This is a genomic window from Streptomyces sp. NPDC101178 (assembly GCF_044767965.1).
In the GTDB taxonomy this organism is placed as follows: domain Bacteria; phylum Actinomycetota; class Actinomycetes; order Streptomycetales; family Streptomycetaceae; genus Streptomyces.
The window spans coordinates 114,490-171,278 of the sequence record NZ_JBIWOZ010000009.1 but is presented as its reverse complement, the minus strand read 5'-3'; the positions used below and the strand labels follow the sequence as shown (position 1 = coordinate 171,278).

49 protein-coding genes, 1 tRNA gene and 1 pseudogene (2 of these 51 only partly in view) are annotated in these 56,789 nt (G+C 71.1%); 24 read left to right on the top strand and 27 right to left on the bottom strand.

Features of this window, described 5'->3' with window-relative positions; translation table 11 throughout:
• The 3 genes from ACIRR8_RS25325 to ACIRR8_RS25315 form a co-directional block, all read left to right on the top strand.
• Positions 1–1,094: the 3' portion of a PQQ-binding-like beta-propeller repeat protein gene (locus ACIRR8_RS25325; protein ID WP_404068933.1), read on the top strand. Its footprint begins 889 nt before the window's first position; the window shows 1,094 of its 1,983 coding nt (coding positions 890–1,983); its start codon lies beyond the left edge, outside the window; its stop codon occupies positions 1,092–1,094.
• A gap of 61 nt (positions 1,095–1,155) precedes the next feature.
• Positions 1,156–3,138: a PQQ-binding-like beta-propeller repeat protein gene (locus tag ACIRR8_RS25320; protein WP_404068931.1), complete on the top strand. Its 1,983-nt coding sequence runs from the start codon at positions 1,156–1,158 to the stop codon at positions 3,136–3,138.
• Between the two features lie 290 nt (positions 3,139–3,428).
• A complete protein-coding gene (locus tag ACIRR8_RS25315) occupies positions 3,429–4,139 on the top strand; it encodes a LuxR C-terminal-related transcriptional regulator (protein WP_404068928.1) in 711 nt (236 codons plus the stop codon).
• A 36-nt stretch (positions 4,140–4,175) separates the two neighbouring features.
• On the opposite strand, the gene ACIRR8_RS25310 is transcribed toward ACIRR8_RS25315, so the two are convergent.
• Both ACIRR8_RS25310 and ACIRR8_RS25305 read right to left on the bottom strand, forming a co-directional pair.
• Positions 4,176–4,466, bottom strand: a complete 291-nt coding sequence (locus ACIRR8_RS25310) for a hypothetical protein (RefSeq protein ID WP_404068926.1) — start codon at positions 4,464–4,466, stop codon at positions 4,176–4,178.
• 15 nt (positions 4,467–4,481) lie between these two features.
• A complete protein-coding gene (locus ACIRR8_RS25305; protein WP_018515689.1) occupies positions 4,482–6,152 on the bottom strand; it encodes a sodium:solute symporter family protein in 1,671 nt (556 codons plus the stop codon).
• 238 nt (positions 6,153–6,390) lie between these two features.
• Between ACIRR8_RS25305 and galT the strand changes: the two genes are divergently transcribed.
• Genes galT through galK form a run of 3 tightly spaced genes read left to right on the top strand, consistent with a single transcriptional unit; the run spans position 6,391 to position 9,607 of the window.
• Positions 6,391–7,434, top strand: a complete 1,044-nt coding sequence (gene galT / locus ACIRR8_RS25300) for a galactose-1-phosphate uridylyltransferase (RefSeq protein ID WP_404068923.1) — start codon at positions 6,391–6,393, stop codon at positions 7,432–7,434.
• On the top strand, positions 7,431–8,408 hold the full coding sequence (gene galE / locus ACIRR8_RS25295; RefSeq protein WP_404068921.1) for a UDP-glucose 4-epimerase GalE: 978 nt from the start codon (positions 7,431–7,433) through the stop codon (positions 8,406–8,408). The genes galT and galE overlap by 4 nt, the downstream gene beginning before the upstream one ends.
• Complete coding sequence (gene galK / locus ACIRR8_RS25290; RefSeq protein ID WP_404068918.1) at positions 8,405–9,607, top strand: galactokinase; 1,203 nt, start codon at positions 8,405–8,407, stop codon at positions 9,605–9,607. The genes galE and galK overlap by 4 nt, the downstream gene beginning before the upstream one ends.
• Positions 9,608–9,701: 94 nt before the next feature.
• Here galK and ACIRR8_RS25285 read toward each other — a convergent pair whose 3' ends face one another.
• Positions 9,702–10,142: a GNAT family N-acetyltransferase gene (locus ACIRR8_RS25285; protein WP_404068914.1), complete on the bottom strand. Its 441-nt coding sequence runs from the start codon at positions 10,140–10,142 to the stop codon at positions 9,702–9,704.
• A gap of 280 nt (positions 10,143–10,422) precedes the next feature.
• Between ACIRR8_RS25285 and ACIRR8_RS25280 the strand changes: the two genes are divergently transcribed.
• Positions 10,423–11,208 carry a LuxR C-terminal-related transcriptional regulator gene (locus ACIRR8_RS25280; protein WP_404068911.1) on the top strand — a complete coding sequence of 262 codons (786 nt, stop codon included), beginning with the start codon at positions 10,423–10,425 and terminating at the stop codon, positions 11,206–11,208.
• Here the strand turns inward: ACIRR8_RS25280 and ACIRR8_RS25275 are convergent.
• Complete coding sequence (locus ACIRR8_RS25275) at positions 11,167–11,664, bottom strand: MarR family winged helix-turn-helix transcriptional regulator (RefSeq protein ID WP_404068908.1); 498 nt, start codon at positions 11,662–11,664, stop codon at positions 11,167–11,169. The two genes, ACIRR8_RS25280 and ACIRR8_RS25275, sit on opposite strands and share 42 nt — an antisense overlap.
• A gap of 89 nt (positions 11,665–11,753) precedes the next feature.
• On the opposite strand from ACIRR8_RS25275, the gene ACIRR8_RS25270 reads away from it, so the two are divergent.
• Positions 11,754–12,560, top strand: coding sequence for a trans-aconitate 2-methyltransferase (locus tag ACIRR8_RS25270; protein WP_404068905.1), 807 nt, complete (start codon positions 11,754–11,756; stop codon positions 12,558–12,560).
• 22 nt (positions 12,561–12,582) lie between these two features.
• Entirely contained in the window at positions 12,583–12,966 is a 384-nt protein-coding gene (locus tag ACIRR8_RS25265; protein ID WP_404068902.1) for a VOC family protein, read from the top strand.
• Positions 12,967–12,980: 14 nt separating this feature from the next.
• Here ACIRR8_RS25265 and ACIRR8_RS25260 read toward each other — a convergent pair.
• The 3 genes and pseudogenes from ACIRR8_RS25260 to ACIRR8_RS25250 form a co-directional block, all read right to left on the bottom strand.
• A pseudogene (locus tag ACIRR8_RS25260) lies at positions 12,981–13,310 on the bottom strand (Uma2 family endonuclease); the annotation flags it as partial.
• 48 nt (positions 13,311–13,358) lie between these two features.
• Positions 13,359–14,039, bottom strand: a complete 681-nt coding sequence (locus ACIRR8_RS25255) for a TetR family transcriptional regulator (protein ID WP_404068899.1) — start codon at positions 14,037–14,039, stop codon at positions 13,359–13,361.
• On the bottom strand, positions 14,036–15,028 hold the full coding sequence (locus ACIRR8_RS25250) for an acyl-CoA desaturase (protein WP_404068896.1): 993 nt from the start codon (positions 15,026–15,028) through the stop codon (positions 14,036–14,038). Before ACIRR8_RS25250 ends, ACIRR8_RS25255 begins: the two co-directional genes overlap by 4 nt.
• Before the next feature lie 396 nt (positions 15,029–15,424).
• Here ACIRR8_RS25250 and ppc point away from each other — a divergent pair, with 396 nt between their 5' ends.
• Entirely contained in the window at positions 15,425–18,154 is a 2,730-nt protein-coding gene (ppc, locus tag ACIRR8_RS25245; protein ID WP_404068893.1) for a phosphoenolpyruvate carboxylase, read from the top strand.
• A gap of 40 nt (positions 18,155–18,194) precedes the next feature.
• Here ppc and ACIRR8_RS25240 read toward each other — a convergent pair whose 3' ends face one another.
• The 7 genes from ACIRR8_RS25240 to ACIRR8_RS25210 all read right to left on the bottom strand — a co-directional run bounded on the left by ACIRR8_RS25240 (position 18,195) and on the right by ACIRR8_RS25210 (position 23,990).
• A complete protein-coding gene (locus ACIRR8_RS25240) occupies positions 18,195–18,686 on the bottom strand; it encodes a hypothetical protein (RefSeq protein ID WP_404068890.1) in 492 nt (163 codons plus the stop codon).
• Between the two features lie 113 nt (positions 18,687–18,799).
• Positions 18,800–19,393 (bottom strand): aminoacyl-tRNA hydrolase, encoded by a 594-nt coding sequence (pth, locus tag ACIRR8_RS25235; protein WP_404068887.1) that lies wholly within the window; start codon positions 19,391–19,393, stop codon positions 18,800–18,802.
• A 133-nt stretch (positions 19,394–19,526) separates the two neighbouring features.
• Positions 19,527–20,129, bottom strand: a complete 603-nt coding sequence (locus ACIRR8_RS25230) for a 50S ribosomal protein L25/general stress protein Ctc (RefSeq protein ID WP_404068884.1) — start codon at positions 20,127–20,129, stop codon at positions 19,527–19,529.
• Positions 20,130–20,369: 240 nt separating this feature from the next.
• Entirely contained in the window at positions 20,370–21,347 is a 978-nt protein-coding gene (locus ACIRR8_RS25225; protein WP_018515674.1) for a ribose-phosphate diphosphokinase, read from the bottom strand.
• Between the two features lie 120 nt (positions 21,348–21,467).
• A complete protein-coding gene (glmU, locus tag ACIRR8_RS25220) occupies positions 21,468–22,916 on the bottom strand; it encodes a bifunctional UDP-N-acetylglucosamine diphosphorylase/glucosamine-1-phosphate N-acetyltransferase GlmU (protein WP_404068881.1) in 1,449 nt (482 codons plus the stop codon).
• Positions 22,917–23,024: 108 nt separating this feature from the next.
• A tRNA-Gln gene (locus ACIRR8_RS25215) sits at positions 23,025–23,096 on the bottom strand.
• Positions 23,097–23,990, bottom strand: a complete 894-nt coding sequence (locus ACIRR8_RS25210) for a hypothetical protein (RefSeq protein WP_404068878.1) — start codon at positions 23,988–23,990, stop codon at positions 23,097–23,099.
• Between the two features lie 156 nt (positions 23,991–24,146).
• Here ACIRR8_RS25210 and ACIRR8_RS25205 point away from each other — a divergent pair, with 156 nt between their 5' ends.
• Entirely contained in the window at positions 24,147–25,481 is a 1,335-nt protein-coding gene (locus ACIRR8_RS25205) for a sensor histidine kinase (protein WP_404068876.1), read from the top strand.
• Between the two features lie 34 nt (positions 25,482–25,515).
• On the opposite strand, the gene ACIRR8_RS25200 is transcribed toward ACIRR8_RS25205, so the two are convergent.
• Both ACIRR8_RS25200 and ACIRR8_RS25195 read right to left on the bottom strand, forming a co-directional pair.
• Positions 25,516–26,049, bottom strand: coding sequence for an SUKH-3 domain-containing protein (locus ACIRR8_RS25200; protein WP_404068873.1), 534 nt, complete (start codon positions 26,047–26,049; stop codon positions 25,516–25,518).
• A 10-nt stretch (positions 26,050–26,059) separates the two neighbouring features.
• Positions 26,060–26,593 (bottom strand): YwqJ-related putative deaminase, encoded by a 534-nt coding sequence (locus ACIRR8_RS25195; RefSeq protein ID WP_404068870.1) that lies wholly within the window; start codon positions 26,591–26,593, stop codon positions 26,060–26,062.
• Positions 26,594–26,829: 236 nt separating this feature from the next.
• On the opposite strand from ACIRR8_RS25195, the gene ACIRR8_RS25190 reads away from it, so the two are divergent.
• The 4 genes from ACIRR8_RS25190 to ACIRR8_RS25175 all read left to right on the top strand — a co-directional run bounded on the left by ACIRR8_RS25190 (position 26,830) and on the right by ACIRR8_RS25175 (position 32,731).
• Positions 26,830–27,807 carry an SMI1/KNR4 family protein gene (locus ACIRR8_RS25190; protein WP_404068867.1) on the top strand — a complete coding sequence of 326 codons (978 nt, stop codon included), beginning with the start codon at positions 26,830–26,832 and terminating at the stop codon, positions 27,805–27,807.
• Between the two features lie 5 nt (positions 27,808–27,812).
• Entirely contained in the window at positions 27,813–30,269 is a 2,457-nt protein-coding gene (locus ACIRR8_RS25185; RefSeq protein ID WP_404068864.1) for an SUKH-4 family immunity protein, read from the top strand.
• 216 nt (positions 30,270–30,485) lie between these two features.
• A complete protein-coding gene (locus ACIRR8_RS25180; RefSeq protein ID WP_404068860.1) occupies positions 30,486–31,382 on the top strand; it encodes a cellulose-binding protein in 897 nt (298 codons plus the stop codon).
• Between the two features lie 197 nt (positions 31,383–31,579).
• A complete protein-coding gene (locus ACIRR8_RS25175; RefSeq protein WP_404068857.1) occupies positions 31,580–32,731 on the top strand; it encodes a cytochrome P450 in 1,152 nt (383 codons plus the stop codon).
• Positions 32,732–32,791: 60 nt separating this feature from the next.
• On the opposite strand, the gene ACIRR8_RS25170 is transcribed toward ACIRR8_RS25175, so the two are convergent.
• From ACIRR8_RS25170 to ACIRR8_RS25140, 7 genes are all read right to left on the bottom strand, one after another.
• A complete protein-coding gene (locus ACIRR8_RS25170; protein ID WP_404068854.1) occupies positions 32,792–34,054 on the bottom strand; it encodes a cytochrome P450 in 1,263 nt (420 codons plus the stop codon).
• Entirely contained in the window at positions 34,051–34,665 is a 615-nt protein-coding gene (locus tag ACIRR8_RS25165) for an ATP/GTP-binding protein (protein ID WP_355117966.1), read from the bottom strand. The genes ACIRR8_RS25170 and ACIRR8_RS25165 overlap by 4 nt, the downstream gene beginning before the upstream one ends.
• A complete protein-coding gene (locus ACIRR8_RS25160) occupies positions 34,646–35,002 on the bottom strand; it encodes a DUF742 domain-containing protein (RefSeq protein WP_355080796.1) in 357 nt (118 codons plus the stop codon). The genes ACIRR8_RS25165 and ACIRR8_RS25160 overlap by 20 nt, the downstream gene beginning before the upstream one ends.
• The gene (locus tag ACIRR8_RS25155) at positions 34,999–35,415 is read right to left on the bottom strand and encodes a roadblock/LC7 domain-containing protein (RefSeq protein ID WP_404068850.1); all 417 of its coding nucleotides are present in this window, start codon (positions 35,413–35,415) and stop codon (positions 34,999–35,001) included. Before ACIRR8_RS25155 ends, ACIRR8_RS25160 begins: the two co-directional genes overlap by 4 nt.
• 117 nt (positions 35,416–35,532) lie before the next feature.
• Positions 35,533–37,449, bottom strand: a complete 1,917-nt coding sequence (locus ACIRR8_RS25150; protein ID WP_404068847.1) for an ATP-binding protein — start codon at positions 37,447–37,449, stop codon at positions 35,533–35,535.
• A 563-nt stretch (positions 37,450–38,012) separates the two neighbouring features.
• Positions 38,013–38,132, bottom strand: a complete 120-nt coding sequence (locus ACIRR8_RS25145; RefSeq protein ID WP_404068844.1) for a DUF397 domain-containing protein — start codon at positions 38,130–38,132, stop codon at positions 38,013–38,015.
• Complete coding sequence (locus ACIRR8_RS25140) at positions 38,095–39,009, bottom strand: Scr1 family TA system antitoxin-like transcriptional regulator (RefSeq protein WP_404069437.1); 915 nt, start codon at positions 39,007–39,009, stop codon at positions 38,095–38,097. Before ACIRR8_RS25140 ends, ACIRR8_RS25145 begins: the two co-directional genes overlap by 38 nt.
• A gap of 176 nt (positions 39,010–39,185) precedes the next feature.
• Between ACIRR8_RS25140 and ACIRR8_RS25135 the strand changes: the two genes are divergently transcribed.
• Both ACIRR8_RS25135 and ACIRR8_RS25130 read left to right on the top strand, forming a co-directional pair.
• A complete protein-coding gene (locus ACIRR8_RS25135) occupies positions 39,186–39,737 on the top strand; it encodes an ATP-binding protein (RefSeq protein ID WP_404069435.1) in 552 nt (183 codons plus the stop codon).
• Between the two features lie 165 nt (positions 39,738–39,902).
• The gene (locus tag ACIRR8_RS25130; protein ID WP_404068842.1) at positions 39,903–40,583 is read left to right on the top strand and encodes a DUF4232 domain-containing protein; all 681 of its coding nucleotides are present in this window, start codon (positions 39,903–39,905) and stop codon (positions 40,581–40,583) included.
• Between the two features lie 63 nt (positions 40,584–40,646).
• On the opposite strand, the gene ACIRR8_RS25125 is transcribed toward ACIRR8_RS25130, so the two are convergent.
• Both ACIRR8_RS25125 and ACIRR8_RS25120 read right to left on the bottom strand, forming a co-directional pair.
• Positions 40,647–42,182: an MFS transporter gene (locus ACIRR8_RS25125; protein ID WP_404069433.1), complete on the bottom strand. Its 1,536-nt coding sequence runs from the start codon at positions 42,180–42,182 to the stop codon at positions 40,647–40,649.
• A 387-nt stretch (positions 42,183–42,569) separates the two neighbouring features.
• A complete protein-coding gene (locus ACIRR8_RS25120; RefSeq protein WP_404068839.1) occupies positions 42,570–43,190 on the bottom strand; it encodes a histidine phosphatase family protein in 621 nt (206 codons plus the stop codon).
• A 379-nt stretch (positions 43,191–43,569) separates the two neighbouring features.
• On the opposite strand from ACIRR8_RS25120, the gene ACIRR8_RS25115 reads away from it, so the two are divergent.
• From ACIRR8_RS25115 to mfd, 3 genes are all read left to right on the top strand, one after another.
• Entirely contained in the window at positions 43,570–44,358 is a 789-nt protein-coding gene (locus ACIRR8_RS25115; RefSeq protein WP_404068836.1) for an ABC transporter ATP-binding protein, read from the top strand.
• Positions 44,355–46,940, top strand: a complete 2,586-nt coding sequence (locus ACIRR8_RS25110; RefSeq protein WP_404068833.1) for an ABC transporter permease — start codon at positions 44,355–44,357, stop codon at positions 46,938–46,940. The genes ACIRR8_RS25115 and ACIRR8_RS25110 overlap by 4 nt, the downstream gene beginning before the upstream one ends.
• Positions 46,941–47,585: 645 nt before the next feature.
• Positions 47,586–51,119: a transcription-repair coupling factor gene (gene mfd, locus ACIRR8_RS25105; protein ID WP_404068830.1), complete on the top strand. Its 3,534-nt coding sequence runs from the start codon at positions 47,586–47,588 to the stop codon at positions 51,117–51,119.
• 57 nt (positions 51,120–51,176) lie between these two features.
• Here the strand turns inward: mfd and ACIRR8_RS25100 are convergent, their stop codons facing one another.
• Positions 51,177–51,485, bottom strand: a complete 309-nt coding sequence (locus tag ACIRR8_RS25100; RefSeq protein ID WP_404068827.1) for a hypothetical protein — start codon at positions 51,483–51,485, stop codon at positions 51,177–51,179.
• Between the two features lie 76 nt (positions 51,486–51,561).
• A complete protein-coding gene (locus ACIRR8_RS25095) occupies positions 51,562–52,506 on the bottom strand; it encodes a nucleotidyltransferase domain-containing protein (RefSeq protein WP_404068825.1) in 945 nt (314 codons plus the stop codon).
• Between the two features lie 288 nt (positions 52,507–52,794).
• On the opposite strand from ACIRR8_RS25095, the gene ACIRR8_RS25090 reads away from it, so the two are divergent.
• The 4 genes from ACIRR8_RS25090 to ACIRR8_RS25075 all read left to right on the top strand — a co-directional run.
• Positions 52,795–53,586, top strand: coding sequence for an HNH endonuclease family protein (locus ACIRR8_RS25090; RefSeq protein WP_404068822.1), 792 nt, complete (start codon positions 52,795–52,797; stop codon positions 53,584–53,586).
• Between the two features lie 293 nt (positions 53,587–53,879).
• A complete protein-coding gene (locus tag ACIRR8_RS25085; RefSeq protein WP_404068820.1) occupies positions 53,880–54,626 on the top strand; it encodes an N-acetyltransferase in 747 nt (248 codons plus the stop codon).
• Positions 54,627–54,853: 227 nt separating this feature from the next.
• Entirely contained in the window at positions 54,854–55,504 is a 651-nt protein-coding gene (locus ACIRR8_RS25080) for a BMP family ABC transporter substrate-binding protein (RefSeq protein WP_404068817.1), read from the top strand.
• Between the two features lie 291 nt (positions 55,505–55,795).
• On the top strand, positions 55,796–56,789 hold the 5' end (the start) of the coding sequence (locus tag ACIRR8_RS25075; RefSeq protein WP_404068814.1) for a LamG-like jellyroll fold domain-containing protein. The gene runs 9,569 nt beyond the window's last position; only the first 994 of its 10,563 coding nucleotides appear in the window; its start codon is at positions 55,796–55,798; the stop codon falls past the right edge of the window.

The window sequence follows — 56,789 nt, the reverse complement described above, 5'->3', positions numbered from 1 at the left end:
GCTACTCGGTCGCCGACGGCAAGAAGAAGTGGACCGTGGAACTCCCCGCGGACGTCTGCGCCACGCCCAACACGGCCTCGCCCGACGGCAAGCTCGTCATCGCCGTCAAGAACGGCACCACGGACCGGTCCACCTGCTCCGTGATGCAGATGATCGACCTCACCAACGGCAAGGCCGGCTGGAAGTCCGAGGTCAAGAAGGCCGGCGCCTTCGACCTGATCTCCGACATCTCCCTCGCGATCAGCGGGAACACGGTCACCGCCGGGCGGACCAGCTACTCCAGCGCGTACCGCGTGAGCGACGGCAAGGAGCTGTTCGGCACCCCGACGGACAACTGCCGGACCTTCTCCTTCGCCGGCGGCCCGAAGCTGATCGCCGCCGCCAACTGCCGTAACGACGACGTCGACAACCCGCAGCACCAGCTGCAGGAGGTGGACCCGACCACCGGAAAGGCCAGGTGGACCTACCGGCCGCCGCGCGGCTGGGAGATCAAGAAGGTCTACTCGGTGAGCCCGCTCATCGTCTCGCTCGACAACAAGAAGAAGAAGCAGTGGTCGATCGCCGCGTTCACCGACAACGGCAAGCTCCGCTCGCAGATGAGCCCGGCCAAGGGTGACAAGGTCGTCGCCAACTGCGGTGGCACGTTCGCCATCTTCGGCCAGAACCTCGAAGGCTGCTCCGGTGTCGTCGCCGACGCCGACACCTTCTACATGGCCACCGAGGCCGACTCCACCGGCTCCGCGCGGACGAACAAGGTCGTCGCCTTCGACCTGAACACGGGCAAGCCCAAGTGGACCGCGCCCGCACCGGCCGAGCGCACCATGACCCCGGTCCGGATGGACGGCGGCAAGCTGGTGCTCTACATGGAGCCGCGGTACGACAAGGCCGGCGCCATGCTCACGCTTCCGCCGACCGGTGGCTCCACCAGCGTCCTGCTCCAGCACCCGGAGGGGACGAACCGGATCGAGAACAACCTCTTCGGCGGGCTGTCCGTCCGGTACGAGGACGGCCGCTCCTACCTCCTCCCCAAGCGGCTCAGCGGCCGTGACGACGGGGAGATGGAGCAGGCGACGGCGCTGGTGTTCTCCAAGTGACCGCCGCCCCGACGGCATCCGAAACCCCCGCACATCTCCAGTCTTCCGAGGTACGAACGCGATGACCCAGCCGCCGCCGCAGCCACCCAACGAGCCCCCGAACCAGCCGCCCGGCCAGTCCTCGGGTCAGCCCGCCGACCAGCCCCCGGCAGGCCCGCCCGCCCAGCCTCCCGCCACCCCGCCCGCCGGCGGCTTCGGCGCTCCGCAGGACCCGCCGCCCGGCGGATTCGGTGAGCCGACCCCGCCGCCCGCGGCCCCCTTCGCCAAGCAGCCCCCGCCCGGCGGTCAGCCGACCCCGCCCGCCGGCGGCTACGGCTCCCCGCCCACACCTCCCGGCGGCTACGGCACCCCGCAGCCCGGTTACTCCACCCCGCCGGCCCCGCAGCCCAACGGCTACGGCTACCCGCAGGGACCGCAGCCCGGCTACGGCTACCCGCAGGGCGCACCCGGTCAGCCCGGTCAGCCCGGCTACCCGGGCGGCCAGGCCGGTATGCCGCAGCAGGGCTACGGCTACCCCACCCAGCCGATGTACGGCGCTCCGCAGCCCGGCCCGGCCGGCAACGGCGGCGGCAAGAAGTTCTCCACCCAGCTGCAGATCATCGTCGCCGCGGCCGTCGCCGTGGTGCTGATCATCGGCGCGGCCGTCGTCTACTCCGCCACCAAGGACGACGGCGACCAGGGCGGCCAGGCCGCCACGTCCGGCTCCACCGGCGGCGGCGAGGGCAAGGGCGGCGAGGGCAAGGGCGGCGAGGGCGACGGCCTGGCCGGCGGCGACGAGAAGGCACCCGGCAACACCGCCTCCAAGGTCGCCTTCCAGCTCCCGCAGCCCGAGGTCACCGACGTCACCACGGTCAAGGGCTCCTGGCTCACCGACAAGGCGTACGTGAAGTCCGGCGTCAACGAGATCGTCGCCTACGACCGCGACAAGGGCACCAAGCTCTGGTCCGTACCGGTCCCCGGCGAGGTCTGCGGCGCCTCGCGCCACATGACCGAGGACTACAGGACGGCGATCCTCTTCAAGGAGGGCAAGCCGACCAAGGAGAAGAAGTACCCCGCGTGCAACCAGGTCGGCGCCGTCGACCTGGCCGCCGGCAAGCTGCTCTGGAGCAAGTCCGTCACCTCCGCCACCGGCGGCGACCGGCCGGTCCAGTTCGACGAGGTCACGCTCAGCGGGACCACCGTCGCGGCGGGCGGCACCTCGGGCGGCGCGGCCTTCAAGCTGGAGAACGGCGCCGAGCTCTGGAGGCCGAAGGTCTCCGCCGACCGCTGCTACGACACCGGGTACGCCGGTGGCGAGGCCCTCGCCGTGGTGCGCAAGTGCGGTTCGTACGACAGCCCGCAGCTCACGATCCAATCGCTGAACCCGGCGACCGGCGCACCGCTCTCCTCGTTCGAGATGCCCGCGGGCGTCGACTTCGCGTCCATCGTCTCCACCAAGCCGCTGGTGGTCGCGGCCAACGTCGGCGACACCGCGGGCGACGGCAGCGGCATCTCCGACTTCTTCTCGGTCGACGCCGCCACCGGCAAGCTGATCGTGCGGATCTCCGCCGACGCCGAGAAGTACGCGGCGCGCTGCGGCTCCACCGACGTGGAGAGCTGCCGGGCGGCGGTCGTCGGCAACAACCGGCTCTACCTGCCGACCGAGGACCACGACGGTACGAGCGAGTACGGCGACACCAACGAGGTCGTCGCCTTCGACCTCACCACCGGCAAGCTGCTCGGCGGCCGGGCGGACGCGGGCGACCGCTACAGCCTGGTCCCGCTCCGGATGGACGGCACCAACGTCATCGCGTATAAGCGGCCTCCGTACGACAAGGGCGGCCAGATCGTCTCCATCGACGGCGAGACCTTCAAGCAGACGCTGCTGATGGAGAACCCGGGCGACGAGTCGGTACGGGACGCGGAGACCCGGTTCACCATCGACCACTCCGAGATCCTGTACGCCGAGGGCCGCTTCTTCCTCTCGAAGCAGCTGATCAGCGAGCGCCGTGACAGCCAGGCGGACGAGAAGCTCCTCCTCGCGGTGGGCTTCCGCACCGACTGACATCCCAACCCCTCGACCAGCCCTGCCAGTTGATCACCGACTGGCAGGGCTGGTCGTTTTCCGTACCGTGCGCGACACCCAAGTGGCCCTCAACGGAGCAGAATTCGGCATTCCTGGGGGCTTCTCCCCCGTAAGGGGCACATGGCGTCGAACAAGCGTGTACGTTGCCGGGTCAGGAGCGCGGGTGTCCGGTATCCATCGCGCAGACGGGCACTTGGAGTGGGGGCCTTTCGGGCGGATCAGGCCGGGCTCGCTCGCCCCGGCACGCACAAACGAAAGGCCCTTACCCGATGAGCGTGCGGCTCATGGTGGTCGATGACCACCGCCTGCTGGCCGAGGCACTCGCCTCGGCGCTGAAACTGCGCGGGCACCGGGTGCTCGCGGCAGCCGCCCCGACGTCCGGGGCGGCGGAGCTGGTGGTCGGCAGGGCGCCGGAGGTCTGCCTCTTCGGTACGGCCTCGCCCGCCGCGCCGGGGGTCTTCGACCCGATCACGCGCATCGTCCAGGAGCGCCCGCAGGTGGCGGTGGTGGTCCTCGGGCCGGTGCCGAGCCCGCGCGGGATCGCCGCGGCCTTCGCGGCCGGGGCAGCGGGGTACGTCCGGCACGACGAACGCATCGAGGGCGTCGAGCGGGCGATGCTGAAGGCGCGGGCGGGGGAGAGCGCCGTCGCCCCGCAGCTCCTTCAGGGCGCCTTCGCCGAGCTGCTCGACCCGGCGGCCCAGCCGGACGACGAGGGCCGCCGGCTGCTCCGGATGCTGACCCCGCGCGAGGTGGAGGTCCTGGTCCGGGTCGCCGAGGGCGAGGACACCCGGCTGATCGCGGCCGGGATGCGGATCGCGCCGAGCACCGCCCGTACGCACGTCCAGCGGGTCCTGATGAAGCTCGGCGTCGGCTCCCGGCTGGAGGCGGCCGCCCTCGCGGCCCGTACCGGACTGCTGGACCGGGCGGTGGCGGACGGCGGGACGCGGCAGGGGCCGTACGTTCCCGGACAGCGTGGGTGACGTACGGCCCCCGAGGGCGTCAGGGCAGGCGACAGGTCAGTCCGCGTCGGTCTCCTGGACCGGGCCGGCCGGCGCCTCCGCCGGGCGGAGCTTCATCCAGACCAGGAAGAACAGGCCGAGCGCCAGCATCGCGAGGCCGGTCCACAGATTGATGTGGACGCCCTCGGCCTTCTTCAGGTCGGCGTCGGACGGGCTGATCCCGGCGATGGTGACGATCACCCCGTAGACCACGAACAGGCCGCCGATGATGCGCCGGATGTCGAAGAGACGGGCGGCGGTCGCGGACTTGCGCTCCAGTTCGGAGACTTCCTTGTGCAGGTCGGACATGGTGAGTGCCTCCGATCAGAACGAGTAGGGGATGTAGCACGCGGCGGCGAGCACGATCGCTCCCCAGCCGAGCAGCGCGGGCTTGCGGTACCAGGCCTTGTCGGCCTCCTCCAGCGCCTCGTCGGGGTCCGGGGACTCGGTCCCGTACACCAGACCGGCCAGCTCCGCCTCGGGCTTCGGTGCGGTGAAGAGCGTGACGACCACCATGACGACGGCCCCGGCGACGAACCCGACGATCGCGGAGACGAAGTTGGCGCCCTGGTCGGACGGGATGTCGATGACGCCGCCCTTGTAGATCCAGAAGTAGTTGACCATCGCGGCGCCGGTACCCGCGATCAGCCCCCAGACACCGGACTTCATCGAAGCCCGCTTCCAGAACATTCCGATAATGAATACGACAAACATGGGCACATTGAAGAACGAGAACAGCGTCTGCAAGTAGCTCATGATGTTCGAGAAGCTGGCGGCGATGAACGCCGTACCGATCGAGGCCAGTACGCCGATCGCGGTGATCAGCCGCCCGAACTTCAGGTAGTACGTGTCCGGCTTACCCTTCACCACGTACCGCTGCCAGATGTCTGTGGTGAACACCGTGTTGAACGAGGACACGTTGGCCGCCATGCCCGCCATGAACGCGGCGAGCAGACCGGTCACCGCGATGCCGAGCACGCCGTTGGGCAGCAGCTCCTGCATCAGCAGCGGGATCGCGTCGTTGTACGTGAGGTCCGAGTCCGGCGTGCCGATCTGCGGCACGATCACGGCCGCGACCAGGCCCGGGATCATCACCGCGAAGACGATGAAGATCTTCGGGAAGGCGGCGATCAGCGGCGTGCGCTTGGCGGCGGAGAGGTTCTTCGCGGACAGGGCGCGCTGCACCTCGGCGAAGTTCGTCGTCCAGTAGCCGAAGGAGAGCACGAAGCCGAGGCCGAGGATGATCGTCAGCCAGTTGGCGCCCAGCGGGTTGGCGTCACCGATGCCGGTGCCGCCCCAGGCCGTCATGAAGTCGCCGCCGTGCTGCTTGGTCAGCGAGTCGCTCATGGCGTCCCAGCCGCCGACCCGCTTGAGGCCGAGCACGGTGATCGGGATCAGCGCGGCGAGGATGACGAAGAACTGGAGCACCTCGTTGTAGATCGCCGAGGAGAGGCCGCCGATGGTGATGTAGACCAGCACGAACAGGCCCGCGACGACGATCGCGACCCACTGCGGCCAGCCCAGGAGCGCCTCCACGACGATCGACAGGGCGTAGAGGTTGACGCCCGCGATCAGGATCGCCGCGAAGGCGAAGAGTATGGAGCTCAGCAGGTGGGCGGACCTGTCGAACCGCTGGAGCAGGAACTCCGGTACGGAGCGCACCTTGGACCGGTAGTAGAACGGCATCATCACCAGACCGAGGAAGACCATGGCCGGGATCGCGCCGATCCAGTACCAGTGGACCACCGCGACGCCGTACTGCGCGCCGGTCGCCGCCATGCCGAGGATCTCGGTGGCCCCGAGATTCGCCGCGACGAAGGCGAGACCGGTCACCCAGGCGGGCAGGGACCGTCCGGAGAGGAAGAAGTCGAGGCTCGTCTTCACACTCGCACGGGCCGCGAAGCCGATGCCGAGGACGACGACGAAGTAGATCGCCAGGATGGCGTAGTCGAGCCCGTTCGTGGGGAGACGGAGCCCTTCGGCCAGTGTCTGCATGGGGGTACTCGCTTCGTTGCGCGAACTGAACCTGAGGGAACTTACGCCTCTGTGTTCGACAAATGAACAGTTTCGTTGGTGTTCTTTGTTCGATCGTGATCGGGTGCGGTGAACTGTGACGGAATGTCCACATCTGCCCACGCGGCGCCGCGCGGCGATGGCGGCCATTGACTGACGTGTTCGCTTGTGATTTGTTATGTGCGTTTATGTTGGTTGGGGGAACGGGTGGAGGACCCTGGTGAAGAAGACGGTTACGCGCCTGGCCGACGGCCGTGAGCTGATCTACTACGACGCCGTCGACGGCACCGTCCGCGACGCCGTTGACCGGCGCCCGCTGGACGCCGTGTCCACCTCGTCGGAGATCCGCCGCGACCCGCTGCTCGGCGACGCGGTCGCCATCGCCTCGCACCGCCAGGCCCGCACCTACCACCCGCCGGCCGACGCCTGCCCGCTCTGCCCCACCCGCGAGGGCCGCCTCAGCGAGATCCCCGACAGCCACTACGACGTCGCCGTCTTCGAGAACCGCTTCCCGTCCCTCGCCGGCGACTCCGGCCGCTGCGAGGTCGTCTGCTTCACCTCCGACCACGACGCGTCCTTCGCCGACCTCACCGAGGAGCAGGCCGCGCTCGTCCTCGCCGCCTGGACCGACCGCACCGCCGCGCTCTCCGCACTCGACCAGGTCACCCAGGTCTTCTGCTTCGAGAACCGGGGCGCCGAGATCGGCGTGACCCTCGGCCACCCGCACGGCCAGATCTACGGCTACCCCTTCGTCACCCCGCGCACCGAGCTGATGCTCGCCTCGGCCGCCCGCCACCGCGAGGAGACCGGCTCCAACCTCTTCGACGACGTGGTCGCCGACGAGGAGAAGGACGGCACCCGGATCGTCCTCGCCACCGATCACTGGATCGCCTACGTCCCGTACGCGGCGCACTGGCCCTACGAGGTCCACCTCCACCCCCGCCGCCGCGTCCCCGACCTGACCACGCTCGACGAGGCGGCACGGACAGAGTTCCCACAGGTCTATCTGGAACTCTTGAGGCGCTTCGACCGGATCTTCGGCCCCGGCGAGCCGCCGACCCCGTACATCTCCGCCTGGCACCAGGCGCCGTTCGGGACCGGCGGACGCAAGGAGTTCGCGCTGCATCTGGAGCTTTTCACCATTCGCCGCACCTCCGGCAAGCTGAAGTTCCTCGCGGGTTCCGAATCCGGCATGAGCGTGTTCATCAACGACGTGCCGCCGGAAGCCGCGGCCCAGCGACTGCGAGAGGTAGCGAGCGAATGAGCAACGCGAAGAAGTACCTGGTCACCGGCGGCGCCGGATACGTCGGCAGCGTCGTGGCCCAGCACCTGCTGGAGGCCGGCCACACCGTGACCGTCCTGGACGACCTCTCCACCGGCTTCCGCGCCGGCGTCCCAGCCGGCGCCACCTTCGTCGAGGGCCGGATCCAGGACGCCGCCCGCCACCTGGACCCGTCCTTCGACGGCGTCCTGCACTTCGCCGCGTACTCCCAGGTCGGCGAGTCCGTCGTGAACCCGGAGAAGTACTGGGTCAACAACGTCGGCGGCACCACCGCCCTCCTCGCCGCCATGCGCGAACACGGCGTACGCACGCTCGTCTTCTCCTCCACCGCCGCCACCTACGGCGAACCGGTCTCCACTCCCATCACCGAGACCGACCCCACCGCGCCCACCAGCCCGTACGGCGCCTCCAAGCTCGCCGTCGACCACATGATCAGCGGCGAGGCGACCGCCCACGGACTGGCCGCCGTCTCACTGCGCTACTTCAACGTGGCCGGGGCGTACGGCAGGTGCGGCGAGCGCCACACGCCGGAGTCCCACCTCATCCCGCTCGTCCTCCAAGTGGCCCTGGGCAAGCGCGAGTCGATCTCGGTCTACGGCGACGACTACCCGACCCCCGACGGCACCTGCGTCCGCGACTACATCCACGTCGCCGACCTCGCGGAGGCCCACCTCCTCGCCCTGGACGCGGCCGCCCCCGGCGAGCACCTGATCTGCAACCTCGGCAACGGCAACGGGTTCTCGGTACGCGAGGTCATCGAGACCGTCCGCAAGGTCACCGGCCACGCGGTCCCCGAGACCCCGGCCCCGCGCCGCGGCGGCGACCCGGCCGTCCTCGTCGCCTCCGCCGCCACCGCCATCGAACGCCTCGGCTGGCAGCCGTCCCGCGCCGACCTGGCCGGAATCGTCGCCGACGCCTGGGAGTTCGCCCGCCGAGAGGAGACCACCACCCCATGACCGAGAGCGCTGAGCAGACCGGCCCCGACCCCGCCGCCACCTCCACCGGGCTGTACGGGACCTTCGCCGAGCTGTACGGGGGTGAACCCCACGGCGTATGGGCGGCACCCGGACGGGTGAACCTCATCGGCGAGTACACCGACTTCAACGACGGCTTCGTCATGCCGCTCGCCCTCCCGCACACCGCCGTCGCCGCCGTCTCGCCGCGCACCGACGGCGTCCTGCGGCTGCACTCCTCCGACGTACCCGGAGGCGTCGTCTCCCTCCGCGTGGCGGAGCTGACCCCGCACTCCGGCCACGGCTGGGCCGCCTACCCGGCGGGCGTGGTCTGGGCGCTGCGGGAGGCCGGCCACCCGGTCACCGGCGCCGACATCGCGCTGACCTCCACCGTCCCCACCGGCGCCGGACTCTCCTCCTCCGCCGCCCTGGAGACCGTCACCGCACTCGCGCTCAACGACCTGTTCCAGCTCGGCCTGACCGGTCCCGAACTGGCCGTCATCGGCCGCCGCGCCGAGAACGACTTCGTCGGCGTGCCCTGCGGGATCATGGACCAGATGGCCTCGGCCTGCTGCACCGAAGGCCACGCCCTCCACCTGGACACCCGCGACCTCACCCTGCGCCAGGTCCCCTTCGACCTGGCCGCCCAGGGCCTCACGCTCCTGGTCGTCGACACCCGGGTCAAGCACGCGCTCGGCGACGGGGCGTACGCGGAGCGCCGGGCCGGCTGCGAGGAGGGCGCCCGGCTCCTCGGCATACCCACGCTGCGCGACCTCCCGTACGACGGTCTCGACGCGGCCCTGACGGCGCTCGGGGACGCGGGGGCGGACGAGTCCGTCATCCGGTACGTACGCCATGTCGTCGGCGACAACCGCAGGGTCGAGAAGGTCATCGCCCTGCTGGACGCGGGCGACGTACGGGCGGCGGGCCCGGTCCTGGACGAGGGCCACCGCTCGCTCCGCGACGATCTACGCGTCTCCTGCCCGGAGTTGGACCTCGCGGTCGCGGCCGCGCGGGAGGCGGGCGCACTCGGGGCGCGGATGACCGGCGGCGGCTTCGGCGGCTCGGCGATCGTGCTGGCGGAGGCGGCGGAGGCCGACGCGGTGGCGGAGGCCGTCACGAAGGCGTTCGCCGGGGCGGGGTACGCGGCGCCGGGGATCTTCGCGGCGGTCCCGTCGCCGGGAGCACGCCGGCTGAGCTGAACCGGCTCACGCCGACTGAGCTGAACCGGCTCACGCCGACTGAGCTGAACCGGCTCGGTGCGTTGAGCTGAACCGGCTTGCGGACAGGGGTCGTTCAGAGCCTCTTGGCCAGGAGGAACTCGGTGACGCCGGGCGGGTAGTCCTCGACCCGGCCGATCTCCTCGTACCCCTGCTTCCGGTAGAAGTCCGGGGCCTGGAAGTCCCAGGTCTCAAGCCGGGAGCGGGTACAGGCCCGCTCGGTGCGGGCCACCCGCTCGGCCTCGGCGAGGAGTTGGGAGCCAAGGCCCGCAGAGCGGTGGCGGGCGTCGACCCAGAGCAGTTCGACATGGAGCCAGTACGCCCAGGTCCGCCCGGTCAGCCCGCCGGCGAGGCCGCCGTGCTCGTCCAGCGCCCACACCTCCAGCGGGGCTTCGTGCTCGGCGGAGGTGGAGAGCAGGGCGCGCAGGGCGGGCGACGCCGCCCTGTTGTCATCGCGCAGACGCCCGCTCAGCAGAGTGCGACGTTTTTTGTCTACTTCTGTCTCAAGACGGAACATGAACCCCACCCTAAACACCACGGGATTCCCCTGGCTCATCAGTTCCGCGAATCGCCTTCCCCCTCCGGCCCCCGCCCGTACGCTGATCCCAGCACCGGTGGGGGCCGGTGCCGAATCAGGGGGCGAGAGAGCCGGGTACGGCGCCCGGAGCGGGGCGGCAGGCGGTGCGTACGACGGCGGTCGGAGCACCGGAGGCCACCTTGAAGGCAGGCCAAGGGCCTGCCGGACGTTCCGGACGCCGTACCCGCAGCTGTCCGCCCCCGCTGACGGGAGTCTCTCTGTGGCTCGAATCCGGGTTCTGGTGGTCGACGACCACCGCATCTTCGCCGAATCGCTCGCGGCGGCCCTGGCGGCCGAACCGGACGTGGACGTGGCGGCGGCGGGCAGCGGCCCGGCCGCGCTGCGCGCCCTGGAGCGCGCGGCCGCCGAGGCGCGACCGTACGACGTGATCCTGGTCGACGCCGAGCTCGGCGCCCTCGCCACCGGCGGCGGTGCTCCGGTGGTCCCGGCGCCCCGGCCGGAGGAGCCGGTGGCCGTCGACGGCATCGCGCTGGTCGCCCAGGTCCGCGCGGCCCGGCCCGGCGTCCGCTCGGTGGTGCTCGCGGAGAAGGACGACCCGCGGTCCGCCGCCCGGGCGCTCCAGGCCGGCGCCTCGGGATGGGTGGCGAAGGACTGCTCACTGCAGCGGCTGCTCACGGTGATCCGGGGTGTGCTGCGCGACGAGACGCATCTGCCGCCGGCGCTGCTGACCGGGGTCCTGCGGGAGCTGACGGCGACCCGTAAGCACCGCACCGAGAGCGAGCAGCTGGTGGAGTCGCTGACGCCGCGCGAGCGCGAGGTGCTGCGCTGCATGGTGGCGGGTCTGGGCCGGAAGGCGGTGGCGGAGCGGCTGTTCCTCTCGCCGCACACGGTCCGTACGCACATGCAGAACGTGCTCGGCAAGCTCGGGGTGCACTCGACGCTGGCCGCCGTGGCGCTCGCCCGGCGGGCCGGGGTCGGCCCGGCGGATCCCGTAACGCCTCGGTCAGCCGGGGATGTTGTCGAACGGGGCAGTCAACTGGCGTAGCAGATCGGCCAGTTCGCCGCGCTGGCGACGGGAGAGCTCGCCGAGGATGGCCCGCTCCTGGTCGAGCAGCCCGGCCAGCGACTGGTCCGCCTTGTCGCGGCCCTCGGCGGTGAGGCGGACGAGGACGCCGCGCCGGTCGCTGGGGTCGGGGAGGCGCTCGACGAGGTTCTTCTTGGTGAGCCGGTCGATGCGGTTGGTCATCGTGCCGGAGGTGACCAGTGTCTGGGTCAGCAGCTGGCCGGGGGAGAGCTGGTACGGAGGGCCGGCCCGGCGCAGCGAGGTGAGCACGTCGAACTCCCACGGCTCCAGGTGGTGCTCGGCGAACGCTATGCGGCGGGCCCGGTCGAGGTGGCGTGCCAGGCGGGAGACGCGACTGAGCACCTCGAGTGGTTCCACATCGAGGTCTGGGCGCTCGCGGCGCCATGCAGCGACCAGTCGGTCGACCTCGTCCTCCATGTGGATCAGTGTAGAGGGTCTGTCGACATGAAGTCTCTTGAATTCAAGTGTCTTGACATCAAGATAGTCCTGGCGTGATCCTGATGCCCATGACGCCCCCTTCCGAACCGACCTGGGATCCGCGGCAGTACCTGCGCCACGCGGACCACCGCACCCGCCCCTTCCACGACCTCCTGGCCCGGATCGGCGACCTCCCCGGCCGCCCCGCGCCCCGCATCGCCGACCTCGGCTGCGGCGCCGGCAACGTCACCGCCCTCCTCGCCGACCGCTGGCCGCAGGCCCGCATCACCGGCTACGACACCTCCCCGCAGATGCTCGCCGAGGCCGCCGCCCACGCCCGCCCGCCGCTGCTCGACTTCGCCGAGGCCGACGCCGCCACCTGGACGCCCACCGAGACGTACGGCCTGATCGTCTCCACCTCCGCGCTCCAGTGGATCCCCGGCCACGCCGCGTACTTCCCCCGCTGGATCGACGCCCTCGCGCCCGGCGGCACCCTCGCCTTCCAGGTCCCCGGCAACTTCACCGCCCCCAGCCACACCCTCCTGGCCCAGCTCCGCGACTCCGACCGCTGGCGCCCCCGCCTCCACGGCACCGGCGACCGCACCGCCTCGGTCCTGGAGCCCACGGACTACCTCACCCGCCTCCGCGACCTGGGCTGCACGGCGGACGTCTGGGAGACCACCTACCTCCAGACCCTGCACGGCGACGACGCCGTCCTCGACTGGGTCAAGGGCACCGCCCTGCGCCCCGTCCTCACCGCGCTGGCCGACGACCCCGAGGCCCGCGACGCCTTCCTCACCACATACCGCGACCTGCTCCGCGAGGCCTACCCGCCGGGCCCGTACGGCACGGTCTTCCCGTTCCGCCGCATCTTCGCCGTCGCCCGCAAGCCGTAGACCGAGCCCTCAAGGAGAACCGATGACCGCCCCTGCCTCCGGCCTCGCCGCCGTCGACCACGTCCAGCTCGCCGCCCCGCCCGGCTCGGAGGACGCCCTGCGCGCCTTCTACGCCGACGCCCTCGGCATGACGGAGATCCCGAAACCCCCGGTGCTGGCCGCCCGAGGCGGCTGCTGGTTCGCCGCCGGCCCCGTCCAGCTCCACCTGGGCATCGAGGAGGACTTCCGCCCGGCGAAGAAGGCCCACCCCGGCCTGCGCGTCACCGGGATCGTGGAGTACGCGGCCCGCCTGGAGGCCCACGGCGTCCGCACGGAATGGGACGACAACCTCCCCGGCCACCGCCGCTTCTACGCCCACGACCCGGCGGGCAACCGCCTGGAGTTCCTGGAGCCGGACGCGGTGTGACGCGCCCTGAAGCCCTACAGCTCCTTGAGCGCGTCCGCCGAGATCTCGATGTCCACGGGGAACGGCACACCCGTCTTCAGCCGGTCGTGATGGATCCCGGTCAGCGCGTACGCCTTCGTCACCGGGTCCAGCTCGTAGACCCGTACGACGGGGTGCTGGTCGGTGCCCGTCATCTCCACCAGCCAGAAGTGCGGGATGCCGGCGGTCGCGTACTTGTGGGGCTTGGCCTCACGGTCGCGGGCCTCGGAGTCGGGGGAGACGACTTCCACGGCGAGGAGGACGTCGGCGGCCTGGTACCGGGTCACGTCCAGCCCGGTGACCGCCTCGGTCCGTACGACTGAGATCCGCAGCCGTCATCACAACGGGTCACGTGCCGGGGAAGGGTGACGCGGTCAGCTCTTCCGGTGCCCTATCAACCGCGGCTTCGCCTCCAGGTTCTCCAGCCCGTGCCAGCACAGATTGACCAGGTGCGCCGCGACCTCCGCCTTCTTCGGCTTGCGGACGTCCAGCCACCACTGGCCGGTCAGCGCCACCATGCCCACCAGCGCCTGCGCGTACAGCGGGGCCAGCTTCGGGTCGAAGCCGCGGGCCTTGAACTCCAGGCCCAGGATGTCCTCCACCTGCGTGGCGATATCGCTGATCAGCGACGCGAACGTGCCCGTCGACTGCGCGACCGGGGAGTCCCGGACCAGGATCCGGAAACCGTCCGTGTACGACTCGATGTAGTCCAGCAGCGCGAACGCCGCCTGCTCCAGCAGCTCGCGCGGATGGCCCGCCGTGAGCGCGCCCTGCACCATGTCCAGCAGCCGCCGCATCTCGCGGTCGACCACCACCGCGTACAGGCCCTCCTTGCCGCCGAAGTGCTCGTACACCACCGGCTTGGAGACCCCGGCGCGGGCCGCGATCTCCTCCACCGACGTGCCCTCGAAACCCTTGTCGGCGAAGAGGGCCCGGCCGATGTCCAGCAGCTGCTCGCGGCGCTCCTTGCCGGTCATCCGGACCCGCCGGGCCCGCCGGGAGGACGCAGGTCTGCTCTTCTCGCTGCTGGAGTCGGTCGCCACGTCGTCAATCATGCCGGGTCGGCCGGTACGGACGTGCGCCGGGAGTCGATCCGGGCCGCGTCCGGCCACCGCACGTCGTACGCCCAGCCCAGCTGCTCGAACCAGCGGATCAGCCGCGCGCTGGAGTCGACCTGGCCCCGCATCACCCCGTGCCGCGCGCTCGTCGGATCCGCGTGGTGCAGGTTGTGCCACGACTCGCCGCACGACAGCACCGCCAGCCACCACACGTTCCCCGAACGGTCACGGGACTTGAACGGGCGCTTGCCGACCGCGTGGCAGATCGAGTTGATCGACCACGTCACGTGGTGCAGCAGCGCGACCCGCACCAGCGAACCCCAGAAGAACGCCGTCGCCGCACCCCACCACGACATCGTCACCAGACCGCCCACCAGCGGCGGGATCGCCAGCGAGACGATCGTGAAGGTCAGGAAGTGGCGCGAGATGGAGCGGATCGCCGGGTCCTTGATCAGATCCGGGGCGTACTTCTGCTGCGGGGTCTGCTCCTCGTCGAACATCCACGCGATATGCGCCCACCACAGGCCCTTCATCAGGGCCGGCACCGTCTCCCCGAACCGCCACGGCGAATGCGGGTCACCCTCCGCGTCCGAGAACCGGTGGTGCTTGCGGTGATCGGCCACCCACCGCACCAGCGGCCCCTCCACCGCCAGCGAACCCATCACGGCCAGCGCGATCCGCAGCGGACGCTTCGCCTTGAACGAACCGTGCGTGAAATACCGGTGGAAACCGATCGTGATGCCGTGGCAGCCGATGAAGTACATCGCCACCATCAGCCCGACGTCCAGCCAGCTCACCCCCCAGCCCCACGCCAGCGGCACCGCCGCCAGCAACGCCACGAACGGCACCACGATGAACGCCAGCAGCGCGAACTGCTCGATCGACCTCTTCCTGTCCCCGCCGAGCGTCGCGGGCGGAAGCGCTGCGGCATCGGCGGGAGCGGAGGGCGGGCCCGTCTCTTCGAGGACATCGGGAGTGGACGGCATGGGGGGAACCTCGGAGGGTGAGGAAGCAGTACCGGACGGCCATGGCTACGGTTCCGTAACCTACGGCTTGGTAAGTATGACAGTGACGGGCCCCACAACACGAGAGGCCGGTCCAGCCCGTCACCCGCGGTACCCCACGCCCTTCGCGGGGTAGGCCACCCCTGCCGACGGCGTTCGTCCACCCCCGCCAGGGCTGCGGACACACCGGAGGCGACGACACCTATCCTGGGAGGGTCGGACAGCGCGGTCCGCACCCGCTCGTCGGGGCGTGGCGACAGCACCGCTGCCTGCCGCAGGGCCCCGTCCCCCGCCAAGCGCTCTCCCACCGCCGTCACACCGTCACCGGGAGACGCCGAAGCGACGCACCTCCTCATTCGCTGCAAGGAGCCGCACACTGTGAGCAGTGCCGACCAGACCCCCGCCGCCAGCCCCGAGCTGCGCGCCGACATCCGCCGCCTCGGCGACCTCCTCGGCGAGACCCTCGTACGCCAGGAAGGCCAGGAACTCCTCGACCTCGTCGAGCGGGTACGCGCCCTGACCCGCACCGACGGCGAAGCGGCGGCCGACCTCCTCGGCGACACGGACCTGGAGACCGCCGCACAGCTCGTGCGCGCCTTCTCCACCTACTTCCACCTCGCCAACGTCACCGAGCAGGTCCACCGCGCCCACGAGATGCGCGACCGCCGTGCCGCCGAGGGCGGGCTCCTGGCCCGCACCGCCGACCGGCTCAAGGACGCCGACCCCGAGCACCTGCGCGCCACCGTCAAGAACCTCAACGTCCGGCCGGTCTTCACCGCCCACCCCACCGAAGCCGCCCGCCGCTCGGTCCTCAACAAGCTCCGCCGCATCGCCGAGCTCCTGGAGACCCCGGTCATCGAGGCCGACCGCCGCCGCCACGACCTCCGCCTCGCCGAGAACATCGACCTCATCTGGCAGACCGACGAACTCCGCGTCGTCCGCCCGGAGCCCGCCGACGAGGCCCGCAACGCCATCTACTACCTCGACGAACTCCACACCGGCGCCGTCGGCGACGTCCTCGAAGACCTCGCCGCCGAACTGGAGCGCGTCGGCGTCGAACTCCCCGCCGGCACCCGCCCCCTCACCTTCGGCACCTGGATCGGCGGCGACCGCGACGGCAACCCCAACGTGACCCCCGCCGTCACCTGGGACGTCCTCATCCTCCAGCACGAGCACGGCATCACCGACGCACTCGAACTCATCGACTACCTGCGCGGCCTGCTCTCCAACTCCATCCGCTACACCGGAGCCACCGACGAGCTCCTCACCTCCCTCCAGGCCGACCTGGAACGCCTCCCCGAGATCAGCCCCCGCTACAAGCGGCTGAACGCCGAGGAGCCCTACCGCCTCAAGGCCACCTGCATCCGGCAGAAGCTCGTCAACACCCGCGAACGCCTCGCCAAGGGCACCGCCCACCGCCCCGGCTGCGACTACCTCGGCACCTCCGAGCTCCTCGCCGACCTGGCCCTCATCCAGACCTCCCTGCGCGAACACCGCGGCGGCCTCTTCGCCGACGGCCGCATGGACCGCACCATCCGCACGCTCGCCGCCTTCGGCCTCCAGCTCGCCACCATGGACGTACGCGAACACGCCGACGCCCACCACCACGCGCTCGGCCAGCTCTTCGACCGCCTCGGCGAGGAGTCCTGGCGCTACGCCGACATGCCCCGCGACTACCGGCAGCGGCTCCTCGCCAAGGAGCTCCGCTCCCGCCGGCCCCTCGCCCCCACCCCGGCCCCGCTCGACGCGGCCGGCGAGAAGACCCTCGGCGTCTTCCACACCATCAAGGAAGCCTTCGAGCGCTTCGGCCCCGAAGTCATCGAGTCCTACATCATCTCCATGTGCCAGGGCGCCGACGACGTCTTCGCCGCCGCCGTCCTCGCCCGCGAGGCCGGACTCCTCGACCTCCACGCCGGCTGGGCCAAGATCGGCATCGTCCCGCTCCTGGAGACCACCGACGAGCTCAAGGCCGCCGACGTCATCCTCGACGCGATGCTCGCCGACCCCTCCTACCGCCGCCTCGTCTCGCTGCGCGGCGACGTCCAGGAGGTCATGCTCGGCTACAGCGACTCCTCCAAGTTCGGCGGCATCACCACCAGCCAGTGGGAGATCCACCGCGCCCAGCGCCGCCTCCGCGACGTCGCCCACCGCTACGGCGTACGCCTGCGCCTCTTCCACGGCCGCGGCGGCACCGTCGGCCGCGGCGGCGGCCCCTCCCACGACGCGATCCTCGCCCAGCCGTGGGGCACGCTGGAGGGCGAGATCAAGGTGACCGAGCAGGGCGAGGTCATCTCCGACAAGTACCTCATCCCCGCCCTCGCCCGCGAAAACCTGGAACTGACCGTCGCGGCCACCCTCCAGGCCTCCGCCCTGCACACCGCACCCCGCCAGTCCGACGAGGCCCTCGCCCGCTGGGACGCGGCCATGGACACCGTCTCCGACGCCGCCCACAGCGCCTACCGCAAGCTCGTCGAAGACCCCGACCTGCCCGCCTACTTCCTCGCCTCCACCCCGGTCGACCAGCTCGCCGACCTGCACCTCGGCTCGCGGCCCTCCCGCCGCCCCGGCTCCGGCGTCTCGCTCGACGGACTCCGCGCCATCCCGTGGGTCTTCGGCTGGACCCAGTCCCGCCAGATCGTCCCCGGCTGGTTCGGCGTCGGCTCCGGCCTCAAGGCCCTGCGCGAAGCCGGACTCGACACCGTCCTCGACGAGATGCACGAGCACTGGCACTTCTTCCGGAACTTCCTCTCCAACGTGGAGATGACGCTCGCCAAGACCGACCTGCGCATCGCCCGCCACTACGTCGACACCCTCGTCCCCGACGAGCTCAAGCACGTCTTCGACGCCATCGAGGCCGAGCACGCACTGACCGTCAGGGAAGTCCTCAAGGTCACCGGCTCCACCGAACTCCTCGGCACCAGCCCGGCGCTCCAGCAGACCTTCGCCATCCGCGACGCCTACCTGGACCCGATCTCCTACCTCCAGGTCTCCCTGCTCGCCCGCCAGCGCCAGGCCGTCGAACGCGACGAAGAACCCGACCCGCTGCTCGCGCGCGCCCTGCTGCTCACCGTCAACGGTGTCGCGGCCGGCCTGCGCAACACCGGCTGAGTACGCCCTACGCCAGCCGTACGCAGAAGGGGCGGCCCCGCTACAGCGCGACGAACGTCGCCACCAGCAGGGCCGCCCCCGCCGTTCCCACGATCCACGCCGTACGCGGCATCCGCACCCCGCCGCCGATCACGAACCCGGCCAGCACCATCGCCCCGCCGAGCGGCATCCACGCATGCAGAAAGCCCGGCACCCCCGTGCGGACCACCACATCGGAACCGGGCTTCACCACCACCGGAAAACGGTCGCCCTGCTCGGCCGCGACCGACCTCTCCACCACCACCCGCGCCCGCGCCGGCGACATCGCGTCCGGCTCGTACCGGCCCGTGCAGGTCTCCTCACCGCACTCCGTCACCGTCAGCATCCCGTGCTCACGCCCCTTGGCCAGCACCACATGGTGCGCGGCATCCCACGACGACCACACACCCGCGACCAGCAGCACCAAGGCCACCAGCCCCATCGCCGTCCGACGGCCGACGAGCGCCGTCCGACGGCCCACGAGCGCCGCACGCTGGGAAGAGCTCCGCTTCATGGGGGCAGATCCTTGGCCAGAGCACAGCCCCCGGTCAACCTGTGGCCGAAAAACGCCCCAAGGGGGACAGGAATGTCAGGAGTTGTACGCGGCGAAGGCGAACAGGCCGTAGCTCAGGAGTTGTACGCGCTCTGCGCCCGCTCCAGCCCCTCCGCCAGCAGACACTCCACCGCATCCGCCGCCCGGTCCACCAGGAACGCCAGCTCCTTGCGCTCCACCGAACCGAAATCCTTCAGCACGAAATCCGCGACCTGCATCCGCCCCGGCGGCCGCCCGATCCCGAACCGCACCCGGTGATAATCCGGACCCATCGACTTCGTCATCGACTTCAGCCCGTTGTGCCCGTTGTCCCCGCCACCCAGCTTCAGCCGCAACGCCCCGTAATCGACGTCCAACTCGTCATGGACCGCCACGACATGATCCGTCGGCACCTTGTAGAAGTCCCGCAACGCCGTCACCGGCCCGCCCGACAGATTCATGTACGACATCGGCTTCACCAGCACCACCCGCCGGCTCCCCGGCCCCGGCGGACCGATCCGCCCCTCCACCACCTGCGCCTGCGCCTTCTGCGCCCGCTTGAACTTCCCGCCGATCCGCGTCGCCAGCAGATCGGCCACCATGAACCCGACGTTGTGCCGGTTCGCCGCGTACTCGGGGCCGGGGTTGCCGAGGCCCACGATGAGCCAGGGGTCGGTGGCGTCGGACATCAGCGCTCGGTCTCCTCGTACAGGCACGGGTGATGGCAGGCGAACGGGGCGGCGGCTCCCCGGAAGGGAACCACCACCCCGTCAGTCAAGCAGGTGGAACAGATGAAGCAGGTGGAACGGTGAGGGGTGAGGCTCAGGCCTCGGCACCCTCGGTCTCGGTGGCGGCGGCCTCGTCCTCGTCCTGGGCCGGCTCCTCGACCTGCGCGGTGACGACCTGGATCACGATGGCGTCCTCGTCACCGACCAGCGTGACACCCTTCGGCAGCGGGACGTCCTTGGCGACGATCGAGTCACCGGCGTCCAGGCCCTCCACGGAGACCGTGGTGGACTCGGGGATGTGAGTCGCCTCGGCCTCGACGAGCAGGGTGTTCTGCACGAACTCCAGCAGGTTGGCGCCCGGCGCCAGGTCGCCCTCGGAGTGCACCGGGATCTCGACCTGGACCTTCTCGCCGCGCTTCACGGTGAGGAGGTCGACGTGCTCGATGGTGCCCTTGAGGGGGTGACGCTGAACGGCCTTCGGGATGACCAGCGCGTCCTTGCCGTCGATCTTCAGACCGATCAGCACGTTGGCGGTACGCAGCGCCAGCAGCAGGTCGTGACCCGGCAGCGTGACGTGGACCGGCTCGGCACCGTGGCCGTAGACGACACCGGGAACCTGGTCGGCACGGCGGATACGGCGGGCGGCGCCCTTGCCGAACTCGGTACGGACCTCGGTGGCGAGCTTGATCTCGGCCATGTTGCACTCCTCGTCAGATGGGTGAGCCGCCGGAAGACGGAACACGAACGGTCACCCGGCCCACGACAGGCCTGCTACGAAGAGCGCGTCGATAACGGACCGCCGTACACACAGGTACGGCCTCCCTCGCCGAGCAACTCGCTGAGTCTACCCGGCGGGGAGGCCGTACCCCAAAGTGGATCAACAGGGACCGTCGCGGGACGGTCAGCCCTGCTCCTGCGGTCAGCCCTGCTCCTGCGGTCAGCCCTGCTCCTCGAAGAGGCTCGTCACCGAACCGTCCTCGAACACCTCACGCACCGCACGCGCGATCGTCGGCGCGATCGACAGCACCGTGATCTTGTCCAGCTCCAGCTCACCCGGGGTCGGCAGCGTGTCCGTGAACACGAACTCGCTCACCTTCGAGTTCTTCAGCCGGTCCGCCGCCGGACCCGACAGCACACCGTGCGTCGCCGTCACGATGACGTCCTCCGCACCGTGCGCGAACAGCGCGTCCGCGGCCGCGCAGATCGTGCCACCCGTATCGATCATGTCGTCGACCAGCACACAGACCCGGCCCTCGACGTTACCCACGACCTCGTGGACGCTGACCTGGTTCGGCACGTCCTTGTCACGGCGCTTGTGCACGATCGCCAGCGGCGCGTCCAGCCGGTCGCACCAGCGGTCGGCGACCCGCACCCGGCCCGCGTCCGGCGACACGATCGTCAGCTTCGAACGGTCGACCTTCGCACCCACGTAGTCCGCCAGGATCGGCAGCGCGAACAGGTGGTCCACCGGACCGTCGAAGAAGCCCTGGATCTGGTCCGTGTGCAGATCGACCGTGAGGATCCGGTCCGCACCCGCCGTCTTCATCAGGTCCGCGATCAGCCGCGCCGAGATCGGCTCACGGCCCTTGTGCTTCTTGTCCTGACGGGCGTACCCGTAGAACGGCACGATCACCGTGATGGAACGGGCCGACGCGCGCTTCAGCGCGTCCAGCATGATCAGCTGCTCCATGATCCACTTGTTGATCGGAGCCGTGTGGCTCTGGATCAGGAAGCAGTCCGCGCCACGTGCCGACTCCTGGAAGCGCACGTAGATCTCACCGTTGGCGAAATCGAAGGCCTTCGTCGGCACGAGACCGACACCCAGCTGGTGTGCGACCTCCTCGGCCAGCTCGGGGTGGGCGCGGCCGGAGAAGAGCATCAGTTTCTTCTCGCCGGTCGTCTTGATCCCGGTCACAGCACAGTCTCCTCAGACGTGTATCTGGCGCCGCGCGCATAGGTCCCGATGTGCAACGAGCCAGCCGAAATGGGGTGAGCATCTATCACGGTACGCCGTCACCGGCGCACCTGTTTCCGGTCAGCTTTCGTCGTCGGCTTCCGACGAGGACGCCTGAGCGGCCTGAGCGGCGGCGCTGCCCGGACGCTTCCGAGCCACCCAGCCCTCGATATTCCGCTGCTGGCCCCGCGCCACGGCGAGCGAACCGGAAGGGACGTCCTTCGTGATGACCGACCCGGCGGCGGTGTAGACCCCGTCCCCGACCGTGACCGGTGCCACAAACATATTGTCCGAACCGGTACGGCAGTGGGAGCCGATCGTCGTGTGGTGCTTGGCCACCCCGTCGTAGTTCACGAAGACGCTGGCCGCACCGATGTTGGTGTGGTCACCGATGGTCGCGTCACCGACGTAACTGAGGTGCGGGACCTTGGTCCCCTCCCCGATCGTGGCGTTCTTCATCTCCACGTACGTACCGGCCTTGGCCTTGACCCCGAGCCGCGTCCCGGGCCGCAGATACGCGAACGGCCCCACCAGCGCTCCCGCACCGATCTCGGCCGAGTCCGTCACCGAGTTGTCCACCCGCGCACCGGCGTGCACGACGGTGTCCTTGAGCCGCGAGTTCGGTCCGACCTCGGAGTCCTCCGCGAGGTGGGTGCTGCCCAGCAACTGCGTCCCGGGATGCACGACGGCATCACGCTCGTACGTCACGCTCGCCTCGATCAGCGTCGACGCCGGGTCCACCACCGTCACGCCCGCGAGCATCGCCCGCTCCAGCAGCCGCTCGTTCAGCAGGCGACGGGCCTCGGCGAGCTGGAGCCGGTTGTTGATGCCGAGGATCTCGCGGTGGTCACCCGCCACGGACGCCCCGACCCGGTGGCCGGCCTCACGAAGGATCGACAGCACATCGGTGAGGTACTCCTCGCCCTGGCTGTTGTCGGTGCGCACCTTGCCCAGCGCGTCGGCCAGCAGCGACCCGTCGAACGCGAACACCCCGGAGTTGATCTCCAGGATCGCCCGCTGCTCGTCGGTGGCGTCCTTGTGCTCGACGATCTCGGTGACCGCACCGGAGGCGGCGTCACGCACGATGCGCCCGTACCCGGTGGAGTCCGGGACCTCGGCGGTCAGGACCGTGACCGCGTTGGCGTCGGCGGCGTGGGTGGCGGCGAGCGCGCCGAGCGTCTCGCCGGAGAGCAGCGGGGTGTCGCCGCAGACGACGATCACGGTGCCGTCGACGGTTCCGCCGAGCTCTTCGAGCCCCATCCGGACGGCGTGCCCGGTCCCGTTCTGCTCGGCCTGGAAGGCGGTGCGCACGGGTTCGTCGCCGGCGTTCAGGTGCGCGGTGACCTGCTCACTGGCGTGCCCGACGACCACGACGAGATGCTGGGGATCCAGCTCCCGGGCGGCGGCGACGACATGTCCGACGAGCGAGCGCCCGGAGATCTCGTGCAGGACCTTGGGGGTCTTCGACTTCATACGGGTGCCCTCACCCGCTGCGAGGACGACGACGGCTGCCGGGCTGGTTGCGCTCACGGATGTGCCCTTCGGCTTCAGGTGGTGGTCATCCGCAGGATACCGGGGGCGTTTCGCCGGGGAATGGGGGCGGGCCCCGACCGGTGTGGTCGGGGCCCGATGCGTGAGCTCCGCCGGCTGGATTCGAACCAGCGTCTCAAGGCTCCAAAGGCCTGCGGGATGCCGCTACCCCACGGCGGATCACGCCCCAACCCTACCGGGTCGATCACCACCTATGAGCCGTGAGGTGGCCCCTTCGGCGATCCCCGACCACCACCCTTCGATGCGGCGGTAGAGCGTGGCGCCCTTGGCGACACGGATGACCAGACATCCCCGGTACGCCTCGCCCACGTTCTTCCGGACCGTCTTCGGGTTGTGCTTCTTGAGCGTCGTCCTCTGAAGCGCGGACACGTCGACGCCGACCAGGTCGGCCCAGTAGCGCTCGGCCGCCGCGACATCGGCGGTTTCATGGATCAACACCCGGTAGGAGAGGCGCTCCCGTCCCACTTCCAGCAGGTCCAGCCACGCCAGATAGACGGCTATGACGCCCGGGTCGCTGTTGATGAAGGTGACGTTCTCCCGCCGGTCGTAGGCCTTGTCCTTTCCGCCTTCGGCCCAGTACAGGGCCACTCCGGTGTAGAAGAGCTCCCGGTCCGACATGGTCGCCGTCTCGTCGCGGGCAGCAGCCTTCGTCCGCTGCCGCCCGGCGTCGCGCACCGCCAGTTCGTGGTCCCAGCGCATGCGGCCGGCGAGGCGCGCCTGCTCGATGGCGCTGCGGCTGCGCTCCGGCTTCGGCAGATCCCGTACCCAGAGCGAGATCGACCCTTTGGAGCACCCCAGCTCCACCTGGATCTGGTCGTACGTCATGCCCTGGAGCCGCAACTCCCTGGCTTTCGCCCGTACGTCGTCCTTGGCGTTGGGCCGCTTCGTCCACTCGGGGGCGGGCTCTCCCCGCAGGAGGCGGTTGAGGAGGTCGTTGTTGTCGACGTGGAGGCGGTCGCGGATCTGGCGGCGGCTGAGCCCCTCCCGCCGCAGCGCCAGCGCCTGGGCGCGGAGGCCCTCGAAGTCGGCGTACTTGCTGGTGGTTTCCGTCATACGGTGATCGTCGTCCGGAATGCGAACGTCCAGGTCGAAAGTACGGTCGATTCGCCATTTCGGGCGATCGGCGTGCGTTTCGTGCACGTTCGAACGCGGAACGTGCTGTTGCCGGTCAACGAAAAAGGGGATGCGTCCGCCCGTAGGCTGGATGCCATGACCGCAACGGGGGCAGACCAGGAGGCGGCGGGATCGACCACCCGCGGCTACTGGTGGTGGGAGCGGCGGCGGAGTGTCGCCCTGGACGTGGGACTGGCGTTGTTGTCGGCGCTGGAGTGTGGCCTGGAGGGGGTGGAGTTCGCCGGGAACACCGGGCTGCCGGTGCCGGTGGCGGTGGTGTTCGGGCTGCTGGCGGGGTCGGTGCTGGTGGTGCGGCGGCGGTGGCCGATCGTCGTGGTGCTGGTGTCGATCGGGATGACGCCGGCCGAGATGGGCTTCCTGATGGCCCTGGTGGGCCTGTACACGCTGGCCGCGTCCGAGGTGCCGCGTCGGATCACCGTGGTGCTGGCGGGGATGGCGCTGGTGGGGACGTTCATCGTCACCTATGTGCGGCTGCGGCAGAGCGTGGCGGAGCAGGCCGATTTCGGGCCGGGCGACTGGTACGTACCGCTGGTGTCGGTGTTCATGGCGGTGGGGCTGACGGCTCCCGCCGTGTTGTTCGGCCTCTACATAGGGGCGCGGCGCCGTCTGATGGAGAGCCTGCGGGAGCGGGCGGATTCGCTGGAGCGGGAGTTGTCGCTGCTGGCGGACCGGGCGGAGGAGCGGGCCGAGTGGGCGCGTACGGAGGAGCGGACGCGGATCGCGCGGGAGATGCATGACGTGGTGGCCCACCGGGTGAGCCTGATGGTGGTGCATGCGGCGGCTCTGCAGGCGGTGGCTCCGAAGGATCCGGCGAAGGCGGTGCGGAACGCGGCGCTGGTGGGGGAGATGGGGCGGCAGGCGCTGACGGAGCTGCGGGAGATGCTGGGCGTGCTGCGGAGCGGGGACACGTTGGTGGCGCCGGCTGCGGCGGGTGGCGGTGCGGTTCCGCTGGCGGCGGTGGGGCAGGCGGCTGCGGCGGCCGCGGCGGCGGCGTCGGAGGACGGGCCCCGGCTGAGCGAGCTGGAGGCGCTGGTGGCGCAGTCGCGGCAGGCGGGGATGGTGGTGGAGCTGTCGGTGGACGGTGAGCTGCGTCCGTACGCGCCCGAGGTCGAGCAGACGGCGTTCCGGGTGGTGCAGGAGGCCCTGACGAACGTGCACAAGCATGCGGCGGGGGCGAAGACGTGGGTGCGGTTGGCGCACCGGGGTTCCGAGGTCGCGATGCAGGTGGAGAACGGTCCGTCGGACGCGGCGGTGGCGGATGCGGGGCTGCCGAGCGGGGGGAACGGGTTGGTGGGGATGCGGGAGCGGGTGCTGGGGCTGGGAGGTGTGTTCGTGTCCGGCCCTACGGACGCGGGCGGGTTCCGGGTGTCAGCGGTACTGCCGGACAATTCCGGCCCGTCCGGCGTTTGACGGTTCCGTCCTCAAACGCCGGACGGGCTGGAAGTCAGCCCGACGGGCTCGACGTCAGACGCATCGGCTGCGCCCCTGTGATCAGCGTGGCCAGCGCCTCGTCGATGTCCTTGCCCAGGAACCAGTCCCCTGTGTGGTCGATGCTGTACACCCGCCCCTCCGTGTCGATCGCGAGGACCGCCTGCTCCTTGCCCTCCGCCCCCAGTGGCGCCACCTCGGTCTCCAGGGCGCGGCCCAGGTCGCCGAGCGTCCGGGCGAGGTGCAGTCCGTGCAGCGGGTCGACGCGGACGGCGGCGGGCGCGATCTGCCGGCCCGGTGCGGTCGCCGTGATGTGGAGGGCGCCGAACTCCGCCCAGGCCTCCACCGCCGCCGGGAACACCGCGTGCCGGTGCCCGGCGGGCGAGGTGTGGGCGCGCAGGGCGTCGGCCCACTCCTCGGCCTGCCGGATGTCCCAGCGCCCGGGCTGCCACCCGGCTTCGCGGAGGGCGGCGTCGACGGCGACGGGAAAGCGGGTGGAGTTGTGCTGCTGCTGCGGAAGGTGCGCAAGGTGCGGGTGCTGGTCGTGCATGGGTGGGCGGTCAGCCCTTCTCGGCGGTGGTCGCGGCGCCGGTGGCGGTGAGGTCGACGGGGCGTACGCCGAAGTGGGAGAGGAGCGCCGAACAGGATCGGCAGGGTGGCGCGTAGCTGCCGTGGAGCGGGTCGCCGTCCTCGCGGATGCGGCGGGCGGTGAGCCGGGAGTGTTTGAGTGCGCGGCGGGCTTCCCCGTTGGTCAGGGGTTTGCGCTGGGCGCGTTTGGAGCGGCCGCTCTCGGCGGCGGTGAGCTGGCGGGAGAGCAGTATGGCCTCGGGGCAGCGGCCGGTGAAGCGTTCGCGCTGGCCGCTGGTGAGGGTGTCGAGGAAGTCCTGGACGAGCGGGTGCAGGACCGGCGGCTGGTCGCCTTTGCCCGCGGTGCAGGTGAGTGTCTCTCCGCGTACGGAAAGGGCGGCGGCCACGGCGGGGAGGATCCCGTCGCGGCGGTGGAGCAGGTGGGGCGTGTGGCTGGTCTCGGTGCTGCTCCAGTTGAGTCGCGGGTCCCCTGAGGTTCCGTTTGTGACTGTTTGTGCTGAATGCATGGTGCGGTCGTCCCTCCCTGCAATCCCCCGAGTTGCGGGGACAGCCTGCCAAATGTGCGGGGTGGTGGGGAAGCTGGGTGGGGGAAACGTGTGCGCGTGTCGCCGGAAGGTGCTAGAACGTCGCCTCACCGTCACGCGGATGTGACCGTTGGTGACGGAACCGGCGGGGCGGGAGCCCCTGTTGCCCCACCGCTTAGGCTGTGCGGAACCACCAGACGCAGCAGGGGGCAACCGCCATGACGACAGGTCGGCTCGGGCAGCAAGCCGCGCCACCGAACGCGGCCTATGCCGGTCAGGTCGTGCACTTCCCGGACCCGGTCCGGGCGTCCCGCCACCCCAGGGGGGTGCGCGTGGACGGCAGCGGCCATCCGGATTTCTCGCCGTACGCGCGGGCCGCCGCCGAGATCGCCGATCCGCCGCAGGGGTTCGGTGTCGACGAGCTGCGGCTGACGGACTACGTGTCGGCGAACGCGGCGATGGCGGCGGCCGGCCATGAGCTGTGGGACACGATTCCCACGGTGGCGACGCCGCACGGCTGGACCTGGCACCACGTGGCGGGCGGCCGGCGGATGGAGCTGGTGCCGGTCGAGGTGAAGGCGCTGCTGCGTCACCACGGCGGTCTGGCGACGACCGAGGTGGACCTGGACCGGCGCGGTACGCGGCCGTTGCAGGAGACGCGTCCGGCGCATTTCCGGCTGCCCAAGGGCGCGGTCGCGGTGAGCGAGCAGCAGATCCAGGGCGTCGAGGAGGATCTCGGTTACCGGCTGCCGGGCGCCTACCGCTCGTTCCTCAAAGCGGCGGGCGGTTCGGCTCCTGTGGGGGCCGCGCTGGACGCCGAGTTGGGGCTGCTGGTGGACCAGCCGTTCTTCACGGTGCGTGACGAGGCCGCGGTCAACGACCTGGTGTATGTGAACAAATGTCTGCGGGATCACTTCACCAAGGACTACCTGGGCGTCGGCTTCGTCCAGGGCGGGATCCTGGCCGTGAAGGTGCGCGGGCAGGACGTCGGTTCGGTGTGGTTCTGCCCGTACGACGATGCCCGTGACCAGGACGGCTGGAGCGTGCAGGAGCGCGTGGAGCGGTTGTTGCTGCCGTGCGGTGCGGACTTCGACGCCTTCCTCCAGCGGCTCGCGGGCAATCCGCCGGAGCTGGAGACGGTGGCGAACCTGATGGTGGACGGCGGCTTCGCGCGCGCCGTCCCGGTGGAGGGGTGAGCGCGGTGGTGACTTTCGCGCAGGCGCAGGAGCGGGCGGACGAGTGGGTCAACGGTGACGTGCCCGCGTACCAGCACCGTGAGGTCCGGGTCCGTGAGTTCGAGCTGGGTTTCGTGGTGTGGGCCGAGGACCGCGCGGAGGGCCCGGTCTCGGACGGTGGCCGTCAGCGGCTGGTCATCGCCCGGGACAGCGGCGAGGCGACGTTGTGGCCGGGGCTGCCGGTGGGTGAGGTGATCCGGCGGTACGAGGAGGAGTACGGGATCCCGGAGGGTGCGCCGGATCCCGCGCCGGAGCCGCCGCAGCGGGTGGACCTGAACCAGACGTCGTTCCTGCTGACGCCGCCGGAGTGGCTCCAGGAGGCGGCGGACAAGCTGGGCATCCCCGACCACCGGGCGGAGCGCCGGGCGGCGGCGGAGGAGGCGGACGCGGAGGCTTCGGCCGCTTCCGTGCCGGACCAGGCGTCCGGCGCGACGCCCGTACCCACCCCCGTACGTACTTCTGTGGACGAGCCCGCCGACGCCGCACCCTCCTGGCCCGCGGCAGACGGCAGCGCGGGCGGCGGTACGGGTCCGGCGGCCTACGAGCCCACCGCCAACGACGGTGTGCCCGCCGACGCGACCCCGTGGGCCGGTACGGACACCAACTCCTCCGACTCCGACGACGGGGCCGTTCCGTTGCCCGCGACGGTGTTCGCGCCGCCGCTGTCCGGGACGGATGACGAGGAGGCCCCGCCGCCGGTGGTGCCGGCCGAGGCGCCGACCGCGCTGATGTCCGGCGGCAGCCAGCTGCCGCGTACGCAGGTGGCTCCCACGCTCAAGCCCGCCGACCAGTCGTCCCCGCCGTCCCAGGGCGCCGGTGACATCGCGGACGCGGCCACCAGCAAGGCCGCGGTGCCGCCGCGCGGTTCGCGTGGGGCCGGTCCGACGACCCCGCCGCCGCCCGGTGCGCCCGGCATCCCCGGCGTACGCCCCGGCGCGACGCCGCCGCCGTCCGGCCCGGGTGCGCCCGGCGCTCCGGCGGGCGGGTACATCCCGACGCAGCTCGTCTCCCAGCTCGGCCCGCCCGGCGCCACCCCGCCGGGTCCGCCCGGCCCGCCCGGTCCTCCCGGCCCGCCGCCGGGTTCCACGCCGCCTCCCGGCGGTGTCCACCACGCGGCGACGATGCTCGCCGACGGCAGCAGCCTCGGCGCGGGCGTCCCGGCCCCGGGCCCTCCCGGCACCCCGCTGCCCCCGGGCCCGCCCGGCGTCCCCGGCGCCCCGCAGCCGCCCGGTCCTCCCGGCCCGCCGCCCGGCTCCACACCGCCTCCCGGCGGCGTGCACCACGCCGAGACGATGTTCGCGAACTCCGGCCCGATCCCGGGCCCGCCAGGTCCTCCGGGACCTCCGCCGGGCGCTCCGCAGCCCGCCGCGCCCGGTCCCGTGCCGCAGGCGCCAGGTCCGCACACCCCGCCGCCCCCGGCGTACGGCTATCCGCAGCAGCCCACCGGTCTGCCGACCGTCGGCCCCGGCTATCAGGCGGTGCTGCGGTTCCGGGCTCCGGACGGCAGTGAGCAGCAGCTGATCCGGCGTTCGGCGCCGGGCACCCCGCACCCGGAGTGGCAGATGCTGCACGAGCTGCGGGCGATGAACGTGGCCCCGCAGCAGGTCATCGAGCTGCACACGGAGCTGGAGTCCTGCGAGCTGCCGGGCGGGTACTGCGCGCGGATGATCCGGGAGACCTGGCCGCAGGTGCGGATCACCAGCGTCGCTCCGTACGGCACCGATCACGCGAGCCGTCAGCAGGGCATGCGGCACCTGCTCACCCACCAGGGGGAGCTGCACCAGGTGGCGGACGGTCCGGCGCGGCCGGCGCCGGTGCGGGCGCCGCTGCCGCAGCTGCCGCCCGCGCCCGCGCTGCCGCCGGAGGCGGTGGCCGAGGAGCTGCTGCAGGCGTTCGGTCCGCAGGGGATCCTGCGGTTCGACCAGCGTGCGGTGTCGCGTCAGGGTGTGCCGGAGATCGTGGCGCGGACCCTCGTATGGGCGGGGCTGCCCGCCGACTTCGGTCCGTTCTTCTGGGCGCAGCCGGGTCAGCCGGTGGTGCCGACGCTGGGTGAACTGGCGGCGCAGCGGCAGGTGCAGGCGTCGCCGGACGCGGGGTCGTACCTGGTGATGGGTACGGACTTCGGGCGCGCGATCTGTGTCCAGTACGGGACGGCGAACATCGTGGCCGTGCCGGTGGAGGCGGGTCCGGGCGGTCAGCCGGTTCCGCCGCAGTTCGTCAACACGGGGATGCCGGAGTTCGTGCGGTCGATGGCGCTGCTGGGCCGGATGTGGCGGCTCCGGTTCGGGCTGACGCCGGAGCAGGCGGGCCGGTGGACCGTCGATTTCCAGGCACAGCTGGTGGCGCTGGATCCGGCGGCGCTGGCGTCGCCGGAGAGCTGGTGGTCGGTGCTGCTGGAGCAGATGTGGGACGGTCTGCTCTGATCCGTACCTTTGGCTGAGACACGTTGTCGACCCACCCGGTCCGGGACGGATCGGGTGGGTCGTGGCGTACCGGGCGTGTGACACCGGTCGCTTTCCGTCCGGAAAGCGCCTGATCGATTCCGACTTCCGGCACCAATTGCCGCATCCTTGGCGTATCGCGGGGAGACCCGTGTGCGTCCGCGTGCCCGTGTGTAGGTCGGAGAGGGGCTTCAGGCTATGAGTGCTGGACCGGTGTCCGCGTTCGACGTCGTCGGCGTGCGGGGGCGTGGTTACCGTCCGGAGCAGGTGGACCGCGCGGTGGCGGAGCGGAGCGCCGAGCGGGACAGGGCGCTCGCGGAGGTCGTACGGCTGGAGCGGCAGGCGCAGGAGCTGGCGGCCGGGGCGGCCCGGCTGGCGGAGATCGTGGCCGGGCTGCCGGAGCAGGATTACGCGGAGCTGGGCGAGCGGGCGCAGGCCCTGCTGGCGCTCGCCGGGGAGCAGGCCGAGGCGCTGCGCGTGGACGCGGAGGCGGCGGGCCAGGAGCTGGCGGACGCGGCCGACGCGGAGGCCCGTGCGCTGGCGGACGCGGCGCGTGGGGCGGCCGACGCGGTACGGGCCGCTGCCGTGGCGGCGGCGGAGGAGCGGGTCGCGGAGGCGGTCCGGGAGGCGGAGTCCGTGCTCGCGGCGGCCCGCAAGGAGGCCGGCGAGGTGCGCGGCGCGGCCGAGGAGGCGATGGCGCAGACCCGGAACCGTACGGCGAGCGTGCTGGCCCACCAGGACCAGGAGCACACGGAGCGCCACCAGGCCGCCGAGGCCGAGATCGCCGCGGCCGAGGCCGCGTCGGAGGCCCGCCGCCAGGAGCTGGCCGAGCGCGCGGAGACCCTCCTCGCGGAGGCGTCCCGCATCCTGTCGGAGGCCCGGGAGGCGGCCCGTCACGGCCAGGAGGACGCGGAGGCGCGAGCGGCGGAGATCCTCTCGGAGGCCCGGGTGAGCGAGGAGCGGATCGTGCGGGAGACGGAGCGCGTGCTGCGCGAGCACGAGGAGGGCCGCGAGGAGGTCCAGGCGCACATGGCGCACGTCCGCAGCTCGCTGGCGGCGCTGACGGGGCGGGTGTCGGGGACGGTGGAGGGCTGACTTTCCGGCGTCGGCGGAGGCATCGGTGGCCGGTACCCCTTGCGCATGTCTGTTCGGGCGAGCTGAATTGTCAGTGCGGTTTGCATTTTCCCGCTCTCCGCGCACGTTCGCCGCACAAGGGAGTGTTCATGCCCGCCCGAATACCGGACATTCTGTCACCAGAGTTCGAGAGGGACCCGTACGGGGCGTATCGGCAGATGCGTGACGGTGACCCGCTCAGCTGGCACGAGGCCACCGGCAGTTACATCGTCTCGCGTTATGAGGACGTCGAGAGGATCTTCAAGGACAAAAAAGGCGAATTCAGTACGGAGAACTACGACTGGCAGATCGAGCCGGTGCACGGTCGGACGATTCTCCAGCTCAGCGGGCGGGAGCACGCCGTGCGCCGGGCCCTGGTCGCCCCCGCCTTCCGGGGCAGCGACCTGCGGGACAAGTTTTTACCGGTCATCGAGCGCAATTCGCGCGAGCTGATCGACACATTCCGGGCCGCCGGATCCGTCGACCTGGTCACCGACTACGCCAGCCGCTTCCCGGTCAACGTCATCGCGGACATGCTGGGTCTCGACAAGTCCGACTACGACCGTTTTCACGGCTGGTACACGGCGGTCATCGCCTTTCTCGGCAATCTCTCGGGCGACCAGGAAGTGGTGCGGGCGGGTGAGCGCACGCGGGTCGAGTTCGCCGAGTACATGCTGCCGGTCATCCGCGCGCGGCGCGCGGCGCCGGGGGACGACCTGCTGTCGGTCCTGTGCACCGCGGAGGTCGACGGGGTGCGGATGAGCGACGAGGACATCAAAGCGTTCTGCAGTCTGCTGCTGGCGGCCGGGGGCGAGACCACCGACAAGGCCATCGCGGCGATCTTCACCAACCTGCTGCTGCACCCGGAGCAGTTGGAGGCGGTCCGGGCAGACCGCGAGCTGATCCCCCGGGCGTTCGCGGAGACCCTGCGCTACACACCGCCCGTCCACATGATCATGCGGCAGTCGACCACGGAGGTCGAGCTCAGCGGCGGTACGGTCCCGGCGGGCGCCACGGTCACCTGTCTCATCGGCGCGGCCAACCGTGACGAGAAGCGCTACCGGGATCCCGACTCCTTCGACATCTTCCGGGATGACCTGACTGCCACGAACGCCTTCTCGGCTGCCGCCGACCATCTGGCCTTCGCGCTGGGCCGCCACTTCTGTGTCGGTGCGCTGCTGGCCAAGGCGGAAGTGGAGACGGGGGTCGGCCAGTTGCTGGACGCCATGCCTGATCTCCGGCTGGCCGAGGGCTTCGACCCGGTCGAACGCGGTGTCTTCACCCGCGGGCCGCAGAGCCTGCCGATCCGGTTCACCCCGGTCTCGGGCTGACCGGAGGAGCGTGGGCGGCCGGAGCGCGTACGCCGGCCGCCCACGCCCCTGCCGACTCACCTACCGCGTCACCGGGCTGAAGACGACCGGCAGTTCCGACAGCCCCCGCATCCAGACCGAGGGGCGCCAGCGGAGCTCCGCCGGGTCCACCGCGAGCATCAGGTCGGGCAGCCGTTCCAGCAGCGTCTCCACCGCCGTCCGGGCCATCACGTCCGCCAGCAGGGGTGCCGGGTAGGGGCAGCGGTGCTCGCCGCTGCTGAAGGACAGGTGCGCGGCGTTCTCGGCTCCGACGTACGACTCCGGCCAGATCTCCGGGTCGGTGTTGGCCGCGGCGATCCCGAGGACGAGGCAGTCGCCGGCCCGGATGTGCCGCCCACCGAGCTGGACGTCCCGTACGGCCCAGCGGCCGATGAAGTTCTGGGTCGGGGTGTCCAGCCACAACACCTCGTTGAGCGCTTCGCCGACGCTGAGCCGGCCGCCGGAGACGTTCAGTGCGAACCGTTCGTCCGTCAGCAGCAACCGCAGGGTGTTGCAGATCCAGTTGGCCGTGGGCTGCTGGGCGGCGGCGATCACCGAGATCAGGTCCTGGACGATCTGCTCGTCCGTCAGCCCCTCCGGGTGGGTGACCAGCCGGGAGGTGACGTCGTGGCCCGGGGCGGCGCGGCGCTCCTGGACCAGCCGGCGCAGCCGGTCGCCGACGCGCCCGTAGGCGGCCACCGGATCCTCCCCCTCGTTCGCGTCGAGTGAGATGCGCAGGTCGTCGACGAGCGACTGGGTGTCGTCCCCCGTCAGGGGCATGCCGCACAGCTGGACCACGGCCCGCATCGGCAGCGCGTGGACGAAGCTGCTCATCAGCTCCGTACGGCCGCTTCCGGCAAAGGCGGTGATGAGCTGGTCGGCGATGTCGGCGCAGTCACGGGCCAGTTCGAACTGGTCCACGGACTCCAGGGCCTCGGTGATCACCCCGGCTCTGCGCCGGTGCTCGTCGCCCTCGGTGAAGAGCACCGAGGGCTGGTATCCGACGTAGGGGAGCAGCGGCCAGTCGGCGGGGATGTTCTCCCACTGGTTCCAGCGGCGGGAGTCCCGGGCGAAGATCTCGTCGTGCTCGGTGACGTAGGACAGCTCCGCGTAGCCGAGCACCAGCCAGGCGGGGATGTCCGCGTCCAGGAGTACCGGGGCCACCGCGCCGTGCTCCGACCGCAGGGAGCGGTACAGCTCGGTGGGCGTCTGCTGGTAGGAGTTTCCTGACAGGCGCACCGCCCCCCGGCCGGCCGGGCAGCCGGGGGCGGCGGTGGGACCGAAGGCGGGGCTGGAGGTACTCATGGGGTCGCCTCCCGGGCGAGGGCCATCGTGCGCAGATGGTCGACGAGGGTGATCAGCACGTTCTTGCTGGATGTCCGGACCCGTGCGTCGCAGTCGACCATGGGGACGTGCGGGGGCAGGGCCAGGGCCTGGCGGATCTCGTCGAGGGAGTACGTGGTGTCGTGGTCGAACCGGTTCACCGCGACCACGAACGGGGTTCCGTGGTGCTCCAGTCGGTCGATCGCGTACCAGGAGTCGTCCATCCTGCGGGTGTCCACCAGGACCACGGCGCCGAGGGTGCCGGAGAACAGCCGGTCCCACAGGAACCAGAAGCGCTTCTGGCCCGGGGCGCCGAAGAGGTAGAGCACCATGCGCTCGTTGAGGCTGATGCGGCCGAAGTCGAACGCCACCGTGGTGGTCGTCTTGCCGTCGACGCCACTCGTCTCGTCGACCCCGACGCCCGCCTGGGTCATGACTTCCTCGGTGTTGAGGGGGCGGATCTCGCTCACCGAGTGGACGAGGGTGGTCTTGCCCACGCCGAAGCCCCCGACGACGACTATCTTCAGACCGGTCTCCGCGGCGTCGGCCAAGGGCGTGCGCTGCGCGGGCAGGTCAAAGCCTACGGAGTCCATGGAGCACCTCCATCAGCAGGTCGGAGTCGGCGAGCGCGGCGGGGGAGTTCGCGGCGCGGGGGTGGCGGGCGGTGATGCGGCCTGCGGTGTGCAGGTCGTCGAGGAGGATGCGCACCACGGTGACGGGGAGGGAGAGTTCGGCTGCGACCTCGACGACGGCCGTGGGGTGCCGGCACAGTTCGAGGATGCGGGCGTGTTCCGACTGCATGCCCGTGGTGGGCCGGGACTCGCTGACGACGAGGGTCACCAGGTCGAAGGAGTCCTCGGACCGGCTGCGTCCGCCGGTGACCGTGTAGAGCCGGTCGGGGGGACCGGTGTCGACGGGCCGGAGGGTCATGACAGGCTCCCCGGGGCCCCGCCACGTGGTGCGGCGCGCAGATGGTCGCCGATCTGCTCGACCATCTGCGTCATGTGGTGGCCCACCGCACTCGGGTCGGCCTCCTCCGAGGCGACCACGGCCAGGTGGGCGCCCTCGCCGGCTTCCACGATGAAGAGCAGACCGCCGTGGAACTCGGTCATGGAGTGCCGGACGCCGCCGGTGCTGTCGCCGAACTCGATGGACGCCCCCTGGGCCAGTGCCTGCATGCCCGAGCAGATGGCGGCCAGCTGGTCGGCCTGGTCGAGGGTGAGGTGTTCGGTCCAGCAGAGTTTCAGTCCGTCCCGTGACAGGGCCAGGGCGTGGCGCGTTCCGGGGGTCTGCTCCAGCAGCCTCTGCAGGAGCCAGGTGAGGCTGGTGTCTGTGGTCTGCATGATGTGTGACGGGACCGTGCGGGCCAGGAGGCCGGCTGTACGGCCCGTACCTCCAATCTCGGAAGGTTCGAGCGAGGGTCTCCGATGCGCCGGGCACCGGGGGATGGGCGTGCCGGGCTAGGGGGTGCCGGGGGGCGGCGTGGCCCGGCTGTCCGAATCTCCGGGGCTCTCCTGGGGCCGGCGTCCCCGCTGGAAGGCCCCGAACTGCTGGGACGCGCTGCGCGGCGGGGACTTCCTGGTTGCGCCGCCCTCCGCCGGAGCCCGGCCCGCGGGGGTGCCCCGGTGCCGTCCGTGTTCCCGCTCGGCCTCTCCCATGGTCCGGCCCGGGGTGCGTACGGGCAGGCCGTTGGGGGTGGACGAGGCCGCGGGCTTGACCGGGGGAGCCGTCGGCTCCGGTACCGGCGGGCGGACCGTCTCCCGTACGGGCTCCGGGTGCCGGGGCGGCAGTTCGTACCGGGCCGGCGCGTGGTCGGCGGCCGGGACGGGTTCCGGGGGCGTGAGGGCGGCCGGTGCCGGGGCTGTCAGGGGTACGGGGGTGAGGTCGGGGGGTGTGGCGGGCGCGGGGAGGGACCGTACGGGGGTGCCGGTGGGAGGCGTCACCGAGGAGGCGGGCGGAGGCACGGAGGCTCCGGTCGCGGCCCCGGGACGGCTCGGGGCCGCGGGCAGGCCGGGAGCCCGTTGGGTGTCGCGGTTCTCCTGGGCGACCAGCTGACGGGGCAGCAGGACCACGACGCCTGTTCCGCCCCGGGAGGACGGCCGGTAGTTGACGCTGATCTGGTGCTTGAGCGCGAGCTGTCCCACGACGGCCAGGCCGAGCCGGGTGCCCTGGAGCGAGGCGAGGTCGGTCAGTCGTCCGGAGACGGAGTCCGCGGCCCGGCGCATGGCGGCGTCGGCCATCTTCAGACCGCTGTCCTCGATGGTGACGACGATGCCGGTGCCGCGTTCCTCGACGTAGACGTGGACCTCGTCGATGGGGGGCGAGAAGTTGGCGGCGTTGTCCATCAGTTCGGCCAGCAGGTGCATGACGCCCTCGGCGGCGAAGCCGGAGATGGCGGCGGTGGACGAGCAGTGCAGCCGTACGCGCTGGTAGGCCGCGATGCGTCCGACCGCGCCGCGCAGGATGCTCTCCATGACGATCGGCCTGTTCCAGGCGCGGCTGGGCCGTCCGCCCATCAGGAGGGCCAGCCGGTCCGTCATGAGGCCGAGTTGGGAGGTGGTGTGGTCCAGCTTCAGCAGGTCGCCGAAGACCTCCTCGCCGTGACGTTCCTGCATGGTGCGCAGATCGGCGAGCATGCTCACGGCCTTCGCCTGGACCCGGCTGAGGGCTTTGGCCGAGGCGGTCTGGGCGGCCAGGGCGCGACGCTCGCTGAGCGCGAGCTCGCGGACCACCGACTCGGCCGATGTGCGCAGCAGCGGGTGCTCGGGCAGCAGGGTCGCGGCGCGCACCGAGGCGCCGGTTTCTCCCGCGCGCAGCCGTACGGTCACCGACGGAAGCGTCTCCCTGGTGAACCGCTGCACCTCGGCGGTCATCACCTCCAGCTCGTCGCGCAGCCGGGTGATCTCCCCGCCCAGCTCCTCACGCAGCTGGGCGTTGCCCGCCTGGAGCGAGGCGGCCTGCTGCCCCTGCTCCTCGACGGTGGCAGCGGCGATGTGCAGCAGCTTGCGGTGGCGGGGGCTGCGCGGCGGGGGCACCTGGTCGAGTGCGGCGGCGGTGTTCCAGCCGCCGCGCACCAGCCTGACCACGGCGGGCAGGGCCACGTCGGACGTGTGGGCCGCGTCCGCTTCGAGGGCCGCTGTCGACGCCTTGAGCCGGTCGGCCTCGACGGTCCGTTCCGTCGCCGTGCGCTGCGCCCTGACGATCAGCCGGCGGGCGGTGACGAGCGTGATGGCCACCACCAGCCACGCGGCGACGGCGACGGCAGCGGCCCAGCCGTGTGCGCCTTGGGGTGCCAGGGCCACGGCCACGGCCGCGGCTGCGGCGCTCAGCGCCAGCAGGGCCCAGACCGGGGCTGTCACGGTCGTCGGTGCCTTCATCGGTCGCCGCTGTGTGGGGGGTTCGGGTTTGGGCATTGATGCGGGTCCCTCAGTTCATGCCGAGCAGAAGGTGTGGGGCCGCCTCGGAAGCCGTACCACAAGGGCGGGCGGAGATAGGGCGAGGCGGGAAGGCCCCTGTCCGGTAGGCAGAGGCCTCATCGTAGCCATCCTGAAGCACGGAATGATCTGCCGAGCGGCATAGTCCCGTGGCAGTACGAGATTGTCGTGAACTGTGCGCAGTCGCATGTCCGTTGCGCCGTTGGTGGTACTCCCTGCGGCGAAGCCGGAAAGGCAAGGGAAAACGCCGTCCGGCAGCTGTGACGGTGGGCGAGCCGGCGATGGCACACTCGCCCGAGTATTCGGGTGAAAGCGCGATATGCGTGCGACGTTGACTCGTTCGGGGGTTATTCTTTCGGCCAATCTGCCTTGATTCTGCTGACCGTTGTACGACCCTGCCGACTCGTGCAAACGCTGGCTGACTCGTGTATGTGGAGAGAAAGTGCAAACCGGTGTGCGTGCCGAGAAGGCGGACCCCTGCTACCGGAGGTTTCTCCGGTGGTGGCTCAGCCGGTGAGGACGCCGCGCACGAAGGCGGTCCAGGCGGCGGTGGTGAGCACGAGGGCCGGACCGCCGGGGTTCTTGCTGTCACGGACCGGGACGACGCCGGGGAATCCGTCCGCCACCTGCACGCAGTTGCCGCCCTCCTGGTTGCTGTAGTTGCTGCTGCGCCAGGCGGCGGCGGTCAGGTCGGGACGGGACGCGGCTTGCACAGTAATCGGCCTCCAGCACGGAACGGATCAGGTCGAGCGACATCAGCGGCGGGAGTGCCATCGCCCTGAGGTGATCGTAGGTCAGAACGAACCGTGCGACCTCGTCCGGTTCCTCGGTCAGCCGGCCGCTGTGCGCGCCTTCCGTGTAGGCCACTTCGGAGCCGTCCGGCATGACGAGCACGGTGAGGGAGCCGCCCAGCGAGCCGTGCTCGCCCTGGTCGAACGGCAGCACCTGGAGGGTGATGCCGGGCTCCTCGGCCAACCGGAGCAGCTTCTCCAACTGGCCGCGCATCACCGCCTTCCCGCCGACCGGCCGACGGAGCACGGCCTCGTCGAGGATGATCCACAGATGGGGCCGGTCCGGACCGGTGAGCCGGATCTGGCGATCCAGCCGGGCCGTGACGCGTTCCTCCAGATGCTCGGCGTCCCGCAGCGAGTAGCCGACGCTCAGCAACGCCCGCGCGTACTCCGGGGTCTGCAGCAGGCCCGGCACGGCGTGCGAGGCGTACTCGCGGATGACCTTGGCCCGCGCCGCGTACGCGATGAACGCCTGCGACCAGTCCGGGAACGCCTCACGGTGCACGAACGGCAACAGGTCGATCAGCAGATCGTCCGCCACCAGTTCGCGATCCAGGTTCCGCGTCAGCTCCAGTGTCGGTTTCGCGCCGGTCGCTCGCTCGATCTGGTTGATGCGGCTGCCCACCACGTGCGTGAGGACGCCCACTTCGGTCTGGGTGAGTCCGGCCGCCTCGCGGAGCTTGCGCACACGGGTGCCGAAGAGGGCGGCCATCGAGGCCTGCGGGTCAATTGCTTTGGCCACGGCGTTACTTCCGTTCCTTACAGCCTGCGAGGTAAGGCGCTGTCACCTTCCGAGGCTAGGGCGGACGGCCGACTCTTGAGTACGGAACGTCACGGAACCCGCACGTGTGGGTGACGTGAGGAGCGTCGAGCGAGCGGATGACCGGCATGAGCGGCAAGAGCGGTGGGAACGGCGTGCGCGGTGCGAGTGGCGAAAGGACCACGCCGGCGACGGAGAGCGACGGGCGACGGGAGGACCCGCCGATCCCACGCGGCTTCGGGCTGAACGGCAACGGGTACGGCTCGCTGTCCCGGCAGTTCCCGTCCACGCCGCAGGGCGCGCAGGAGGCGCGGCACGCCGTGGTGCGGCAGTTGGGGCAGTGGGGGTTCGGGCCGATGGCGGACGTGTCGTGCGCCGTGGCGCTGGTGGTGGCGGAGCTGGCCGCCAACGCGGTGCGGCACGGGAGCCTGCCGGGGCGGGAGTTCGCGGTGCGGGTGGACTACGAGGGGGCCGCGAGCCGGTTCCGTATCGAGGTTTCGGACGCGCGGCTCGGCCGGACGCCCGGGGAGGCGGTGCTGCCGCCGGATGACCGGGAGTCGGGGCGTGGGCTGTTCCTGGTGGAGTGCCTGGCGACGCGGTGGGGATGGGAGCCGCGCAACCCGGTCGGGAAGACGGTGTGGGCGGAGGTGGCGGCTCCGGGGCGGCCCAGCGGCCGGTGAGGCGCCTGGCTGTGGCGAGGCGGAGCGCGACGGGGGCGGTAAGCGGTTTCGGTGACTTGGCGGAGGGCAGGCGGGGTTGGACCGCGTGAGGGCCTGACCACCCGATACCGCCGCTCAAGGGGTGAGCGGATGGCGGGGCCTCCATGACATTCGAGGAGCGCATTCATGCGAACGAGCCGGATCGCCGTCACCGCCGCAGCTGTTGTCGCGGGACTCACACTGTCCGCGTGCGGGGGCGACGACAGCACGACGAACGCGGACAACGCCTCGTCTTCCTCGCCCAGTTCCCCTCCTGCCGAGGAGCGGACGGAATCCGCTCCCGCCGAGCAGCCGGAAGGCGAGTCCGGCGAGGCAGGATCACCGGAGGCGGAAGCGCCGGACCAGGGCTCGGCGGGTCAGGGGTCCGGTGGCGCCGGGACGAAGCCGGAGAGGTGCCACACGGACGATCTCAAGATCACGGCGACCGCCGCGACCATCAGCGGTGACGAGACCGAGACCGTCGCCGTCGAGCTGATGAACAAGTCCGGTCGCGCGTGCTCCATCAAGGGGTTCGCGGGGGTGAACCTGCTGTCGAGCGAGGGTGCGATCCCCGCGACGCGCAGGGACCAGACGGACGGCGGCACGGTGCTGAAGAGCGGCGAGCCCACCTACTTCGGCATCTTCTACAAGAAGAACGAGTCCGGTGGTTCGGGCGTCAAGATCAAGGGCCTCGTGGTCACGCCCCCGGACGAGAAGAAGTCCGTGACCCTCAAGTGGCCGGGCAAGCCCTCGCTCCCGATCACCGACAGCCCGGAGACCACGGTGGAGATCGGCCCGATGGGCAGCGTCGGACAGGGGCAGGGGTGACCGCCTGGCGGAGAGGGGCAGGGGCGAGCGGCTGGCGGTGGGGGGCAGGGGCGAGCGGCTGAGTCAGGCGGCGGGGCTCTGCTTGCCGTCCTTCCCGGTGCCGGCCGTCTCCGCCGTGAGTGTCTCGGTGCCGGCCGTCTCGGTGCCGCCCGTCTCGGTGATCACCGGGAAGTGGCGCGGCGCGAGGACGACGAGGGCGAGCAGGGCCAGGGCCGCCGCACCGGCCGCGCCGATGTAGACGTAGTCCACCGCCGCGTCCACCGCCCGCCGCAGGTAATCCGTGGCCGCCGCCGACAGCGCGCCCGGATCCTCCAGCGTACGGGCGACCGCGTCCAGGTCGTCGGGGAGGCCGGGTACGGGGGCGTCGAGGAGGCGGGCGGCCAGCACGCTGTTCGCCACCGCGCCGAAGACCGCCGCGCCGATGCTCTGGCCGACCTGGCGGCAGAAGAGGACGGACGCCGTCGTCGTACCGCGCTCCGCCCATCCCACCGTCGACTGCACGCCCACGATCAGCGGGAGTTGGAAGAGGCCGAGGGCCGCGCCGAGGAGCAGCATGATCAGGGCGGGCTGCCAGGGTTCGCCGGGGTAGGGGAGCAGCGGGAAGGCGAGCAGGATCAGCAGCGCGGCGCTCATGCCGATGATGGCGGTGAGGCGGAAGCCGATGCGGTTGTAGACCCGGTCGGAGAGCGCCGCCGAGACCGGCCAGCTCAGCGTCATGACGGAGAGCACGAATCCGGCGGCGATCGGGCCGAGGCCGAGGACCGACTGCGCGTACGTCGGGAGGAAGACGGTCGGCGCGACCATCAGGAGCCCCATCGCGCCGAGCGCCAGGTTGACCGAGGCGATGGTGCGGCGGCGCCAGACCCAGCCCGGGATGATCGGTTCGGCCGCGCGCCGCTCGATGACGACGGTCAGGGCCGCCAGCGCCGCACTCGCCGTGAACAGGCCGAGCGAGGGCGCCGAGAGCCATGGCCAGGCGACTCCGCCCTGCACGAGCGCGGTGAGCAGCAGGGTGCCGGTCGCGAAGACGGCGAGCGCGCCCGCCCAGTCGATACGGGGACGGGTCTTCGGGCGCGGACGTGCGGGTTCGTGGAGGTGGCGGGCGACCAGCCAGAGGGCGATCGCGCCGACGGGGAGGTTGATGAGGAAGATCCACCGCCAGTCGGCGTACCCGGCGAGCAGCCCGCCGACCACCGGACCGGCCACCGCAGAAGTGGCCCAGACGGTGGACAGCTTGGCCTGGATGCGCGGGCGTTCCTTCAGGGGGTAGAGGTCGGCGGCGATGGTCTGGACGGTGCCCTGGAGAGCGCCGCCGCCGAGGCCCTGGACGATGCGGAAGGCGATGAGCGCGCCCATGTTCCAGGCGGCTGCGCAGAGTATGGAGCCGACGAGGAAGAGGATGATCCCGGCGATCAGGACCGGCTTGCGGCCGAAGGTGTCGGAGAGCTTGCCGTACACCGGGAGCGTGACGGTGACGGCGAGGAGGTAGCCGGAGAAGAGCCAGGAGAAGACGGTGAACCCGCCGAGGTCGCCGACGATCTGCGGTACGGCTGTGGAGACGATGGTGCCGTCGATGGCGGCCAGCGCCATGCCGAGCATGAGGGCCGCGACGACGGGGCGGCGGCCGCGCGGGGTGGTGAGGGGGGCGGGTGCGCCTGGCTCGGCCGTTCCGCGCGTGCTGTGCCCACCGCCCGTGCCGCCTGTGCCGTTTCCGGCTTTCGTACCGTCGGCGCCGTTCCTGGCCTCGGTACCGCCCGTGCCGCCGGCGCTGCTCCTGGCCTCCGTGCCGCCCGTACCGCCTGTGCCGTTCCTGGCTTCCGTACCGCCTGTGCCGTTCCTGGCCTCGCTACCGTCCGTACCGTCCTTGGCCTCCGTGCCGCCCACCGGTTTTCCTTCCCTATGCACGTATCTCCCGGGGCACTGTCTCATCCCGGGCGGTGGCGTGGGGGCGTTCGGGCGGGGTCGTGGCTGCGGGAGCGGCCGGGTTCAGAGGTGCGGCACGGGTGGGAGGCCGGTCCAGCGCAGGTCGGCGGGGAGGTGGCGCATGTCGTTGGCCAGGAGGACGGAGGCGGGGCGGTCGGGCGGGTACCGGATGACGGTCAGGGCCGCGTTGGCGTGGTTGAGGCCGAGCCAGCGCCACTCGGGGGCGTACATGGCGTCCCGTACGAGCCAGGCGACCAGGAAGTTGTGGGTGACGACCAGTTCGTGCCGGTCCTCCTCCCCGTCGACCGGGCCGGTGAACCGCTCCTGTGCCCGGCGGGCCAGCGCCGGGCCGTGCTGCCGCTCCGCCTCGCCGGCTCCTTCGACGAAGCGGAGGAAGAAGTCTGCGTACTCCGGCGGGAGTTCCTCCCGGGTCGGCAGGTGGGGCACGTAGTCGCCGGCGAGTTCCGAGCGGTGCAGCGGGACGACGTCCTTCAGCTGGTCGCCGATCAGGCGCGCGGTCTCCTCGGCCCGGGGGAGCGGGCCGTGGTGGACGGCCGTGAAGGGGACGTCCACGAGGCGGCGGCCGAGCAGAGTGGCCTGGCGGCGGCCGTTCTCCGTCAGACCGCTCTCGTCGGGTGTCGCCTCGCCGTGGCGGACGAGGTGGAGGTAGCGGGTGGCGGTCATGTATTGGTCTCTCCCGGGTGCGCCGGCGATCTTGTCCTGGGTGGACGCGCCGCCTCCGGTCGTGGTTCCCGGAGGGTGACCCTGACACCGCCTCCCTCCGGAGGACGACTCCCCCTAGGGGGCACCCCCTCATAGTGGCCAGGGCCCCTTCCTCCCGGCGGAGGACGTGGACCGTGAGAGCCCTTCCTTAACCTGTTCTTACGTCGCACCTGCGGCCCGCAGCAGGGGGGAAGGTGGGGAAAACCCCACCTCAAGACTGCGCTGGGCACCATCGCGCCGGACAGCTTGCTGAACCCAGACTTGGAACGTACTCGACGACCGACGACGTCCAGTCGTCCATCGACACGGTTCCGCCATCGATCGACATAGGAGACATACCGTGACAACGGCTGTAACCATTCCCAGGCACGGGGGCACTGGAGGGCGTACGGCCGTCGCGGCGCGAGCGCGGCAGGTCGTCAAGGCGTACGGCAGCGGGGAGACCCGGGTCGTCGCGCTCGACCATGTCGATGTGGACATCGCCCGCGGGCAGTTCACGGCGATCATGGGCCCGTCCGGCTCCGGCAAGTCGACGCTGATGCACTGCCTGGCCGGTCTCGACACGGTGACGTCGGGCGAGATCTTCCTCGACGAGACCGAGATCACCAAGCTCAAGGACAAGAAGCTCACCCAGCTCCGGCGCGACCGGATCGGCTTCATCTTCCAGGCGTTCAACCTGCTCCCGACGCTCAACGCGCTGGAGAACATCACGCTGCCGATGGACATCGCGGGCCGCAAGCCGGACGCCGGCTGGCTCCAGCAGGTCGTGGAGACCGTCGGGCTCGCCGACCGCCTCAAGCACCGCCCCACCCAGCTCTCCGGAGGCCAGCAGCAGCGCGTCGCGGTCGCCAGGGCGCTCGCCGCCCGGCCGGAGATCATCTTCGGTGACGAGCCGACCGGGAACCTGGACTCCCGGGCCGGCGCCGAAGTCCTCTCCTTCCTCCGGAAGTCGGTCGACGAGCTGGGCCAGACCATCGTCATGGTCACCCACGACCCCGTCGCCGCCTCCTACGCGGACCGGGTGCTCTATCTCGCCGACGGCTCCATCGTCGACGAGATGAACAACCCGACCGCCGAGCAGGTTCTCGACCGCATGAAGGACTTCGACGCACGCGGGCGGACGTCATGACCGTCTGGAAGACCTCGATGCGCAACTTCTTCGCGCACAAGGGCCGCATGGCCCTCTCCGCGGTGGCGGTGCTGCTCTCCGTGGCGTTCGTCTGCGGCACGCTCGTCTTCACCGACACGATGAACACCACCTTCGACAAGCTCTTCACCGTCTCCTCCCCGGACGTGACGGTCGGACCGAAGGCGGCCGAGGAGAACGACGAGCAGCCCATCGACGGCAAGCCCGCCTCGCTGCCCGCCTCGCTCGTCCAGCAGGTCGAGAAGGCCGACGGCGTGAAGCGGGCCGAGGGCGCCGCCTTCTCCATGGCGGTCACCGTCGTCGACAGCAAGAACAAGAACATGGGCTCCGAGACCGGCGCTCCCACCATCGCGAGCAACTGGACGCAGAACGACCTGCGGTCGATGGAGATCACCTCCGGAAACGCACCCCGTGGCCCCACCGAGGTGATGGTCGACGCCGACACCGCGAAGAAGCACAAGCTTGAGCTCGGCGACGAGCTGCGCACCATCACCGCCACCGGTGACATCAAGGCGAAGATCAGCGGCATCGCGTCCTTCACCGTCACCAACCCGGGCGCGGCCATCGTTTACCTCGACACCGCCACCGCACAGACCCGCCTGCTCGGCGGCCCCGACGTCTTCACCCAGATCCTGGTGACGGCCGAGGACGGCGTCAGCGACACCCAGCTCAAGAAGAACGTGGCCGCCGCGCTCGACGGCTCCGCCGCGTACAGGCTCCAGACCCAGGAGGAGGCCGCCGAGGCCAACAAGAACGAGATGGGCGCCTTCCTGGACGTCATGAAGTACGCGATGCTCGGCTTCGCCGGGATCGCCCTCCTCGTCGGCATCTTCCTCATCGTCAACACCTTCTCGATGCTGGTCGCCCAGCGGACCCGCGAGATCGGCCTGATGCGGGCCATCGGCTCCAGCCGCAAGCAGGTCAACCGGTCCGTGCTGCTGGAGGCGGTCCTCCTCGGCATCGTCGGCTCGGTCCTCGGTGTCGCCGCCGGTATCGGCCTCGCCGTCGGGCTGATGAAGCTGATGAGCGCCGTGGGCATGGAGCTCTCCACCAGGGACCTCACCGTCGCCTGGACGACGCCCGCCATCGGCCTCGCGCTCGGTGTCGTGGTCACCGTCCTCGCCGCGTACATCCCGGCCCGCCGGGCCGGCAAGGTCTCCCCGATGGCCGCGCTCCGCGACGCCGGAACCCCTGCCGACGGCAGCTCCGGCTGGGTCAGGGCCGGGATCGGCCTGGTCCTCACCGGGGCCGGTGCCGCCGCCCTGTGGGCGACGACGCAGGCCGACAAGGCCACCGAGGGCTCGGGGCTCCTCGCCGTCGGTGTGCTGCTGACCCTGATCGGCTTCATCGTGATCGGCCCGCTGCTGGCCGGTGTCGTCGTCCGGGCCCTCAGCGTGGTCGTCCTGCGGCTCTTCGGCCCGGTCGGCCGGCTGGCCGAGCGCAACGCGCTGCGCAACCCGCGGCGTACGGGAGCGACCGGCGCGGCCCTGATGATCGGGCTCGCCCTGGTGGCCTGCCTCTCCGTCGTCGGGTCCTCCATGGTGGCCTCGGCCACCGAGGAGCTCGACAAGTCGGTCGGCGCGGACTTCATCGTCCAGGACAGCGGTACGGGCCGGCCGATCGTGCCCCAGGCCGCCGAGGCGCTGCACGCCGTGCCCGGCCTGGAACACCTGACGGACTACACCTACCTCAAGGCGAAGATCACCGCTCCGGACGGCAGGACGGTCGACGAGGGCATCACCGCCACCGACCCGACGTACCAGCAGGACGTCCGCCGCACCGCCCTCTCCGGCGACCTCGCGAAGGCGTACGACAAGAACGCCATGTCGGTCGGTGAGGACTACGCCGAGAAGCACGGGGTCGAGGTCGGGGACACGCTCACCGTGGCGTTCACGTCCGGGCAGAGCGCGAAGCTGAAGGTCGCGGCCATCACCTCCGACGACACCAACATCGACCGCGGCGCGATGTACACCAACATGACCACGGCCACCTCCTACATCCCGGCCGACCGGATGCCGCAGAACGTGGCGATGTTCGGCAAGGCCGAGGAGGGCAAGGAGAAGGAGGCGTACGCGGCCCTCAAGAGCGCGCTCGCCGAGTACCCGGTCTACAAGGTGCAGAACCAGGCCGACTTCAAGGAGGACCTGAAGAACCAGATCGGCCAGCTCCTCAACATCGTCTACGGCCTGCTCGCCCTCGCGATCATCGTCGCGGTGCTCGGAGTGGTGAACACCCTCGCGCTCTCGGTGGTCGAACGGACCCGCGAGATCGGCCTGATGCGGGCGATCGGCCTCTCCCGCCGCCAGCTCCGCCGCATGATCCGGCTGGAGTCCGTGGTCATCGCCCTCTTCGGTGCGCTGCTCGGCCTGGGGCTCGGGATGGGCTGGGGGACGGCGGCGCAGAAGCTGCTGGCCCTGGAGGGTCTGGAGGTCCTGGAGATCCCGTGGCCGACGATCCTCACGGTCTTCGCCTGCTCGGCGCTGGTCGGACTCTTCGCCGCACTCGTCCCGGCCTTCCGGGCGGGCCGGATGAACGTCCTCAACGCCATCGCGACGGACGGCTGAGGCGCCACGCGACGAGCCTCCGGCTCCGGTTCGGGCTCCTGAACAGCCCTCTGGGCGGCCGGTGTTCACCGTAGGATGACCGGCAGGTCCCGGGGCGTTCCTCCAAACGCCCCGGGGCCGAATCCGTTCTCCACCCCGTTCCCCGACAGGGCCCGCCGGTCACGGCGGGCCCTGTCGGTCTGTTGCACGGGTTGTTGCACGGGCGGCCGCACCGAAGCCGCGCCGCTCGCCCCGCCCCGCCGCCGCCCGCCCCGGCTCTCGCCACCGCCACCGTCCTCGCCCACGTACGCCCCCGATACCCGATCCCTGACACCTGGTGTCCGTCTGTCTGGTTCCGTGCGCCGCCGGCGCGGCGCTCTGCGGGGCCGGACGGGTACCACCGGCTACCACCAGTAACCGCCGCGGTGCCCGAACGGGCACCGCGTAAAAAACTCCCCGGCCGACCGGCCCGGTGCACCGCCACAGCCCTCGATCGAGACGCTCCGGGAGCGTCCGACACCGGCCGGTGCGGAAGCGGCTGTCACCGCCGGGTCGTAGTCTGGAACCCCCGGCTCGTCCCACGCGTCGGGCTCTTCGCGTTGCCCCCTGGCAGCAGCCGGCTGCCGGCAACACCTGAAACACCTCATGACCCGGACGGATGCCCCTATGAGCTTGCACGGTCTGCTGGATGTCGTCGTGACGGACCCGGCGATCGCCGAGGCGGTGAAGGCCGCCGCCGACGGCCACCGCATGCATGTCGACCTGGTGGGTCCGCCCGGCGCCCGGCCGTTCGCCGTGGCCGCGCTGGCCCGGCAGACCGGCCGGACCGTGCTGGCCGTCACCGCGACGGGCCGGGAGGCCGAGGACCTGGCCGCCGCGCTGCGGACGCTGCTGCCGCCGGACACGGTGGCGGAGTTCCCGTCCTGGGAGACCCTGCCGCACGAGCGCCTCTCGCCGCGCTCGGACACCGTCGGCCGCCGCCTCGCCGTGCTGCGGCGCCTCGCGCACCCGCGCGAGGACGACCCGGAGACGGGTCCGGTCTCGGTGGTCGTGGCGCCGATCCGCTCGGTGCTCCAGCCGCAGGTCAAGGGGCTCGGCGAGCTGGAGCCGGTCTCCCTGTCGAGCGGGCAGAGCGCGGACCTGGGGGAGGTGGTGGACGCGCTGGCGGCCGCCGCCTACGCGCGGGTGGAGCTGGTGGAGAAGCGGGGCGAGTTCGCCGTACGCGGAGGGATCCTGGATGTCTTCCCGCCGACCGAGGAGCACCCCCTTCGGGTGGAGTTCTGGGGCGACGACGTGGAGGAGATCCGGTACTTCAAGATCGCCGACCAGCGGTCCCTGGAGGTCGCCGCGCACGGACTGTGGGCGCCGCCCTGCCGTGAGCTGTTGCTGACCGACGAGGTTCGGGAGCGGGCGGCGGCCCTCGCCGAGGCGCACCCGGAGCTGGGCGAGCTGCTCGGCAAGATCGCGGAGGGCATCGCGGTCGAGGGTATGGAGTCGCTGGCCCCGGTCCTGGTGGACGACATGGAGCTGCTGATCGACGTGCTGCCGAAGGGGTCGATGGCGCTGGTCTGCGACCCGGAGCGGGTCCGGACCCGGGCGTCCGATCTGGTCGCCACGAGCCAGGAGTTCCTCCAGGCGTCGTGGGCGGCGACGGCGGGCGGCGGCGAGGCCCCGATCGACGTGGGCGCGGCCTCGCTGCGGAGCATCGCGGACGTCCGGGACCGGGCCCGTGAGCTGGGGATGATGTGGTGGTCGACCTCCCCGTTCGCCGCCGACGACGCCGAGCACGACGAGGACACGCTCAAGCTGTCGATGCACGCCCCGGAGGCGTACCGGGGCGACACCGCCCGGGCGCTCGCCGACACCAAGGGGTGGCTGGCCGACGGCTGGCGCACGGTGTACGTCACCGAGGGCCAGGGCCTCGCCACCCGTACGGTCGAGGTGCTGGGCGGCGAAGGCATCGCGGCCCGTTTCGTCCCCGATCTCACCGAGATCGCCCCGTCCGTCGTCCACGTCTCCTGCGGGGCGATCGACCAGGGCTTCGTCGACCCGGCGCTGAAGCTGGCGGTGCTCACCGAGACCGACCTGACCGGCCAGCGCACCGCCACCAAGGACCTGGGCCGGATGCCGGCCCGCCGCAGGAAGACGATCGACCCGCTGACGCTGGAGGCGGGCGACTACATCGTCCACGAGCAGCACGGTGTCGGCCGGTACGTGGAGATGGTGCAGCGCACGGTCCAGGGCGCGACCCGCGAGTACCTGCTCGTCGAGTACGCCCCCGCCAAGCGCGGCCAGCCCGGCGACCGGCTCTACATCCCGACCGACCAGCTGGAGCAGGTCACCAAGTACGTCGGCGGTGAGGCCCCGACCCTGCACCGGCTCGGCGGCGCCGACTGGACGAAGACGAAGCAGCGGGCGAAGAAGGCGGTCAAGGAGATCGCCGCCGATCTGATCAAGCTGTACTCGGCCCGGATGGCGGCACCCGGCCACTCCTTCGCCCCCGACACCCCGTGGCAGCGGGAGCTGGAGGACGCGTTCCCGTACGCGGAGACGCCGGACCAGCTCTCCACGATCGCGGAGGTCAAGGAGGACATGGAGAAGACGGTCCCGATGGACCGGCTGATCTGCGGTGACGTGGGCTACGGCAAGACGGAGATCGCGGTCCGGGCGGCGTTCAAGGCGGTGCAGGACGGCAAGCAGGTGGCGGTCCTGGTCCCCACGACGCTCCTGGTCCAGCAGCACTATGGCACGTTCACCGAGCGGTACTCCCAATTCCCGGTCAACGTCAAGGCGTTGAGCCGCTTCCAATCGGACACGGAGTCCAGGGCGACCCTCGCGGGCCTGAAGGACGGCGCGGTCGACCTGGTCATCGGCACGCACCGCCTCTTCTCCTCCGAGACGAAGTTCAAGGACCTCGGCCTGGTCATCGTGGACGAGGAGCAGCGGTTCGGCGTCGAGCACAAGGAGCAGCTGAAGAAGCTCCGCGCCAACGTCGACGTCCTCACCATGTCCGCGACGCCCATCCCCCGTACGCTCGAAATGGCGGTCACCGGCATCCGCGAGATGTCCACGATCACCACCCCGCCGGAGGAGCGCCACCCGGTGCTGACCTTCGTCGGCCCGTACGAGGAGAAGCAGATCGGCGCGGCGATCCGCCGTGAACTCCTGCGCGAGGGCCAGGTCTTCTACATCCACAACCGGGTCGAGTCCATCGACCGGGCCGCCGCCCGCCTCCGCGAGATCGTCCCGGAGGCGCGGATCGCCACGGCCCACGGCCAGATGTCCGAACAGGCCCTGGAGCAGGTGGTGGTGGACTTCTGGGAGAAGAAGTTCGACGTCCTGGTCTCCACGACGATCGTCGAGTCCGGCATCGACATCTCCAACGCCAACACGCTGATCGTGGAGCGCGGCGACAACTTCGGCCTCTCCCAGCTCCACCAGCTGCGCGGCCGGGTGGGCCGAGGCCGCGACCGGGGTTACGCCTACTTCCTGTACCCGCCCGAGAAGCCCCTCACCGAGACGGCCCACGAGCGCCTGGCGACGATCGCCCAGCACACGGAGATGGGCGCGGGCATGTACGTGGCGATGAAGGACCTGGAGATCCGCGGCGCGGGCAACCTGCTCGGCGGTGAGCAGTCCGGCCACATCGCGGGCGTCGGCTTCGACCTGTACATCCGCATGGTCGGCGAGGCGGTCGCCGACTACCGGGCCCAGATGGACGGCGCCGTGGAGGAGGAGCCCCCGCTGGAGGTCAAGATCGAGCTCCCGGTCGACGCGCACGTCCCGCACGACTACGCCCCGGGCGAGCGCCTGCGCCTCCAGGCGTACCGCGCGATCGCCCAGGCCACCTCGGAGGACGACATCCGCGCGGTCCGCGAGGAGCTGACCGACCGCTACGGCCCGCTGCCCGAACCGGTCGAGAACCTCCTCCTGGTGGCCGGCCTGCGGATGCTGGCCCGCGCCTGCGGAGTCGGCGAGATCGTCCTCCAGGGCTCCAACATCCGCTTCGCTCCGGTGGAGTTGCGCGAGTCCCAGGAGCTGCGCCTGAAGCGCCTCCACCCGAAGACGGTCATCAAGCCCACGGCCCACCAGATCCTGGTCCCGCGCCCGACGACGGGCAGGATCGGCGGCAAGCCGGTGGTGGGCCGCGAACTGCTGTCGTGGACGGGGGAGTTCCTGACGACGATCCTGGGTTCGTGACGCCCGGGGTTTCGCGAACGACCGGGCCCCGCCGGGCTGACCGGCGGGGCCCGATCGTCACCCCGAGGCGGCGGCCTCCCGGATGACCGGCTCGAACTCCCGCCGCACATAGGCGTCGAACGGCTCCGACAGCGCCCCGTCGATCACCCGCCGCACCCGGTGGCGCGCGGCACACTCCTTCATCGCCGCCCGCGATCCCGGCCCCACACCTCCACCGATGATCAGCACCCCGAACACCTCGGTCTCCATGAGCGCCCGGGCCTCGTCATCGGTACTCACGCCCTCCGCGTCGAATCCATCGGCGCGCAGCGTGTCCAGCACCGCCGCCACCCTGGCGGGCGTCCTTCCCAGCACGAGCGTCTTCATGGCGAGTTCCTTTCGGGTACGTCTCGGGTACGTCGACATGGGCACCCCGACCCTAGAAGCTCAACCCGACTTGAGGTCAACCCCGACACTCGCCCCCGGCCGTACGAGGGTCTTCGACGGATCGGCCTGCCGGGTGAGCGGCAAGTCCGTCGCCGTCGGAGGAGGGCGTGGCGGCCCGTGTGCCCAGCGCCGCCGCGATCTCCTCGTGCAGCCCCCGCGGCAACCGGGTGCCCCACCGGTCCACCGCCTCGGCCGCCAGTTCGCGGCTCCAGCGCCAGCTGTTCGCGGCCGCCGTGCGGAGGTCGTCAGGGGCCAGGGAGCCGGTCGTCGTGGCGTACCGCTCGATGTCCGTCGGCGGCAGGTCCGCCTCCAGGGCGCGGCTCGGGGTGAGCCAGTGGGCGGTCGAGCCGCGCAGCAGGCGGCAGAGCTTCAGCTGGAGCGGGGCGACGACGGCGTGCAGCAGGTTGTGGGCGCGGGCTCCCTCGCCGCGGGCCTGGAGGTGGGCCAGCATCAGGGTCCAGTTGGCCAGTTCGTCGGTGAGCTGCTGGGCGGTGGCCACCGGCTCCGGCGGGCTGAAGGCGGCCAACTCGCGTACGGCGGCGGTGAGGTGACCGGTGCGGTCGAGGAGGACGGCGGCCTCGGGGCGCGGCAGGTGGACCTGGCCGCGCCAGGTGGCGATCTCCGCGATGCCGGCGCCGGTCGGCTCCACGTGGAACTCGCCGCGCATCAGGTCGTCGAAGACCACGGCGAGGATGCCGTACATGTTGGTGTACGCCAGCTTCAGCGGAGCCAGCCTCTCCACGAACTCCCGCCCGTCGAAGGCGTCGACGTCCTCTTCCCGTACGTACAGGCAGGCGTCCAGGTCCGAGTGGGCGTCGGCTTCACCGAGCGTCCAGGAGCCGTAGAGGAGGACGCCGTCGATCCGGAGGTCGGCCTGGGCCGTCGAGCGCAGCAGCTCGATGCGGCGGTTCAGGGCGTCGGCGGGGAGAGGTGTGCGAGGAGTGGGGCGGGCGTGCGGCATGGCCGGGTCTCCTGAGTGAGGATGTGGGCGTACGAACGAGGCCCGGCGGTCACCGCCGGGCTGCCTCCGGTCCCGCTGCGGGACCTCGTTCGTCGCTCAGGAAACGCCCATGGCGGCAGCCTAGGGGATCGCCCGTCAGCCGTCGCGGCGGTTTTCCGGGGTGAAGACCAGGCCCGTGAGGGCCCGGAGCCGGAACGGGCTGAAGCCGAGTCATGAAAGCCCCGCCGGCGGGGAAGACGCCCATAAGATTCTCGGCGTTCGGCTTTCTCCCCGTCAGGATGGCTTCACGTGATATCTCCCCGTACGTACCGAGCAGCGGCCCTGCCCGCCCTCAGCGCCCTCCTCGTGCTCGCTCTGGCCGGCTGCGACCCCGATGACCTCGCGGCGGAGAGCGGCGGCAGCGCGAGTGGCGGTGCGAACGGTGGTGGGGCGCAGTCCGCCGAGGGGTTCGGGGTCAGTCCGCTGGACAACCCCGACGGTACGAAACCGGGGCTGGCGCCCCTGACCAGCGACGCCGACCGGGCCGCCGCGCGCAAGGTCATCGAGAAGGTCGCCACCAAGGGGCGCGGCCCGAAGACCGGCTACGAGCGGAGCAAGTTCGGGTCCGCGTGGAAGGACGGGATCGACGGCATCCCGCTCGCCCGGAACGGCTGCGACACCCGTAACGACCTCCTTGCCCGGGACGGCAAGGACATCGAGCACCGCTCGGGCTCCAACTGTGTCGTCGTCTCGTTGAAGCTCAAGGACCCCTACACCGGCAAGTCCATCGACTGGCGCAAGCAGCAGGCGACCGAGGTGCAGATCGACCATGTGATGCCGCTGTCCTACAACTGGCAGATGGGCGCCGCCCGCTGGAACGAGACCAAGCGGCAGCAGATCGCCAACGACCCGCTCAACCTCCTCCCGGTGGACGGCCCGGCCAACAACGCCAAGCGCGACTCCGGCCCGGCCGCCTGGCTGCCGCCGTACAAGCCGGTCCGCTGCTCGTACGCGGTGCGGTTCGCCCAGGTCTCGCTGAAGTACGACCTCCCCGTCACCGCCCCGGACAAGCAGGCCATGCTCGCCCAGTGCGGGGGATGAGTCGCCGTACGGTGGGGCCACGGGCCGTGGCCGTGCGATGCACGGCACCGGACCCCGCTCCCTGATCCGGCCGAGGCGCAGGCGATCTCCTCGGCGGTCGACGTGATGCAGTCGCCCTTCACCAACTGGCCGCCGCCGGCGCCCGCGTCGCCGGGATGATCGCCGGTCAGGTTGCGGCCGCAGACGGTGTTGGTGGAGGCCCTGGCGGACTGTCACCCGAGGTCCGTCCCCGCCGACGCTCGTACGCGTAAATCCCCTGGTCACAGGTGGTGTGGCGTGCCTAAGGTCGGCCCATGGAACTGCACATCACCACGCTCGCCGAACGTCCCGGACTCGCCGGGGCGCTCGACCGGATGCCGGACACCTGGCCGGAGTTCGTCCTGGAGGACATCGTCGGCTGGGCGAACTTCGCGCGGATCGCCGTCGAGTTCCCGGAGTTCGTCCTGGTCGCCACCGACCCGGACGGCAGCGTGGTCGCCCGCGCCTACAGCGTCCCCTTCGAGCTGAACGCCCCCGGCCGCGGCAACCTCCCCGTCGGCGGCTGGGACCGGACGCTGCTGTGGGCGTTCTCCGATCTGCGGCGGGGCCGTACCCCCGACACCGTCAGCGCCATCGAGATCACCGTGGCCACCGGCCACCAGGGCAAGGGGATCTCGGGCCGGATGCTGGCCGCGATGCGGGAGAACGCGGGACGGCTCGGCTTCGGCGAGGTCGTCGCCCCGGTCCGGCCGAGCGGCAAGCACCTGCGGGCCGGCCTGCCGATGGAGGAGTACGCCCGGCTCACCCGCCCCGAGGACGGGCTGCCCGAGGACCCCTGGCTGCGGGTCCACGTCCGGGCGGGCGGGGTCGTGGACTCGGTCGCCCCGGCGTCGATGACGGTGAGCGGTTCGCTCGCCCAGTGGCGGGAGTGGACCGGGCTGCCGTTCGACACGGACGGTCCGGTGGAGGTGCCGGGAGCCCTCGTCCCGGTGCACTGCGCGGCCGCGCACGGGTACGCGGTCTACGTCGAACCCAACGTGTGGGTGCGCCACCGGGTGTGAGAGCGGCGCGCACGGTGGGCCGGTTCGGGACCTGAGCCGGGGCCGCACTCTCCCTGCGCGATGCCCCCGGCCCGTGCGGCAGACCCCTCCCGGCCCGCAGCCAGGCCCGGCGGCGGCAGGAGATACCGTACGAGCGATTTCATCCTGCCCGTACGGGCCGTTCCGCCCTGGAGAGACCCGCAGTGAAGAACCCACGCACCCCCGACACCCCCCGCACGTCGAAGCCCGTGCGCACGCGACGCGTATGGAGGAACGGTTCGGCGAAGAGCGCCCCCGGCGCGGGCCGCAGCGTGTCCCTGGTGGTGCGCCCCGCCCTCACCGCCGCGTGGCGTGCGGTGTGCTCCCGGCGGGGCCGCTGGGTGACGGGCGGCACGGTGGTGGCGCTGGCCGCCGTCGTGGGCGCCGTCGTCCTCCTGGGTGAGGAGTCAGGGCCGCCGGACCCGCGCGCCCGCGAGTACCGGGACGTCAACTCCTGCCTTCTGACCGGGGAGCAGGGCATCATCGCCGGCACGCCCGCGGCACCGGTGTGGGCGGGCATGCAGAAGGCGTCCCTCAAGACCCGTACCCGCGCGACCTACGTCCCCGTCATGGGCGAGCAGTCGGCGCAGAACGCCCTGCCGCACCTGAATTCGCTGCTCCAGCGCCAGTGCGACGTGGTGGTGGCCGTGGGGGAGAGCCAGGTGGAGGTGGCGCGCAGCGAAGCGGGAAACCACCGGGCGATCCGCTTCGTCGTGGTCGGCGGAGCCGAGGCGGCCGAGCCCGACGGCAAGGCGGCGCAGGGCACTTCGGGGAATGTGACGGTCGTCGCGGAGGCCGGAGGCGGACTGGAGGATCGGATTGCCCGGATCGTTCAGGAAGCTGTCCCTATAGGCAAGTAGCCGGAATGTGATATTCCGGCAGAAAGTGACATTAGTCACTGAGTTGGCGATCGAGAATGTAATTTTTCTGTTCGGATCTCGTGCACCCTTATGAAGATCTTGTAAGCGGAGCATAAGTAGAGGGCAGCGCAGATGCGTTCTCGGTGGGTTCGAACGGCCCGAATATTTCCGTCCGGCCCGCGAGGGCGCGCACGGCTCAGACGGACAGCCCTGTTCGTCCTCGTCGCCTTCTCCCTGACCCTCACCACGGAGACGGCCGCTGCCACCGGGGCCACGCTGCCCCGGCTCTCCATGCCCCAGATGTCCCTGGCCGGACTCTGGAAGTGGTCGGGCACCTCCCCGCTCGACGTGCCCGAACAGCAAGGGGGCACCGCCGCCGGCAAGAGCCACACCGCCTCCGCCGCCGACACCTCGGCCGAGGGCGACGCCGGCCGCGAGCCCGGCAAGGGCCGCGGTGAACTCGACCCGTACGAGCGGCCGGCGCCGGATACCGACAAGGCGACGACCGAGCCGGTCACCGGCACCGACGAGAGCTTCGACGAGAAGACCAGCGAGCGGGACGCGAAGAGGTCCACCGAGACCACGGACCACTACGTCAACGCCGATGGCTCCACCACGGTCCGCCACTACCCGGGCCGCACCAACTTCCGTGCGAAGGACGGCACCTGGGAGCCGATCGACACGACGCTCACCGAGGCCGAGGACGGCCGCCTGGAGCAGACCGCCAACTCCCTGAAGGTCGGATTCGGCCCGGACGCAGCCGACCAGGCCCTCGCCTCGGTCGACTTCGGCGCCGGCCGCTCCCTCGCCTACGCGCTCCAGGGCGCCCGAGCGGCATCGCCGGTCGTGGGCGACGACGGCAAGGTCACCTACCCGGACGTCCTGCCCGGCACCGACCTGCTGCTCGCCCCGCTCGCCGACGGCTTCAAGGAACACCTCGTCCTGCACTCCAAGGGCGCCGCCAACTCCTGGGTGTTCCCCCTCGACCTCAAGGGTCTGACCCCGCGCATCACCGCCGACGGCGACGTGGAGTTCACGGACGGAGACGGCGAGGTCACCGCGACCATCCCGCACGCCTTCATGACCGACGCCAAGATCGACGAGCGGTCCGGCGACCCGACGCTCTCGCAGGCCGTCGACTACGAACTCACCACCGTCGACGGCAAGCCCGCGCTGCGGATGACCGCCGACCGCGCGTGGCTCGACGACCCCGCCCGCGTCTACCCCGTCATGGTCGACCCGACCATCGCCGCCAGCAACTCCACGTACGCCCAGAACACCATCC

Coding starts and splice junctions, on each gene's coding strand:
- mfd (WP_404068830.1), top strand. CDS start 47,586: ATGAGCTTGCACGGTCTGCTGGATGTCGTCGTGACGGACCCGGCGATC.
- ACIRR8_RS25275 (WP_404068908.1), bottom strand. CDS start 11,664: ATGGAGGACGAGGTCGACCGACTGGTCGCTGCATGGCGCCGCGAGCGC.
- ACIRR8_RS25180 (WP_404068860.1), top strand. CDS start 30,486: ATGAGTGCTGGACCGGTGTCCGCGTTCGACGTCGTCGGCGTGCGGGGG.
- ACIRR8_RS25100 (WP_404068827.1), bottom strand. CDS start 51,485: ATGAAGACGCTCGTGCTGGGAAGGACGCCCGCCAGGGTGGCGGCGGTG.
- ACIRR8_RS25175 (WP_404068857.1), top strand. CDS start 31,580: ATGCGTGACGGTGACCCGCTCAGCTGGCACGAGGCCACCGGCAGTTAC.
- galE (WP_404068921.1), top strand. CDS start 7,431: ATGAGCAACGCGAAGAAGTACCTGGTCACCGGCGGCGCCGGATACGTC.
- ACIRR8_RS25315 (WP_404068928.1), top strand. CDS start 3,429: ATGAGCGTGCGGCTCATGGTGGTCGATGACCACCGCCTGCTGGCCGAG.
- ACIRR8_RS25195 (WP_404068870.1), bottom strand. CDS start 26,593: ATGCATTCAGCACAAACAGTCACAAACGGAACCTCAGGGGACCCGCGA.
- ACIRR8_RS25125 (WP_404069433.1), bottom strand. CDS start 42,182: ATGCTCGGCATGGCGCTGGCCGCCATCGACGGCACCATCGTCTCCACA.
- ACIRR8_RS25230 (WP_404068884.1), bottom strand. CDS start 20,129: ATGGCCGAGATCAAGCTCGCCACCGAGGTCCGTACCGAGTTCGGCAAG.
- ACIRR8_RS25210 (WP_404068878.1), bottom strand. CDS start 23,990: ATGACGGAAACCACCAGCAAGTACGCCGACTTCGAGGGCCTCCGCGCC.
- ACIRR8_RS25190 (WP_404068867.1), top strand. CDS start 26,830: ATGACGACAGGTCGGCTCGGGCAGCAAGCCGCGCCACCGAACGCGGCC.
- ACIRR8_RS25155 (WP_404068850.1), bottom strand. CDS start 35,415: ATGCAGACCACAGACACCAGCCTCACCTGGCTCCTGCAGAGGCTGCTG.
- ACIRR8_RS25170 (WP_404068854.1), bottom strand. CDS start 34,054: ATGAGTACCTCCAGCCCCGCCTTCGGTCCCACCGCCGCCCCCGGCTGC.
- ACIRR8_RS25240 (WP_404068890.1), bottom strand. CDS start 18,686: ATGAAGCGGAGCTCTTCCCAGCGTGCGGCGCTCGTGGGCCGTCGGACG.
- ACIRR8_RS25310 (WP_404068926.1), bottom strand. CDS start 4,466: ATGTCCGACCTGCACAAGGAAGTCTCCGAACTGGAGCGCAAGTCCGCG.
- ACIRR8_RS25160 (WP_355080796.1), bottom strand. CDS start 35,002: ATGACCCTCCGGCCCGTCGACACCGGTCCCCCCGACCGGCTCTACACG.
- ACIRR8_RS25085 (WP_404068820.1), top strand. CDS start 53,880: ATGGAACTGCACATCACCACGCTCGCCGAACGTCCCGGACTCGCCGGG.
- pth (WP_404068887.1), bottom strand. CDS start 19,393: ATGTCCGACGCCACCGACCCCTGGCTCATCGTGGGCCTCGGCAACCCC.
- ACIRR8_RS25285 (WP_404068914.1), bottom strand. CDS start 10,142: ATGTTCCGTCTTGAGACAGAAGTAGACAAAAAACGTCGCACTCTGCTG.
- ACIRR8_RS25110 (WP_404068833.1), top strand. CDS start 44,355: ATGACCGTCTGGAAGACCTCGATGCGCAACTTCTTCGCGCACAAGGGC.
- ACIRR8_RS25130 (WP_404068842.1), top strand. CDS start 39,903: ATGCGAACGAGCCGGATCGCCGTCACCGCCGCAGCTGTTGTCGCGGGA.
- ACIRR8_RS25265 (WP_404068902.1), top strand. CDS start 12,583: ATGACCGCCCCTGCCTCCGGCCTCGCCGCCGTCGACCACGTCCAGCTC.
- ACIRR8_RS25200 (WP_404068873.1), bottom strand. CDS start 26,049: ATGCACGACCAGCACCCGCACCTTGCGCACCTTCCGCAGCAGCAGCAC.
- ACIRR8_RS25320 (WP_404068931.1), top strand. CDS start 1,156: ATGACCCAGCCGCCGCCGCAGCCACCCAACGAGCCCCCGAACCAGCCG.
- ACIRR8_RS25150 (WP_404068847.1), bottom strand. CDS start 37,449: ATGAAGGCACCGACGACCGTGACAGCCCCGGTCTGGGCCCTGCTGGCG.
- ACIRR8_RS25270 (WP_404068905.1), top strand. CDS start 11,754: ATGACGCCCCCTTCCGAACCGACCTGGGATCCGCGGCAGTACCTGCGC.
- ACIRR8_RS25140 (WP_404069437.1), bottom strand. CDS start 39,009: ATGGCCGCCCTCTTCGGCACCCGTGTGCGCAAGCTCCGCGAGGCGGCC.
- ACIRR8_RS25135 (WP_404069435.1), top strand. CDS start 39,186: ATGAGCGGCAAGAGCGGTGGGAACGGCGTGCGCGGTGCGAGTGGCGAA.
- ACIRR8_RS25095 (WP_404068825.1), bottom strand. CDS start 52,506: ATGCCGCACGCCCGCCCCACTCCTCGCACACCTCTCCCCGCCGACGCC.
- ACIRR8_RS25165 (WP_355117966.1), bottom strand. CDS start 34,665: ATGGACTCCGTAGGCTTTGACCTGCCCGCGCAGCGCACGCCCTTGGCC.
- ACIRR8_RS25255 (WP_404068899.1), bottom strand. CDS start 14,039: ATGATTGACGACGTGGCGACCGACTCCAGCAGCGAGAAGAGCAGACCT.
- ACIRR8_RS25120 (WP_404068839.1), bottom strand. CDS start 43,190: ATGACCGCCACCCGCTACCTCCACCTCGTCCGCCACGGCGAGGCGACA.
- ACIRR8_RS25305 (WP_018515689.1), bottom strand. CDS start 6,152: ATGCAGACACTGGCCGAAGGGCTCCGTCTCCCCACGAACGGGCTCGAC.
- ACIRR8_RS25205 (WP_404068876.1), top strand. CDS start 24,147: ATGACCGCAACGGGGGCAGACCAGGAGGCGGCGGGATCGACCACCCGC.
- ACIRR8_RS25250 (WP_404068896.1), bottom strand. CDS start 15,028: ATGCCGTCCACTCCCGATGTCCTCGAAGAGACGGGCCCGCCCTCCGCT.
- galK (WP_404068918.1), top strand. CDS start 8,405: ATGACCGAGAGCGCTGAGCAGACCGGCCCCGACCCCGCCGCCACCTCC.